The sequence below is a fragment of the Pseudomonas sp. GW822-FHT04H02 genome (assembly GCF_058800645.1).
Window position 1 is genome coordinate 509,721 of sequence record NZ_JBXAMM010000003.1, and the last position, 55,497, is coordinate 565,217.

General features: G+C 60.8%; 60 protein-coding genes and 1 other RNA gene (2 of these 61 running past the window's edge). 14 read left to right on the plus strand and 47 right to left on the minus strand.

The features are described from left to right. The 28 genes from AC1RMG_RS14690 to AC1RMG_RS14825 all read right to left on the minus strand — a co-directional run. Positions 1–142 carry the start of an HI1506-related protein gene (locus AC1RMG_RS14690; protein WP_493169495.1) on the minus strand. Its footprint begins 353 nt before the window's first position, so the window shows 142 of its 495 coding nt (coding positions 1–142); the start codon lies at positions 140–142; its stop codon lies beyond the left edge, outside the window. A gap of 10 nt (positions 143–152) precedes the next feature. Next, a complete protein-coding gene (locus AC1RMG_RS14695; protein WP_493169497.1) occupies positions 153–1,046 on the minus strand; it encodes a Mu-like prophage major head subunit gpT family protein in 894 nt (297 codons plus the stop codon). A 27-nt stretch (positions 1,047–1,073) separates the two neighbouring features. Then, positions 1,074–2,045 (minus strand): phage protease, encoded by a 972-nt coding sequence (locus AC1RMG_RS14700; protein ID WP_493169499.1) that lies wholly within the window; start codon positions 2,043–2,045, stop codon positions 1,074–1,076. Positions 2,046–2,291: 246 nt separating this feature from the next. Further along, on the minus strand, positions 2,292–2,858 hold the full coding sequence (locus tag AC1RMG_RS14705; RefSeq protein WP_493169501.1) for a phage virion morphogenesis protein: 567 nt from the start codon (positions 2,856–2,858) through the stop codon (positions 2,292–2,294). 100 nt (positions 2,859–2,958) lie between these two features. Continuing rightward, positions 2,959–4,245: a PBECR2 nuclease fold domain-containing protein gene (locus AC1RMG_RS14710; protein WP_493169503.1), complete on the minus strand. Its 1,287-nt coding sequence runs from the start codon at positions 4,243–4,245 to the stop codon at positions 2,959–2,961. After that, positions 4,245–5,789 carry a DUF935 domain-containing protein gene (locus AC1RMG_RS14715; protein ID WP_493169505.1) on the minus strand — a complete coding sequence of 515 codons (1,545 nt, stop codon included), beginning with the start codon at positions 5,787–5,789 and terminating at the stop codon, positions 4,245–4,247. The genes AC1RMG_RS14710 and AC1RMG_RS14715 overlap by 1 nt, the downstream gene beginning before the upstream one ends. Further along, positions 5,789–7,357, minus strand: coding sequence for a hypothetical protein (locus AC1RMG_RS14720; RefSeq protein WP_493169507.1), 1,569 nt, complete (start codon positions 7,355–7,357; stop codon positions 5,789–5,791). Before AC1RMG_RS14720 ends, AC1RMG_RS14715 begins: the two co-directional genes overlap by 1 nt. Positions 7,358–7,391: 34 nt before the next feature. Next, positions 7,392–7,904 carry a DUF3486 family protein gene (locus AC1RMG_RS14725; RefSeq protein ID WP_493169707.1) on the minus strand — a complete coding sequence of 171 codons (513 nt, stop codon included), beginning with the start codon at positions 7,902–7,904 and terminating at the stop codon, positions 7,392–7,394. Positions 7,905–7,906: 2 nt separating this feature from the next. Continuing rightward, the gene (locus AC1RMG_RS14730) at positions 7,907–8,218 is read right to left on the minus strand and encodes a hypothetical protein (protein WP_072450767.1); all 312 of its coding nucleotides are present in this window, start codon (positions 8,216–8,218) and stop codon (positions 7,907–7,909) included. Continuing rightward, positions 8,215–8,547, minus strand: coding sequence for a hypothetical protein (locus AC1RMG_RS14735; protein WP_265535391.1), 333 nt, complete (start codon positions 8,545–8,547; stop codon positions 8,215–8,217). The genes AC1RMG_RS14730 and AC1RMG_RS14735 overlap by 4 nt, the downstream gene beginning before the upstream one ends. Continuing rightward, positions 8,544–8,759, minus strand: coding sequence for a TraR/DksA C4-type zinc finger protein (locus AC1RMG_RS14740; protein WP_493169510.1), 216 nt, complete (start codon positions 8,757–8,759; stop codon positions 8,544–8,546). The genes AC1RMG_RS14735 and AC1RMG_RS14740 overlap by 4 nt, the downstream gene beginning before the upstream one ends. Next, positions 8,746–9,357, minus strand: coding sequence for a DNA-packaging protein (locus AC1RMG_RS14745; RefSeq protein ID WP_493169512.1), 612 nt, complete (start codon positions 9,355–9,357; stop codon positions 8,746–8,748). Before AC1RMG_RS14745 ends, AC1RMG_RS14740 begins: the two co-directional genes overlap by 14 nt. After that, on the minus strand, positions 9,354–9,956 hold the full coding sequence (locus tag AC1RMG_RS14750) for a transglycosylase SLT domain-containing protein (RefSeq protein ID WP_493169514.1): 603 nt from the start codon (positions 9,954–9,956) through the stop codon (positions 9,354–9,356). Before AC1RMG_RS14750 ends, AC1RMG_RS14745 begins: the two co-directional genes overlap by 4 nt. Positions 9,957–9,988: 32 nt before the next feature. Further along, a complete protein-coding gene (locus AC1RMG_RS14755) occupies positions 9,989–10,276 on the minus strand; it encodes a putative holin (protein WP_493169516.1) in 288 nt (95 codons plus the stop codon). Between the two features lie 436 nt (positions 10,277–10,712). After that, positions 10,713–11,222, minus strand: coding sequence for a hypothetical protein (locus AC1RMG_RS14760; RefSeq protein WP_493169518.1), 510 nt, complete (start codon positions 11,220–11,222; stop codon positions 10,713–10,715). Next, a complete protein-coding gene (locus AC1RMG_RS14765; protein WP_072450773.1) occupies positions 11,222–11,665 on the minus strand; it encodes a Mor transcription activator family protein in 444 nt (147 codons plus the stop codon). Before AC1RMG_RS14765 ends, AC1RMG_RS14760 begins: the two co-directional genes overlap by 1 nt. Then, positions 11,662–12,075, minus strand: a complete 414-nt coding sequence (locus AC1RMG_RS14770; protein ID WP_493169520.1) for a gp16 family protein — start codon at positions 12,073–12,075, stop codon at positions 11,662–11,664. Before AC1RMG_RS14770 ends, AC1RMG_RS14765 begins: the two co-directional genes overlap by 4 nt. Before the next feature lie 21 nt (positions 12,076–12,096). Then, positions 12,097–12,167: hammerhead ribozyme type II (locus AC1RMG_RS14775), an RNA gene on the minus strand. Further along, complete coding sequence (locus tag AC1RMG_RS14780) at positions 12,166–12,402, minus strand: hypothetical protein (RefSeq protein ID WP_072450775.1); 237 nt, start codon at positions 12,400–12,402, stop codon at positions 12,166–12,168. The genes AC1RMG_RS14775 and AC1RMG_RS14780 overlap by 2 nt, the downstream gene beginning before the upstream one ends. A 59-nt stretch (positions 12,403–12,461) precedes the next feature. Continuing rightward, the gene (locus tag AC1RMG_RS14785; RefSeq protein WP_072450776.1) at positions 12,462–13,103 is read right to left on the minus strand and encodes a DUF3164 family protein; all 642 of its coding nucleotides are present in this window, start codon (positions 13,101–13,103) and stop codon (positions 12,462–12,464) included. Next, on the minus strand, positions 13,100–13,492 hold the full coding sequence (locus AC1RMG_RS14790; RefSeq protein WP_072450777.1) for a hypothetical protein: 393 nt from the start codon (positions 13,490–13,492) through the stop codon (positions 13,100–13,102). The genes AC1RMG_RS14785 and AC1RMG_RS14790 overlap by 4 nt, the downstream gene beginning before the upstream one ends. Continuing rightward, positions 13,482–13,976 (minus strand): HI_1489 N-terminal domain-containing protein, encoded by a 495-nt coding sequence (locus AC1RMG_RS14795; protein WP_493169523.1) that lies wholly within the window; start codon positions 13,974–13,976, stop codon positions 13,482–13,484. Before AC1RMG_RS14795 ends, AC1RMG_RS14790 begins: the two co-directional genes overlap by 11 nt. Beyond that, positions 13,976–14,158 (minus strand): hypothetical protein, encoded by a 183-nt coding sequence (locus AC1RMG_RS14800; RefSeq protein ID WP_493169525.1) that lies wholly within the window; start codon positions 14,156–14,158, stop codon positions 13,976–13,978. The genes AC1RMG_RS14795 and AC1RMG_RS14800 overlap by 1 nt, the downstream gene beginning before the upstream one ends. After that, on the minus strand, positions 14,142–14,516 hold the full coding sequence (locus AC1RMG_RS14805; protein WP_072450780.1) for a hypothetical protein: 375 nt from the start codon (positions 14,514–14,516) through the stop codon (positions 14,142–14,144). The genes AC1RMG_RS14800 and AC1RMG_RS14805 overlap by 17 nt, the downstream gene beginning before the upstream one ends. Further along, positions 14,513–15,253 carry a hypothetical protein gene (locus AC1RMG_RS14810; protein ID WP_493169527.1) on the minus strand — a complete coding sequence of 247 codons (741 nt, stop codon included), beginning with the start codon at positions 15,251–15,253 and terminating at the stop codon, positions 14,513–14,515. Before AC1RMG_RS14810 ends, AC1RMG_RS14805 begins: the two co-directional genes overlap by 4 nt. Continuing rightward, entirely contained in the window at positions 15,253–15,975 is a 723-nt protein-coding gene (locus AC1RMG_RS14815; protein WP_493169529.1) for an AAA family ATPase, read from the minus strand. Before AC1RMG_RS14815 ends, AC1RMG_RS14810 begins: the two co-directional genes overlap by 1 nt. Positions 15,976–16,034: 59 nt before the next feature. Continuing rightward, positions 16,035–18,101 (minus strand): DNA-binding protein, encoded by a 2,067-nt coding sequence (locus AC1RMG_RS14820; RefSeq protein ID WP_493169530.1) that lies wholly within the window; start codon positions 18,099–18,101, stop codon positions 16,035–16,037. Next, positions 18,061–18,405 carry a helix-turn-helix domain-containing protein gene (locus tag AC1RMG_RS14825; protein ID WP_493169532.1) on the minus strand — a complete coding sequence of 115 codons (345 nt, stop codon included), beginning with the start codon at positions 18,403–18,405 and terminating at the stop codon, positions 18,061–18,063. Before AC1RMG_RS14825 ends, AC1RMG_RS14820 begins: the two co-directional genes overlap by 41 nt. A gap of 148 nt (positions 18,406–18,553) precedes the next feature. Between AC1RMG_RS14825 and AC1RMG_RS14830 the strand changes: the two genes are divergently transcribed. Further along, a complete protein-coding gene (locus AC1RMG_RS14830) occupies positions 18,554–19,282 on the plus strand; it encodes a LexA family transcriptional regulator (protein ID WP_493169534.1) in 729 nt (242 codons plus the stop codon). 201 nt (positions 19,283–19,483) lie between these two features. Here the strand turns inward: AC1RMG_RS14830 and fadD2 are convergent, their stop codons facing one another. Beyond that, complete coding sequence (fadD2, locus tag AC1RMG_RS14835; protein ID WP_011062853.1) at positions 19,484–21,172, minus strand: long-chain-fatty-acid--CoA ligase FadD2; 1,689 nt, start codon at positions 21,170–21,172, stop codon at positions 19,484–19,486. 214 nt (positions 21,173–21,386) lie between these two features. On the opposite strand from fadD2, the gene AC1RMG_RS14840 reads away from it, so the two are divergent. Next, positions 21,387–22,331 carry an alpha/beta hydrolase gene (locus AC1RMG_RS14840; protein WP_053153403.1) on the plus strand — a complete coding sequence of 315 codons (945 nt, stop codon included), beginning with the start codon at positions 21,387–21,389 and terminating at the stop codon, positions 22,329–22,331. Between the two features lie 49 nt (positions 22,332–22,380). Continuing rightward, positions 22,381–22,851 (plus strand): MaoC family dehydratase, encoded by a 471-nt coding sequence (locus AC1RMG_RS14845; RefSeq protein ID WP_015636732.1) that lies wholly within the window; start codon positions 22,381–22,383, stop codon positions 22,849–22,851. A 67-nt stretch (positions 22,852–22,918) separates the two neighbouring features. Here the strand turns inward: AC1RMG_RS14845 and AC1RMG_RS14850 are convergent, their stop codons facing one another. From AC1RMG_RS14850 to AC1RMG_RS14865, 4 genes are all read right to left on the minus strand, one after another. Beyond that, entirely contained in the window at positions 22,919–23,785 is an 867-nt protein-coding gene (locus AC1RMG_RS14850) for an efflux RND transporter periplasmic adaptor subunit (protein ID WP_011062856.1), read from the minus strand. A gap of 10 nt (positions 23,786–23,795) precedes the next feature. Continuing rightward, a complete protein-coding gene (locus tag AC1RMG_RS14855) occupies positions 23,796–24,002 on the minus strand; it encodes a DUF1656 domain-containing protein (protein WP_011062857.1) in 207 nt (68 codons plus the stop codon). Next, entirely contained in the window at positions 23,989–25,977 is a 1,989-nt protein-coding gene (locus AC1RMG_RS14860) for an FUSC family protein (protein ID WP_072442714.1), read from the minus strand. Before AC1RMG_RS14860 ends, AC1RMG_RS14855 begins: the two co-directional genes overlap by 14 nt. Positions 25,978–26,134: 157 nt before the next feature. Then, complete coding sequence (locus AC1RMG_RS14865; RefSeq protein ID WP_011062859.1) at positions 26,135–26,602, minus strand: ferritin-like domain-containing protein; 468 nt, start codon at positions 26,600–26,602, stop codon at positions 26,135–26,137. A 232-nt stretch (positions 26,603–26,834) separates the two neighbouring features. Between AC1RMG_RS14865 and AC1RMG_RS14870 the strand changes: the two genes are divergently transcribed. After that, positions 26,835–27,071: a DUF3820 family protein gene (locus tag AC1RMG_RS14870; protein WP_015636734.1), complete on the plus strand. Its 237-nt coding sequence runs from the start codon at positions 26,835–26,837 to the stop codon at positions 27,069–27,071. 13 nt (positions 27,072–27,084) lie between these two features. Then, positions 27,085–28,275, plus strand: coding sequence for an aminotransferase class V-fold PLP-dependent enzyme (locus AC1RMG_RS14875; protein ID WP_053111588.1), 1,191 nt, complete (start codon positions 27,085–27,087; stop codon positions 28,273–28,275). 114 nt (positions 28,276–28,389) lie between these two features. On the opposite strand, the gene AC1RMG_RS14880 is transcribed toward AC1RMG_RS14875, so the two are convergent. The 3 genes from AC1RMG_RS14880 to zwf are packed head-to-tail and all read right to left on the minus strand — an operon-like array spanning position 28,390 to position 31,242. Further along, positions 28,390–29,055 (minus strand): bifunctional 4-hydroxy-2-oxoglutarate aldolase/2-dehydro-3-deoxy-phosphogluconate aldolase, encoded by a 666-nt coding sequence (locus AC1RMG_RS14880; RefSeq protein ID WP_015636736.1) that lies wholly within the window; start codon positions 29,053–29,055, stop codon positions 28,390–28,392. Between the two features lie 17 nt (positions 29,056–29,072). Then, complete coding sequence (gene pgl, locus AC1RMG_RS14885) at positions 29,073–29,786, minus strand: 6-phosphogluconolactonase (RefSeq protein ID WP_019094569.1); 714 nt, start codon at positions 29,784–29,786, stop codon at positions 29,073–29,075. Then, a complete protein-coding gene (gene zwf / locus AC1RMG_RS14890) occupies positions 29,773–31,242 on the minus strand; it encodes a glucose-6-phosphate dehydrogenase (protein WP_015636738.1) in 1,470 nt (489 codons plus the stop codon). Before zwf ends, pgl begins: the two co-directional genes overlap by 14 nt. Positions 31,243–31,554: 312 nt before the next feature. Between zwf and AC1RMG_RS14895 the strand changes: the two genes are divergently transcribed. Further along, positions 31,555–32,415: a MurR/RpiR family transcriptional regulator gene (locus tag AC1RMG_RS14895; protein ID WP_169892262.1), complete on the plus strand. Its 861-nt coding sequence runs from the start codon at positions 31,555–31,557 to the stop codon at positions 32,413–32,415. A gap of 31 nt (positions 32,416–32,446) precedes the next feature. Here AC1RMG_RS14895 and AC1RMG_RS14900 read toward each other — a convergent pair whose 3' ends face one another. The 11 genes from AC1RMG_RS14900 to edd form a co-directional block, all read right to left on the minus strand. Next, entirely contained in the window at positions 32,447–33,301 is an 855-nt protein-coding gene (locus AC1RMG_RS14900; protein WP_019094568.1) for a D-hexose-6-phosphate mutarotase, read from the minus strand. A gap of 128 nt (positions 33,302–33,429) precedes the next feature. Then, positions 33,430–34,779, minus strand: a complete 1,350-nt coding sequence (locus AC1RMG_RS14905) for a carbohydrate porin (RefSeq protein ID WP_011062867.1) — start codon at positions 34,777–34,779, stop codon at positions 33,430–33,432. A gap of 88 nt (positions 34,780–34,867) precedes the next feature. Beyond that, positions 34,868–36,028, minus strand: a complete 1,161-nt coding sequence (locus AC1RMG_RS14910) for an ABC transporter ATP-binding protein (protein ID WP_015636741.1) — start codon at positions 36,026–36,028, stop codon at positions 34,868–34,870. A gap of 3 nt (positions 36,029–36,031) precedes the next feature. After that, positions 36,032–36,877, minus strand: a complete 846-nt coding sequence (locus AC1RMG_RS14915) for a carbohydrate ABC transporter permease (RefSeq protein WP_011062869.1) — start codon at positions 36,875–36,877, stop codon at positions 36,032–36,034. After that, positions 36,870–37,778 (minus strand): carbohydrate ABC transporter permease, encoded by a 909-nt coding sequence (locus tag AC1RMG_RS14920; protein ID WP_011062870.1) that lies wholly within the window; start codon positions 37,776–37,778, stop codon positions 36,870–36,872. Before AC1RMG_RS14920 ends, AC1RMG_RS14915 begins: the two co-directional genes overlap by 8 nt. A gap of 120 nt (positions 37,779–37,898) precedes the next feature. Beyond that, entirely contained in the window at positions 37,899–39,191 is a 1,293-nt protein-coding gene (locus AC1RMG_RS14925) for an ABC transporter substrate-binding protein (protein ID WP_011062871.1), read from the minus strand. A gap of 116 nt (positions 39,192–39,307) precedes the next feature. Further along, positions 39,308–40,567, minus strand: coding sequence for a D-mannose isomerase (locus AC1RMG_RS14930; RefSeq protein ID WP_015636742.1), 1,260 nt, complete (start codon positions 40,565–40,567; stop codon positions 39,308–39,310). A 222-nt stretch (positions 40,568–40,789) separates the two neighbouring features. Further along, positions 40,790–42,259: an ATP-binding protein gene (locus AC1RMG_RS14935; protein WP_019094564.1), complete on the minus strand. Its 1,470-nt coding sequence runs from the start codon at positions 42,257–42,259 to the stop codon at positions 40,790–40,792. Beyond that, positions 42,249–42,980 carry a response regulator gene (locus AC1RMG_RS14940; protein ID WP_015636744.1) on the minus strand — a complete coding sequence of 244 codons (732 nt, stop codon included), beginning with the start codon at positions 42,978–42,980 and terminating at the stop codon, positions 42,249–42,251. The genes AC1RMG_RS14935 and AC1RMG_RS14940 overlap by 11 nt, the downstream gene beginning before the upstream one ends. Before the next feature lie 69 nt (positions 42,981–43,049). Then, entirely contained in the window at positions 43,050–44,006 is a 957-nt protein-coding gene (locus tag AC1RMG_RS14945; protein WP_011062875.1) for a glucokinase, read from the minus strand. Then, positions 44,003–45,829, minus strand: coding sequence for a phosphogluconate dehydratase (gene edd, locus AC1RMG_RS14950; RefSeq protein ID WP_019094563.1), 1,827 nt, complete (start codon positions 45,827–45,829; stop codon positions 44,003–44,005). The genes AC1RMG_RS14945 and edd overlap by 4 nt, the downstream gene beginning before the upstream one ends. Before the next feature lie 223 nt (positions 45,830–46,052). On the opposite strand from edd, the gene gap reads away from it, so the two are divergent. The 8 genes from gap to AC1RMG_RS14990 form a co-directional block, all read left to right on the plus strand. Continuing rightward, positions 46,053–47,057, plus strand: a complete 1,005-nt coding sequence (gap, locus tag AC1RMG_RS14955; RefSeq protein WP_011062877.1) for a type I glyceraldehyde-3-phosphate dehydrogenase — start codon at positions 46,053–46,055, stop codon at positions 47,055–47,057. Positions 47,058–47,072: 15 nt separating this feature from the next. Beyond that, positions 47,073–47,537 (plus strand): methylglyoxal synthase, encoded by a 465-nt coding sequence (locus AC1RMG_RS14960; protein WP_011062878.1) that lies wholly within the window; start codon positions 47,073–47,075, stop codon positions 47,535–47,537. 73 nt (positions 47,538–47,610) lie between these two features. Beyond that, the gene (locus AC1RMG_RS14965) at positions 47,611–48,129 is read left to right on the plus strand and encodes an RNA polymerase sigma factor (protein WP_011062879.1); all 519 of its coding nucleotides are present in this window, start codon (positions 47,611–47,613) and stop codon (positions 48,127–48,129) included. A 113-nt stretch (positions 48,130–48,242) separates the two neighbouring features. Beyond that, a complete protein-coding gene (locus AC1RMG_RS14970; RefSeq protein ID WP_262211927.1) occupies positions 48,243–49,211 on the plus strand; it encodes a FecR family protein in 969 nt (322 codons plus the stop codon). 121 nt (positions 49,212–49,332) lie between these two features. After that, the gene (locus tag AC1RMG_RS14975) at positions 49,333–51,939 is read left to right on the plus strand and encodes a TonB-dependent receptor (RefSeq protein ID WP_125062094.1); all 2,607 of its coding nucleotides are present in this window, start codon (positions 49,333–49,335) and stop codon (positions 51,937–51,939) included. Positions 51,940–52,051: 112 nt separating this feature from the next. Then, entirely contained in the window at positions 52,052–52,660 is a 609-nt protein-coding gene (locus AC1RMG_RS14980; RefSeq protein ID WP_011062882.1) for a biliverdin-producing heme oxygenase, read from the plus strand. Positions 52,661–52,777: 117 nt separating this feature from the next. Continuing rightward, entirely contained in the window at positions 52,778–53,179 is a 402-nt protein-coding gene (locus tag AC1RMG_RS14985; RefSeq protein ID WP_053153419.1) for a YbaN family protein, read from the plus strand. 186 nt (positions 53,180–53,365) lie between these two features. Further along, on the plus strand, positions 53,366–55,497 hold the 5' portion of the coding sequence (locus tag AC1RMG_RS14990) for a methyl-accepting chemotaxis protein (RefSeq protein ID WP_011062884.1). It continues 13 nt past the right edge of the window; the window shows 2,132 of its 2,145 coding nt (coding positions 1–2,132); it begins with the start codon at positions 53,366–53,368; its stop codon lies off the right edge, out of view.

Consider the following 55,497-nt stretch of genomic DNA (forward strand, 5'->3'; position numbering starts at 1 on the left):
CGAGAATCAACTGGGGCTCTTTACTCAAAGCCAGCAGTTGCTCCTCGGTGAAGAAATCGTCGGGATACTTGGTTTTCTTGCTGGAGTGGGCGACACCGCAACGGCGGAACCCATCATGCTTGGCAACAATAACGATGGTCATAGCGCCCCCCTTAATCCAGCCAGCTTGGCGCGAGGACTTCGGCAGTGCCTGCCCACTCGTTGCCACCGTCGGCGTCTTTTTTCAGGATCTTGCGGGCACTACCCTCCAGAACAGAAGGCACGACCAGGAGTCCAGGAGTGACGCCCAATGGTCGGCCGCCATCGCCCTTGAAGGCTTTCATGGCGGCACGAGCAGCGCCATAGCTGTCAGGGGTGAGAGGGGCTTTCGAGCAATAAGCAAACTGCCAGAACCCGAAACCGACTTGAGCCCGCGCATCGACGCCATAGCGGTATTCATCACGCATGAACACGCTTTCATCATCGAGGCTGGTCATCGCCTTCAACGCATAATCGCGGCGCTTCTGGAAGATCAGAGGCTTGATTGCGCGGCTCACATCGAGCAGATACCACGCTGGGCCGGTCCCTTCTTGAAAGTTACTTACCGATACAGCTGTGCCGGTGCCATCGTTGCTGGCGTAAACCGGATGATCAACGTCGAAGAAGTATTGACCGTCGTAGCACTTTTCGGACTGCCCGGCCTTCAGCAAGCCGAACACCAGCTCGTCAGGGTGCGCAGTGGAAGCCCGCCCCATTTCTTCGAACAGCGGCTTGTAAACGCCGACCTCGTCATCTTCGATGGCCGAGCGCGGGATCCCTACCGACGCTTCATAACTCTTGTTGGTAATGGTGTAGCCGTGGGCGGCCATGTTTTTGAGAACGCGCTCGCCAATCCACTCACGAAAACTCGGGAACTGACCGAGCCAACCATAGGTGTTGCTCGCCGACGAAGAAGGGACCAGCGTTGCGATACGCTGCCAGTCAGTTGGCGTTGCAGCCTGAGCCTTCTGGAACTCCGCTTTGAATGCCGTGTAAAGCGCCGCCAATGACGCTGGAGTAATAATCATGGGTAGTACCTTGCTGAGGGGGCTGGGTTACGCCTTGCCCTGGAGAAATTCCGCATCGCTCATACCGAACAACGATGCGACCTGCTTTTCTTCGGCGTTCAGAGCCGTAGAGGTGCTTTCTGGCTTTCGGCTGTCGAGGCCAGAAGGAGTGCCCACGATGGGAGCAGCTGCTACAAACGCCTTGAAGCGCTCCAGGCCCGCCTCGTCATGGCAAGACGCACGGTAGTAGTCGACAGTCGCCGGAACGATCTTTCCGGCCTGGGTGGCCGAGATAAGCAGCGCGTCGACGGCCTTGTCGTGCTCTGCTTTTTTGTGCGCGACCAACTGCTGCTCGGCATTGGCGGCGCGCCCCTGCATCGCGTCGAAATCCGCACGCGGAACAAAACGCGCCAGATCAAGGCGCTCGGTGTTGGTGGCTTGAGCCGTGGCTTTGAGTTGAGTAACGGCCGATATGGCCTGTTCTTCGGTCGCTGCATCGGGCAAGCCGAGCAGGGCCAGAAACGCTGGTGACAGTTTCACTGGCGTGATCTCCGGGTTTTCATTGTTGAGGGCGGTCAAAAGGAAATTCGGCTTGTTGGTCAGCCCTGCGCTGACCAAGAGGGCAATGCGCATGGTTTGCGGGTCATAGTCGAAGACAGGCGAAAGGAATCGATACTCGCGACTGACAACCTGGGCGGAACCCTTGGGCGTCCAATCAACACGCCCCCAAAGAGCGCCGTCGCGGGTTTCTAGTTGCTTGATCCAGGCCGCCGCTGGTGCGTCTTCGCCTTTTGGCGCTCGGTGCTGAGTGGCATGCTCCCAATCGATTGGAAGCTCGATGGAACGGCCAATAAAGCTGGATTGGACTTGGCTGGCCGCCAGCTCATCGAACACCCACTGACGACCATCTCGGCCAGTGACATTCGGTCCAGGCGGAATGAGTTCGACCCACTCGGGCGCCTGACCATCGGTGATGGTGGCGGAAAGGTCAGTATTGAGTGCGAGAAGTGTTCTTTTCATGCCGCCAGTTTGAGCGGCTGAATTCGATAGGGAGTTTCAGGGCGGTTTAAGGTTTAAACCAAAGAGAAGGGAGGTGTTACGGAGTACAGCGAAAGGCCATTTTATGCGCAGGTGCCGAAATTCTGCTGCATCTATCATGCAGCCATAGCCCCACAAGCAAATCTAACGCATGTCTAACGCTTTCCTCGACCAGCACCCGCCCCGGTTGTACCTGTAAGGCCCTCAAAACGTCGCCAGCGGGCTTTCCTAAGATCCGCCATTCATAGCACCTGTAAGGTAATCGGAGATGATGGAAAGGATCTCAGCGTCATCCTCAGACGACAGACCAATATAAGGACGAGCCGGTAACTCCATCGCATGCGCTCCCCGGGTTGTCCACATCGCGAAATTGGACTTGCTGCGCTTCACAAAGCGATTGCCGACAGTTCCATTTTTGTGGCTGAAGTAAACCTGCTGCGACCTTGCCGCATGTTCAATTTTCCCACCGAACTGGTGAATGGCCCCATAAGGGCGGTCAGTACCGAACGCCAGCTCATTGCCACTGACGCTATGCCGAAGGGTGTCTTGCAGATTGCCATCCTGGCGAAGGATCTTGTTCGCCCCTTTCCTTGCGATAGTTGAAGGAGCCAGAGGAGCCCAGGGCGACCCATCCGGCGCGACCTGCTGACGAAACCTGTCGTCAGTGGACTGATGCAAGTATTCCGCAATGTCCAGAAGGGGCGTCCGCAAATCCCCCATTCGCTCCAACAACTCAGCAAGAGCCGACTCTGCCAGACGGTTGTCCAGCTCCACATTAAGCATTGCACCGGCCACTCTCACCTCCTACTATCTAGATTCATCCATTGAGTGAGCAGTCCCCGCCAGGACCTCCAGGCCTACACTCAGGATTAATCGCGTGTGGCGGCGCGCGGTTTCACTTCTTCTCGATCTGCGGTCGGCGATAGAGCCGGACACCAATACGCAGCTGTTCCAGGTAGTCCGGATCATTGGCATCCGGCGAAAACGTCGTAACCCCATCCCACCCGTCATCCCCCACCTCAAACACCGACAAAGCAGGCACGGATTCACCGTCGACCTGATAACGGGAGATGTAGCGGCGCCGGACAACTGCTCTGTTCTGTGAATAGAGCCATTCCAGCCGCACCCAAACCTCATCAGGATCTTTGATCGCGTCAGCCAGCAACAGCAGCTCGCGAGCATGGCCACGCTTCCTGATTTTCAAAGCGCCGGTTTTGGCATTGGTGAACAAATCCCGACCGACCACCACAGCGTCACCTGTCACATCTTTGAACACCACTGGCGCCCGCTCTGCGGCACCGAACTCAGCAAGAAAGCGATCCACATATTCAACATCAGAGAGGCCAGCAGGCAGCAATCTATCAGCCGCCATTTCACGCGCCGGAGGCAATGCACCTGGAGCGCGTCGATTGGGCAAGCCCGCGCCTTGCACGCTGCTAGCCCGTGCCCCTGGATCAGGCAACTGATCGAAGGCTTGCAGCGGTGGAACGCCTGCATTCAAACGAGACTGACCAGGAGCAAAGTCAAATCCGGGATCAATGCCTTTAGGCACCCGGACAACACGCGGGCCATTGGGGCTATTTATGCCAATGGTCCTATTCTCATACTCCACGACCGGAGCAGGCCCAACCTTGAGCCCCTGCCTATCAACGTCCCGCTGGCTGAGCATGTACTTTTTACACTTGCAGCCCCAGCCATTCTGGGGGCTGTGAGTTGCCCACCATGGATCATCTAAGGGAAGCACCGTCCCGTCCCAAGCCAAGTGTTGTGGCCGTGGGTGCGCGCTGTCTCCGTGCCGGTATACGGCGAAGGGTCGACGCTTGCGTAACTCAGGATCAGCCATCTGAGCCTCACGCCCTGCGTTATAGGACTGGCGCAAGTTGGTTTCATAGATCACCCGGCTCCGCCATCCCCGGCCGCCGTTGTACTGCCAGCCATGCTTGCTAACGATCTGGTCAAAGTCCTTGCGGAACTGCTCCAGCGTCAACCCTGTTGTGATGGCTTTTTCAACCGCTCCCCGCATATCAGACAACAGGGCGCGCTTAGTGGTCCCGGCCACCACGAACGCCCAATCATGTTCAACTTGATAAATGTCGGTCCAGGTGCGGGACGGAATGTCCGTCTTGCCCCGGAAGTAATCTATCTGCTCCTGGAAGGGCAAGGAGCCGTGAGACACAGCCATTACAAGCCCCTCAGGACGTCATACCGTCCGGCCATGCTCGCGGCCGCCATCCCGTCCGCCATAGCATCAGCCAACTGATCAGCATTCATTTCCGGATATACCTCGATCAGTCGGTCGCGAAACTCCTCCAGGGAGTCCACCGACTCCAAGAGTGAACGTATGGCCTCAACCATGTCATCCATACCCACCATTGCCGCCGCTTCAAGCGTGCCAACCTGATTATCAACAATGTCTCTCTGAATCATCGCTTGAGCTGACTGCTCGCGGTTTGCCGCCGTTGCCAGTGGTGTACTAACTGGCTTACCCAGCAACTTGGCACCAGGCGCAGGAGCTGGGAGGTTTAACTTATCCATCACGACTGACTGCTCGACCTCCAGACCCAATGGGACAAGCTTGTCCAAGGCATCGATCAGCAGCTTGATATTCTCGGGTTTGGGTACATCGACAATCAGGCGCGGATACTTTCGACCAGGAGCAAAATTTAGATCACAGAACGGACGGACAAACTGGCGGTTCAACGTGTTGCTGAGTGCTTTGGCGTCGGCCTCAAGGAGATCGAGGCGCACCTCGTTGTGAACCTGGGCCTGCGCCAAACTGGCGCCATCGTCGGCGCTCATTGTCTGACCGACCACAGCCTTACTAACCTGCTTATCCCACCACTCAGCCAATCCTTTAAAGAACTCGCCCGCGCCAGCCACATTGGCCGCCTGAGTGAAATCAATCCGCATGCTGTCAGGGATAACTGCCGCTGCATCACTGCCGAGGTTGGCGACAGCAGCCATTAAAGTGTTGATATCGTCCTTGCTTGCATTCGGCCCATAGCGCCCAACCCGCATAGGGATACCGTAGATATCGGCGAACCCCATCCAGTCCTTCCAGGTCCAGGCCTTGCACATGTAGGCCACTGCCGCGACACGCGCCAGCCCGCCACGAATCGGCAGGCCGGAGCGAATACGCGGGTAATGGACAATGAATTTGTATGGGGCAAGCTCAATACCATTGACCGGATCTGCCTCATCGAGCAGCCGAAGTTGTCGGCCTGTTTCGCGGTCAAACTGAAAGAATCGCTGATCACGGGGCTCAAAACGCTCAGGGGTCCAGACCTTACCGCTACGGTCCCAAATAATTTCACTCACCGAGTAAGACTTGCCCAGGGCGTCCACGGCTTCACTTTGTAGCTCACCGAACTCGGGCGCTTCTACCACTTCCCGCAGCGCATCGGCGCGGCGCACGTCTTCCGCCTCGTCCGTTGCTGCTTCAATACGGATATTCAGGCCAGCGACCGCCAGCTTGCGTGTGCCGAGGACCGACGCGTAATGCGGATCACGCTCCTCCATCTCCTCAGCCAATGTCAGATAGTCATTGGCTGAGCCTTCATTTGCAGCGTGAAGGATGCTCGCCAGTCGCGTGGGTGTAAGGCCACTCGCCACAGAGGGATGCCAAACCTGCCGAATTCCCGTCAACCGCGGTGCCGCCAACTCCTCTGTAAGCCGGTCGTACTCAATAGGGCGGCCGTGCTGATCAACTATTTTGGACTGTGCCATTACCAGATGCCCTTCTGTGAGCGCCAACCGGCGCCGAGCGTGACCTTTCGATCTTGCACAGCGTTTGGTTGGACTCGGTGATATTCAAAGATCTCGACTTCCTGACGCGAAGCAAAGTCAGCCAACAACGCTGCAATACCTGCGTCGCCGTGGCGCTTGCCGCCGGACTTTTCGCCTTTGTCGTTAGTGCGTTTATCTGGGATGCGGGCCACACCCCGGACCATGCGGAAGGCACGTAGATCACTGCTGACATCTTTGTCGGCCGGGATGTCATACAAGGTGCCGTCCTCTAGGGCAGCCTTGAAAGGTGGCGTGTGTTCGCGATACCAGCCCTCGGTCAGCATTACCCGCTCGATGCGGTTAAACCCATAGCGAACGGCAGCGCTTTCAGCGATCTGCGAACCGTTGCCCCTGGCGTCATGGGCCCCCTTGAGCAAGTTGGGCAGACGATCGGCCATGTAGAACAGAATCTGTTCCTGCTGTGCAAAGGGGGTGTTACGCAGCTCAATGACAAACACCACACGCTTGCGCAGATCCTGCTCTTTAACCTGGGGCCAGATCACCGAAAGGTCGCCCGTGCGGGCAAAGTCCATTCCGTAATGGCTTTGCACGTCCCTGGGAATGGCCTCAAGCAACGGTTTTAAATGCTCTTCACACCACTCCAGACACTCAACCTGACGGACATGAGCATCTAGAGTTTCATAGCCTTGCGGGCAGTTCAGGCGCAGCACCTGGACATTGCGATTACTCCGCTGCTCGACCAGGGCCATACTCAGAAAAGCACCGCCGCCCTGGGACGGCACACAATCAAGCTCCTCCTCGGCAGCATCACCATAGAAGTCGTAGACGTCCTGGACCCAGGCGGCTTCTTCCTCGGCCTTGTATTCAATGCCCTTGCGCAAGCAAACCCGCTGATAAAGTCCATCCGCTACAGCGTCACGGAACTCACAACGGAACAGCTCCCCCTTGCGCTTGCCTGCACGAATATCATTGATCAGCTCATTGAAAGCGTTTTCTGTTCCATCGTGAGTGCTGATCACATGGACCTCACCACCCCAGATCAGTAGCGCAAGCGCGGCCTTCAACAGCTCGGCTAGATCCTGGTGAAACGCTGCCTCATCAATCACGACAACACCCTGTCGCCCCCGAAGGTTGGACGGTCGGCTGGTCAGTGCAACGATGCGGAGCCCACTGGGAAAGGTGATGGTGTAGGTCTTTATGTTTTTGTCCGGATCTTCGTCCGGCCAAATCCCCTCTTCAATTTCACTTGCTGCGTAATCGTAGGCCCGCGCCCACATTCCGCAAGCCTGGATATATTCCACCGTCATGTCCTGGTTGTAGCCGAGATAGTAGACAGTCTGGCCGCCTGCCTCCTTTGAGGAGGCTGCCACCAAGACATTGTCGGCCGCCTCAGCCCAGGTCAAACCAATACGCCGGGACTTCTCGCCGACCTTCAGCGGGGCGCGAATGCCAATCCAGTTCTTCTGGTATTCCAGCAACACAGCAGGAGTGAGGGGCAGGTACTCACCGGACAGCACCTCCTGGAGCGGAGAAACAGTGTTGGTCATTTCAGCGCCCAATTTGCGAACAGGAACCGCCTACTCATGAGGCTACGCCCAAAATAGAACGCCGGATCTGGTCCACGGTCTTAGCGTCCAGACCACCTTTCTTGGCGATTTTCTCAACCTTGTCAGCAGCGGCAGCCGCCTTGTCGCGCACTTCAGCTTGCCATTTCTTCTGTACGACAGAGGCCCTGCCAAGCTCAGCGACCGCCTTTGCCACCTTTGGCAGGTCAATAGGTTTGTTGTCAGCCATCAGCAGCTTAAACAGATGCTCCTGGACCAAACGCATCAGTGCCTCATTGACTGCGCCCTCATCATCCGGCGCAGCCAGTACCACCGCCTTAGCCTGCTCTGAAGCCATCTTCAACGACGCGAGCTTGACCTCAAACTCAGAGCCATAACGATGCAGCGCGCTTTTTCCAATGGAATAGCCACGGCTCCCAAGCTCGGAGGACAGCGCCTCATAACCTGAGAAATTCGACTCAACCAGGGCTTGGTCAAGCCACTCTTTAACCTCGGGCGGAAGTCCTGCGACCTTGCTTCTCGGCGGCATGGTCACGACCAGTATTTTTCAGGGCGAGCGATACCCGGACGGCACTCAATCGAGTACTCCACGATATCAACGCCGTAGTGAGTCAACCCACAGACCCAGGCACCGGAAGGGCTTTTCTGCAGCGTGACCAATGAACGATCAGCCAGATAGTCCAGCTCACGCCGCAATTCCAATTGCGTGGCGTCTGGATAGATGCCCTGGATAGTCGAAAGCACCACAGCCTCATGGGGGTCCACCGGCCGGGAAGTGTTGAGAGTGAGGAGGATGTACCAGCGCAGCGATTCGCGCCGTACCTTGGCAGGATCAGAAATCATTCACGGGCTCCCTTGAGCTGTACGTTTTCAAGCTTCAAGGCCAAGGCATCCAGCTTGGCCTCCAATACGGTTTGATTGCGGACATAGTCCTCACGCTGGACATAGTGCAAAGGCATCTCACCCTTGAGCCGTTCCAGGCGTAGCTCTACGTCGCGCAATCGTTCTGAGTCCTTGCTTACCCCCTCAAAGCGCTTGTCCATCATGGCGAAGCGCTGTTCCAGCCTGCTCTCCATCTGCGCCAAGAGGAGCTTGACCAGGCCCGCGAACATCGCCAGCACCGTGGCGGTAATGCCGATCATCTGCCACAGGGGCAGTTCAATAGTCGTCATTGGCGGGACATCCGTTCGTGTACGTCTTGGCAATCAATGCAGAGCATCACGCCTGGAACAGCAAGACGACGCCCCTCGGGGATCTCCAGCCCGCAGTCATCACATTCCAGCGCCGATACGCCTACAGGCTTACGGGCCAGTGCCAAATGCGCAGCAATGGCGGCCTCTCGGTTCGCTTCCTCAACTACGGATGCGCGATCAGTTACGTCCATGGGTGTTCCACTCGATAAGGCTATTCAGCTGGGCGCGGCACTTAGCGAAGCTTTCGCTGTTGCGCACATGGTTAGTTAGAAGGTCGGCAGGCGTTATGCCTGCGGGGAGCTGTTCAACGGCTCCGGCTCCTCCGCCTTCTGAAGCAGCTCTGCTGGTGGACTGGCTGGCAGGCATTGCGCCGGAGGTAAGGGCTTGGTTCCACACCCGGACAAAGCCAACAGTGAAAACAGCCACAGGCAGAGGCTGAGGCGGCGCGTCCAGGGTGCGGCGATAAAGAGTCGTGACACGTTGAATCTCCCCGGTGAGCCGTTCGGTGTTTTTCCGTAGCTCAAGACTTTTGTTGGTTAGTTGAAGCGCCAGAACATCCCCGCGCTGTTTCTCTGCGGCCAGTTCCTTAGCTGCCTTTTCTGCGGCTTCTTTCATTTCGTTCGCGACTTCCAAGCGGAGCTTTCCTAGTGCCACCTCTCCCTCTGATTTCGCGACCTCATAACCCCGCTCATAGCCTTCCTGCTGATTCAGATTCAGCGTGAGCACAACAGCAGCAGATACCCCAAGAAGCAGAAGGACAGGCGCCGCCAGCTCTGCAAGAGACTTCATTGGCAGCCTCCCAGGCCCCAGCCTTCAGCGACGTACATAGGTTCCCAGCGCAACAAGATCAGACGTGGGTACTGGCGGTTTTCTTTGAAGGCTGCGGCCGAGCGACCATCGTTAAAACGCTCGACTGAGTTGAACCAGATCAGCGGATCGGCCCCCGAGGCCGCAGCCAATTTTCGATCACGGATCACCCAGCCAAGCCCCCCGTTGTAAGAGGACAGAATCATGGCGTTCCGGTCGCAGGTGTTGCGGGCCTTAACTCGACTGGCAAGCCAAAGGTCATAGCTGACCAGCGCCTGAATCGACCACATCGGGTTATAGGGCTCGATCTTGCCCAGCGCCTTAGGGAAGGTCTGCGCCAACCAAGTGGCAGTTGTCGGCATCACCTGACCCAGGCCCTGCGCACCGACCGGCGACTTTGCGTCGAACTTCCAGCGGCTTTCCTGATGGATTTGCGCCGCGAACATCGCCACCGGGGCATCAAGCCCCCATTCGGCCTGGGCAATGCGAGTCAAGTCTCGCCGGTAGTGTTCAGCCTGCGGGGGAACTTCTGCCTTTGCGCGACCGAACAGGGCAACACCAACCACCAGGATCAGGAACATGAAAGAGGAACAGGTCCGAAGGGGGCGCATAGTCAGAGCCCCAGCGTCAGACCGAGAATGCAGGCCAGTACCACCAAGGCCCGGCGCATGCCCGCCAACGCTCGATCAACCGGCAAGACTCGATCCGGGCGCGCATAGGGAAACAGGGCCCGGTCGATCCAGTAGCCCAGCACACCACCAAGAGTGACCAAGCCCGCTTTGTAGAGGACAACGACCATTTTGGTTGGGGCGACCAGGGCCAGACAGAGCAGCAGAACAACAGTGATCAGTGACCAAAAGGTCATTCGTGGCGCACGCGGACGCCGATGAAAGAAAGCCATCAGTGAGATTCCTGAGTTGATTGAAGTGAGGCGCGGATACCTGCAAGCGAACGAGCAGCGATAACGGGATCACCCCGTACAGTTTCTGCGGCCTTGTATGTACCGAGACACGGCGAAGACTGGCCGTCCTTAGGCCGTAACTTCTCTTTTTGCCTTACGTACTCGGCAACCCGGCGCTCATGACTTGCCACGATTAGCTCGACACTTGCGCGCCACTCCGGAGGGCACCTGTCCATCAGCGCCTTAACCTCAGATGGGAAAGGCTCTGCAATAACAAGCTCGGCGTACTGCCTGGACGAACGAGGGACAAAGGACATTTGCGAGCCTGCCGGAGTTGGGGTCCGGGCTAGATTCGCTTACAGCAAGGAGGGGTTGTGTTTCTTGCACGCGCAAGAAAAAGCCCCGGACTGAGCGGGGCTTTAGGGGGGCTATTGAGTTACAAAGCGCGAATGGCTTTCATCGTTTTTATATCGTCCTCGGACGCTCCCTCACGGCGCTGTTGCGCCTCCCATTCGGCTTCTGACTGAACTTCAGAGTCAGCGGAGGAAGCTGACGTATTTTCGATCTGAGTTGAGCATGCGGCGCTGTCCTTCTCCCAGTTTGTCCGAGAGCGATCCAGTTCGCCTTGAGACAGCTTGCCGGTGTAGCAGCCACCGTTGATAAACAGAACATCACTGAGCATTTGTCGACAACCGGGATAGGCAGAAGCAGCCAACGCCTTTTGAGCGTGAAGCTGCTTGTTTGCAGAGCGCATAACCTCCGCCAGGACGGAGGTATCACGGGTCATACAGGCATCACGATTTTTTACCCAAAGCTCTTGGGCCAGAGCTTGGTTCGATTTGGCAAGGCTCAAATCGTCCTTGAGAGCAATGTTAGGTTCCTGTGCCGAGCAGACCGTCGACACGTACAACGCCGAAACCACTAACACCCCTCTCAAACCCATCATTAATGGACCGTCCCGTCTTCAAAGCCAAATAGGTCAGGCTCGTTGCGACGATGCAAGGCCCGTTGGCGCGCGATGATCTCATATATCGTTTGCGACGCAAGTTTGTACCTGCGAACCAAGGTTGATATCGGGGCGTTGTGGTCACGCCACGCCCGAAAGATTGCCGCGTCTCGCATCGCCTTCTTTAACGCATCCCCCCTGGGTAGGTAAATCACCGATCCGCCCATGGTGTCACAGATGGCAAACACTACTGATCTTGCGATCTCTGGCACCACCTCCGGGGTGCTGTGGAGCTTGCTATTCAATTCTGCCTCGGCAATCTCGACCATTTCCTTAAGCGTCCCCTCCCACCGAGTGATAACGGCCGGGTCTTCCATATGAGCCAGGACTTTATTCGGGTCTAGCCTGTCGCTGTCATCGGGAAACAATTGTTCATTGCTCACTGAGTCGGCCTCCCGTTTCGTTGCGCATCGTAGGTCAAGGCCGAAACCAGGCTGCCCAACTGTTTTGCGTTCAGCCACTCGACCCGCTCAACCTTGAACATGCGTAATGCCATGCCATCCGCATACTCCCAAGGGCGGCCAGCCTCGGCCATAAACGCCTCAATTTTTCCAACGAGTTTCTGGCGGTCGGGGGCAACGTTCGGAGCAGCACGCCCATTGCTTTTGGGCTTGGGTTGCCAACCGAGCCGTTCAAACTCGGCCAGCACAGCGCCTATTTGACGCGGAGTGAGGTCTTTCGCAGAGGTGACATTCGCAACACGTTTGAGTAAGGCCCGATAAGTTTCGTCGTCTAGCCCTTGGTCCTTCTTGGCTATGTGGATCTTAGATAGCTGTAAATTACGTCGATTCATTTTCTCCTTTCTCCTTTACTTCCTCGGCAGCTCATCAGTATCCGAACGCCACACCGGATAGACCGCCCCAGTTGCCCGGGGCGGTTTCGCTCAATGGATAGTTGGGTTGAATATCATCTTCTCGCGCATTGCTTGGCAGACCTCACATGTACAACCGCCCATGTGACGGGCTGCACCTTCAAGCGGGATGCGGGCGATAAGCCGGGCGTTCTGAACCAGGACATTGGCAACCTGTCCAGCCTTGCTGCTGTTGAGCTGGTTCTGGTTGTCTACGGAGATGGAAACGCCATCGGCGCCGTCTTCTACTGTGATTTGAAACTTGGCCATTTGAACTGTTCTCGCTATTGGTCTGTATTGGTTGGCTTTTTCTGGAGCAATCGAGCTGTTCAATGCATCGTCGGCGGCACTGCGTCCGAAACAAAAATGCTCGCGATATCCAGGGGGATAGGCGCGTACTGGTCGGAATCGCCAATGCGCTCATAGACCCGGATATAGCTCTTTGAACCAACCACCTGGACAGCTTCACCAATAGCTTGCATCGCCCGTTGCCATCGTTCGTCCTTGATCTCAAGACGGCGCAGGCCCAACACGCGGCCAGTGCTGATTTCACCGGCTTTGTCTGTCCGAAACGCCTCATTAACCAGGACGCGCACCTCACTTCGGGCGTCCTGCGTCCACTCAGCGGCACATTCATCGATAAGAACCCGGGCTGCTTGAAGGCGCTCATCGAACTTGATTGAGTCCGCTACAGCATGGATTACCTTGTAACGGCCATCGAACGTCAGTAAAGAGACATTCCCTTTCTTCCCTCCAATACTGGCCTTGTATTGTTCGGCCGACATTTCGATAAATGCCTTGATATCGCCAAATGCCTGCCCCTTGAAAAGAGCCAGCGCCTTGGACAGTTCGCGAGCCTTGCCGACAAGATCAGTGACCAGTTCGTCACGTGCCAAGTCGATTGGCTTGATCAAGTCCACCGGGACCAAATGCCCTTTGGCGTCCTGGCGAAATCCTTCCGGAATATTCATATTTTCTGATGCTCCATATTCGTCTTGAGTTTGGTGTTGCCGTGCTTCAGGCCGTCTAAGATTTCGCCAATTCGGCGGCGACCATTCGCTCGTTGTTGATCTGTAAGGGCTGGTTTAGGCAAAGTTTGCTGCCCCTGCCGGACCGGTAGTTCTCGTATAAGGCTCGCTGGTGCGGGCCATCGCTCGCAGTTTGCGAACAGCGTTTCAAATGCAGACTTAACTCGACCGCTGTCCTGTTCTTCGTTCCAGCGCTGAGCCTTTTTCAGAGCTACCAACCAGATATCAAGAGTTAGGGTGATGGCGTCGGCTGCCGGGGCGCCATCCAGACGCAAAGCAACTAGCCCCATTAGTCCGGCAATCACCTCACGCTCAAGCCAGTCATCCGCCATTCAACCGCCCCTGTAATGCGGCCAATGCCGCCGTTGTCTGACTAGGCCGAGCGGAAGGCATTTGCCTCGCTGGCAAAGACTCCGGCAGAGCAGTAACCGCAGTTGTTTCTCCTTGCCACTGAGTCATGACCTGATAAAGCCAGCCATGCCCCTTCAGTGGAGTCATCAGCCGTCCAGCATCGCGAGCGGCCACGGCTTGCTCTATCGCCCAAACCCAGCAAGCCGGGGGCGCATTGAATACGGTTCCATTGCGTTCAATGCGCTGTGCTTGCAGGTCCGGCAGCAACTCATTCAGAAGTTTCCCCACTCGATCCATCGTCAGTTCGCGGGTTTCAGGCCTGAACAACCCGATATAACGAACCAGAGTATTCCCGAGCTGGCCGGACAACTTAAAAGCGACACCTAAAGCGTCTCTGGCACCATCATGTGCAATCAGCGCATCGAGGCTTAAAGTAGTTCCACAGTTTGGGCAGCGAGTCCGCATCAGTGAACCTCCTGCTTAACAGCCGCCTTTTCAAACTCGGCCGCTTTGATTTGGGCGAACTTATAAGTTTCGGAAAAGCCCACGCACTTTCCCTCCGCATAGATCCGGATCAGACTACGACCGGCTATGTAGAACTGGACGCGAGCAACGGGAACTTGAGCAATCTCAGTGGACTGTTGCATTTCCGGCACCTGCACATGACGGGTTATAGGGGCAGTGCTGACATGCTCGCCAGTGCTGCATAGCTTGTGGGTTATGAGTTGGGGCCACCTTTTCGCGGTAGCTTTGGCATTGCTCAATTGTCACTGTCTCACTGAATGCAACACATTCAATGCGCCCAAGCGAATCAAGAACACGGCGCTCAACACCCGCTGTGCTTTTGCTCCTGTACTTGTTAACCAGGATCAAACTTACAGCGGTACGACTCAGGCCAATTCGCCGGGCCGCCCGAGTGCGATTACTAACTGCCACTTCTGCTGCAAGCAATTTAATGAACAGCGGCGGCTCACTGCCCCATGCAGAAATATCGATCTGCTTCATTCTGCAAGCTCCAACAAAGCACGTTGAAGCAAGCTAGGAGTCGGAGCTTTATCGCCAGTATCAACAAACTCCGAAACCAGCTGACGCAGACGAAGATTCTCCTGCTCCATATCATTGCTAGGTTCAGAAGCAGTCGACACGCTTCCTGTAGTTTCTTTGGCGTATACCAGCGCTTCGGTGTTCGAATCGAATACCTTAATAGACTCCAACCGTTGAATAACGGGGTGTTTCGGCCCTGTATTCATTCCTGGTACAAATTCAAATGTTTGTTCGCGCTTGGATTCTTTGCTACTTGCGACCAGATAACCTGCTTTCACCAGTAGGACGAAATAGTTAAGGGCGTATGCCTGAGTAACGCGCACCCCGTTAACACTCGCCATCTGTGCAGCATCAGCAGCAGTCATTTTTTTCATGATGCGCATTGCACGCCAAAGGTTTTCCAAGCCAAGGCCGTGAGTGGAGCGCTGCCCATTGGACCGCAGTCGCGGATAGTCGGCCCCCTCGTCACGTACCAATCGCCAACGATGGTCCTTTGCGTCGCCACTTTCGTCGAAAACTTCGACAAGCCGAGCATTCCGCATAGCCAAAACGTAAGCCTTTACTTGAGCTATGGGTTGCCCTGACGCCGAAGCAATCATGCGCAAGGAGAAACCGGCCTTATTCGCTCTGACAGCCTCCCACATATGCTGCTTAGCAACTTTGCCGCCGGAGACGCTGAGTTGAGTGGTCTTAGTCATTAGCTAACCCTCCGAGACGGAGCGTCACCGTTGAACCATCCACGCTTTCCCCAGGCCTGAAGGTCAACCCGATCCAGCATCATGGCCGATGCTTCAGATTGGACTTTGTAAAGGTTCACCGCCGCCCGACGCAGACAACCCCGGGTCGCTTGATTCAGGTCTATCAACAGATCATCTGCGAAGACAAGTTGAGGGTAAGTCGACTTTGCCAATGCCTTGAGGTCATCGAGCGTTGCGGCCTGAGCCGGAACCCATTCAAGAACCCTGTTATGCAAGCGCTCTAGTTTCGCGAGCGATGCAGGCACCCGTTCCTCACCGATCAAAACAATCGTGCCTTGGCTGGCGTTGTAAATGTCGGTTAACGCATTTGCCACGGCCTTATCCAGCAGGTACTGCACATCATCGACAATCAGAGGCCGCATCGAGGCAGAGAGTTGAACGGCGATCTGATCAACCATTTCCGACATGGTTTTAGCTGGAAAAATGGACATTTCCCGAAGAATTGCCAACAGGAATGCCTTCTTGCTCCAAGCGTCCCGGCACTCGACGTAATAAGCCCGATGCAAATTAGCCGAGTAAGCAGCCGCAACACTCTTACCAAACCCGCTTGGTCCATACATCGCTACAAGGCCCGGTAGTCCCACTGGGCGCGCCTGGGCTCGCTTAATTGCCCCCGCTAGTAAGCCCACATTTGTTAATGGAACGATTTTGGTTACACTCATTGTGTTTTATCTCCTTAAAGACGAGCTTGCCGGCTCGTTTACTGCTGAAAGCGTGGGAGTCACCCCACGTGTTGAAACACTTCTTTAATCGCTGAGAAGTCCGGATGGTTGGGATATGCCTTCCACCACTTGGCTTCCTCAGCGGTTAATTCCTTCCCTGACCTCAATTGCTCATCGAGCTTGACCCAGAGCCTGTAACGCGCCACGTCATCCCCTGGCACATTGAATTGCGGCCTCTGCGCGTCTAGCGCCTGTGCATATTCCTGAGCTTCGATAAGCTGTTCACTGGTGAGCGTTGCCGAGGGTCTAGTCGTTGGGGCTATCATTTCGACCCGGTGCCCTGTCAGCGTCTCCAGCTTGTCCATGCCCCGCTTGAGCTGGCCCTGTTGGCGTTTTTCACGGCTACGCTCCAAAAGGCTCATCGGCATATAGTCCGAGGCGTTTCCATCCAGCAGCGCTTCACCGATAAGCTCGCCCTCTAACGCATATGCCCAAACGCGCCCAGCATCTCTAACGTCATAGGCAAGCCGTATTTCTTGCCCATGCAAGGACCGCAAATCGTTGAGGAAATACGTCTGGTTCATCCATTGGATTTCTCCTCGATGCGTCTTGCGTATGACCTGAGGACGCATCAGCGACTCGATCAACTCAGGAGGGGCCACAACCGGCTCCCAGCCTTGTTCTATTGCGGCTTGCCATGCCTCGTCGGGGCTTGGGTGGCGTAAAGCTCCTGTAAGCGGATCTCTAAACTTTTCCAGTCCCCTATGAGGGGTTTTGTTGTAGGTGGATATTTCATCCTCAACCCCGGCCATGAATTCGCCGAAAGTCGGTAGATAGCGGGTCGCTCCTACTTCTTTAAGTTGCTTGCGACTGATCCGGTGGACCTTGCTTCCCACGTGCTTATCCATGTCAGCACCGATGTAACTAGTCAGCTTCTTAGCCGCTCGCACCCAGATAGTCTGATGCCCGCGCTCGGAGACCCCTCGGGCCTGACTGTTGTAGGGGATTGAGTGCTGCATCGTGCCGCCGAGGCGATCTACTACCTCGCGCACCATGTCGTTATCGAAGCCCGAGCCGTTATCGACGTAGAAGATGCCAAACATGCATTTCCGGACCGCATCCCGCAGGGCATCAAGCACACCTATTGCCGACTCAGCTTCCCCAACAGATATGCCGACCACTCTCCGGGTGGCCACATCCATAACGGTGGTGATTTCAGGCCGGTAGGGTTTGCCCGTAATCGGGTTAATGACCTCTGCGTCAAACTTGTGTCCGTCCGCCGTGTACACGTCACCTGGAAACATGTTCTTGGTGGTTCTTCGGCGGAATGGCTGCAACGACTTCAGTTCTTGAGGACTCATGCGTCCAGCCTGTAACGCCTCAGGAGAAAGCTTTTTCAGGAACCGCTGGACAGCATGAATGCTGGGCAACGTGCCTTCGTACTTCCTGGAGAACTCGGCATAGCTCGCGGCAACACTTGGTTTAGTTGGTCGCTGATAGCACCGCAAAAAATCCTTGGCCCAGTCCGGAACAGTCAGGTTCGGACGCTGGCGCAGTGGCGCCAATCCGACTTCGCCACCTGTTCTGTATGCGGCAAGCCAACGTTTCAGGCTCCGCTCAGACAGTGCACGACTTCCGGACTTTTTGTTGTTCGCCAGCTCAAGCCGCTCCATGAGATAGGGGCTCAAGTCGTTGCTGTGGGCTTGCTTGACCAGAACCTCAATAGCTCGATTCTGCGAAACGACGGAACTCATTCGCTCAATCTCCCGAATGAAGCACAACCGAGCCGCCATTACGGACCTCTGCACATCCGTCAGGCGCGCAGCACCTTTGCTAACTTCAGGAGCTGCTTCCACGGCAATTGCTTCATTGGTCGGCGCTGTAGTCACAGGCACGGCCTCCGCAATGGACTGAGCCATTAGTGCCGCTTGGGTTTCTGCTGGAAGGCAAGTAAAGGGGTACTCAATAGCTTTGCTTCCACTGCGTTTCCGGCACTCCCAATCAAGCCGCAAAGCGACCTTTCGAACGCCCGGCACAGAGCCTGGAAGCCCCGGCAGCCCTGCCAGTTCCTGGGATGAATACCAATCACGCATCGGACTCGTCTCGCTGGGTTTTACTGTGACCATCCGGACGTTTTTCGGTATGCTTCGGGTGCGCCGAATTAGATTCAGCACGGTTCGGACGCTGGCGAAGTGGAGAGCCGTCTACATTCCAACGCTCAGGCCACAGCTGCACAGGCTGAAGCCCTAGGGCTTGAGCAATTGCTCTCTCTACCCTCGGGTAGGGTCTTTGCTTGGCATTGCGGATTGCGCGCTCGTTGAGTTCATGCTTTCTCGCAAGATCGGCAAAGTTGGTGCCGCGAACGCGGAGCTGAAACTTGATCCACTCCCAGCGCCTTTCTAAATCGAGCGGTATGTCGAAGGTTTCCATTTAATAACCATCATCTCGGGTGGTTTTTTTTGGCTTTCTAACGGCCGGTTTAGGACAATATATCCCGTATACGGGACTTGGTAAACCGAATTCGGGAGTTTTCATTCTCGTTTTTGGGTTTCACACTTGTCGAAATGGGAAAATCCTAGTGAATTCAGTGACTTACACGGAAAAGAAACATCCTCCGCAGGGCGAAAATGCGGTTTCTTTTCCGAATTCGGGAATAGAAACTCGAATAGCGACAGTCGCTGGCCTTTTCGAATCCCGAAAACAGGCTGCCGAAGCCGCAAAAGTGGCTCTGTCGTCTCTTCAGAGATGGATTGCAGGGGAAGGGATGCCAGCGTTTAACTCGTTGGCGTTGCTGGCTTCTGCTGTAGGGGTGTCTCTTGACTGGATAGCCTCGGGCCGGGGCGAGATGTACCCCGCAGAAGGCGCACCAGCTCAAGCAGTCGACGAAAGCATTTATGCCTATGTGCCTTTGTACGATGCCCGCATCAGCCAAGGGCATGGCGCGTGGAGCGATGGAGCGCGCATCCTGACGATGCTGGCGTTTACTAAGTACAGCCTTACGAAAAAGGGCCTAGTGGCCTCACAGCTTGCCGCTGTGCGTGTGGACGGAGACTCCAACGAGCCCGCTCTAAAGGATGGGGATACGGTTATGGTCGACCTTTCCCGGAACGTGATCCAAGGGGAGGCGTTCTACGTAATCCGACTGGATGACCTGCTGTACGCCAAGAGATTGCAGCGCCAGCTAGATGGCGGCGTGCTTGTGATCAGTGCCAACACGGCCTATCAGACTATAAGCGTCCCAGCAGATCGACTGGAGCGCCTACAAGTTGTCGGCCGGGTGGTCTGGTCTGGTGGCTGGATGATTTGACCCCAAGTGCCAAAAAGCCCGCTAAACGCGGGCTTTTTTGTCTCTGTGAATTTTTTTTGGCTTCGCGCCTCTTTTGGCACTGGTTTTGTCACTTTCTATCGCTCAACCCCTTATGTTTCCAGGGTCGCCCGCTTTCTTCCCTCTACTTCCCGCCAGTTTCCTTTAGTGCCATATCTCTCACCCCCTCACAAAGCCCTGGGCTCAAGCGATATCGCGCAACTCGCGGCGCAGGATCTTGCCCACCGGGGTCATCGGCAAAGAGTCACGCAGCACAATGTGCTTGGGCACCTTGTAGCCGGTGAAATTCTCTTTGCAGTAGGCCTTGAGCTCTTCAAGGCTGACCCCCGCCTCACGCGGCACCACAAACAGCTTCACCGCCTCGCCGGAACGCTCGTCCGGTATGCCGATGACTGCACAGTTGGCGACTTTCGGGTGAGCCATGACCACATCCTCGATCTCGTTCGGGTACACGTTGAAACCCGAGACGATGATCATGTCCTTCTTGCGATCGACGATGCGCACGAAACCGTCCGGATCGATCACCGCGATATCACCGGACTTGAACCAGCCCTCGGCATCCAGCACTTCGGCGGTGGCCTCGGGTTTGTTCCAGTAGCCCTTCATGATCTGCGGGCCCTTGATGCACAGCTCGCCCCGCTCGCCCAGCGGCAGCTCGACGCCCTGGTCATCGATGATCTTCAAGGTGGTGCCCGGTACCGGCAGGCCAACGGTGCCCAGCCGCGAACGCTCGCCATAGGGGTTGGTACAGGCCACCGGCGAGGTTTCGGTCAGCCCGTAGCCTTCGGTGATCCGGCAGCCGGTCAGCTTCTGCCAGCGCTCGGCGGTAGCCTTGACCAGGGCCGTGCCGCCAGAGTTGGTGAGCTTCAGATTGGAAAAATCCAGGTTCTTGAAATCCGGGTGATCCATCAGTGCCACAAACAGCGTGTTGAGCCCCAGTAGCGCAGAAAAACGCCACTTCTTCAGCTCCTTGATGAAGCCGCCGATGTCCCGCGGGTTGGTGATCAGCACGTTGTGGTTGCCGGTCACCATCATGCACATGCAGTTCGCGGTGAAGGCATAGATGTGGTACAGCGGCAGCGGCGCGATCATCACCTCCTGGCCTTCGCGCCACTGGGTGTGGCCGTCGGGCCCATGCTGGCCGAGGCAGGCCCGCGCCTGCTGCATGTTGGCCACCAGGTTGCCGTGGGTCAGCATCGCGCCCTTGGCCAGGCCGGTGGTGCCCCCGGTGTACTGCAGCACCGCAACATCGTCGTGGCCCACCTGCAGTGGCTTGATGCTCTGGCCACGCCCCAGGCGCAGGGCACTCTTGAAGGAAATGGCCTGGGGCAGGTGGTAGGCCGGCACCATCTTCTTGACCTTGTCCACCACGGTATTGATCAGCCAGCCCTTGGCGCTGGGCATCATGTCGCCCATCCGGGCCTCGATCAGGAACTGGATATCGGTATCCCCCAGCACTTCCTGGACCTTCTGGCCGAAGATGTTCAGGTAGACCAGGGCCCGGGCCCCGCAATCCTTGAACTGGTGGCGCATCTCCCGCGCGGTGTACAGCGGGTTGGTATTGACCACCACCAGCCCTGCGCGCAAGGCTCCGAATACCGCGATCGGGTACTGCAAAACGTTGGGCATCTGCACCGCAATACGGTCTCCCGGAACCAGATCGGTATGGCTTTGCAGATAACCGGCGAAGGCCGCGCTGTAGCGTTCCAGCTCGGCGTAGGTGAGGGTCACGCCCATGTTGCTGAAGGCCGGGCGATCAGCGAATTTCTTGCAGGAACGCTCAAACACCTCGATCACCGACTTGAAGGCCCCCAGGTCGATCTCGTTGGGGACGCCAGCGGGGCGCTTATCATTCCAGAAATCAGGTTGCATTATTCTTGTCCTCTCTTGTACCTGAGCTGTCCGGGCCGCCACTGCAACGCTCTCAGGGGCGGGGCTCCTCGGACGTTAGCAGCTATGGCGATTCAGGCAAATATGCGCAAGTGTGTCATTAATTTTGTGAATCTTGCTTCCAACGGGCGCGCGAATCAGACGCCCAGGCACCGATGCGCTATAAAGTGCAGCGTCTTCGAGCAAAGGAATCGCCATGACCCATGACACGTTCTGGTTGACCACGAGCGACCACCACCGCCTCTTCGTCAACCAGTGGCTGCCCGAACCGCCACTCAAGGCGGTGGTCCTGCTGTCCCACGGCATGGCCGAGCACAGCGGGCGCTATGCGCGCCTGGCCCAGGCCTTGTGCGCCGAAGGCTATGCCGTCTACGCCCCCGACCAGCGTGGCCACGGCAAGACGGCGGAACAGGGGGTGCTGGGCCACTACGCAGACCAGAACGGCTGGAGCAAGGTGGTCGGCGACCTGGCCAGCCTCAACCAGCACATCGGCCAGCAGCACCCCGGCACGCCCATCGTCCTGCTGGGCCACAGCATGGGCAGCTACATCGCCCAGGCCTATCTGCAACATCACAGCGCCAGCCTGCACGGGGCGATTCTCAGCGGCTCGAATTTCCAGCCGGTGGCGCTGTACCGCGCCGCCAGCCTGATCGCCCGCATCGAACGCTGGCGCCAGGGCGGCCAGGGGCGCAGCGCACTGATCGAATGGCTGTCCTTCGGTTCGTTCAATAAGGCGTTCAAACCCAATCGCACCGCCTTCGACTGGCTCAGCCGCGACCCGGCGGAAGTCGACAAGTACGTGGCCGATCCATTGTGCGGCTTTCGTTGCACCAACCAGTTGTGGATCGATCTGCTGGGCGGGCTGCAGCAAATCAGCAAGATTGCCAACCTCAAGCAGATCGATCCGGGCCTGCCGCTGCTGGTAATGGGGGGTGAATGTGATCCGGTGAGCGCTGGCAAGCGTCTCAAGGATCTGGCCAACGCGTTGCGCGAGGCCGGCAGCCAGTGCCTGCAACTCAATATCTACCCCCAGGCACGTCATGAGCTGTTCAACGAAAGCAACCGTGACCAAGTGACCCACGACGTGCTGGCCTGGCTCGACCAGGCCCTGCAGCACCGCCGGCCACCACGGTCGGAATAGCCAGTGCGCAGCCAGTGCGCTTATTTATCTGTCAGAGGATTTCAGCAACATGACCCAGGTAACCAACACGCCTTACGAAGCCCTGGAAGTCGGCCAGACCGCCCAGTACAGCAAGACCGTCGAGGAGCGTGACATCCAGCTGTTCGCCGCCATGTCCGGCGACCACAACCCGGTGCACCTGGACCCCGAGTTCGCCGCCGCCACCACGTTCAAGGAGCGCATCGCCCACGGCATGTTCAGCGGCGCGCTGATCAGTGCCGCCGTGGCCTGCGAGCTGCCTGGCCCGGGCACCATCTACATCGGCCAGCAGATGACCTTCCAGAAGTCGGTGAAGATTGGCGACACCCTGACCGTGCGCCTGGAGATCCTCGAAAAACTGCCCAAGTTCCGCGTGCGCATCGCCACTCGCGTATTCAACCAGCACGATGAACTGGTTGTGGACGGCGAAGCCGAAATCGCCGCTCCGCGCAGAAAACAGACCGTGACCCTGACCACCCTGCCAGCCATCACCATCGGCTGAGTCTCGCTCCCCAGGAGCCGGCTTGCCGGCGAAGGCTATGCCAGCGCTTTCGCCGGCAAGCCGGCTCCTACTGTTTGCCGCCCTCCTCCACCTGCACACTGGCTGTCATGCCGGCGCTCAGGTTGATGCCTTCGGGCACCTTGTCGAGCTTGATCCGCACCGGAATCCGTTGGGCCAGGCGTACCCAGTTGAAGGTCGGCTCCACTTCCGCCAGCAGTTGCCCGTCAGGCGTGGCATTACGGTCGGTGATCCCCCGGCTGATGCTTTCCACATGGCCTTGCAGGGCATCACCGGCGCTCATCAGCCAGACCTTCACCGGGTCGCCGACCTGGATCCGCGGCAGCTTGGTTTCCTCGAAATAGGCCTGGACATAGAAGGTCGAGTCATCGATCAGCGCCATCACCGGCTGCCCGGCATTGACGTAGTTGCCCTCGGCCAGGCGCAAGTTGGTGATATGCCCGTCACGGGGCGCATGCACCTGGCTACGGGCCAGGTTCAATTCGGCGACCTTGGCCTCGGCCTGGGCCTGGCGCAGCTCGCCACGGGCGATGCCGGCGTTGATCTGGGCGTTCTCGCGCAGCTCGGCGCTGATGGCCTGGGGGCCAAGAGCAGCGCGGCGGCTGGCTTCATGTTCGCGCAGGCTCAACTGCTGCTGGCGGGTCTGCACCACCGCCTGGGCTTTTTCCAGGGCGGCCTCGAAACGGTCGCGGTCGATACTCAGCAACAGCTCGCCGGCCTTGACTGGCTGGTTGTCCGCCACCTTGAGCTCGCGCACCCAGCCGGACACATCCGGGGCGACTATCACCACGTCGGCGCGGATCCGCGCATCGCGGGTCCAGGGCGTAAGCATGTAGTACTGCCACAGGTGATAACCGGCAAAGATCGCCACCGCCACCAGGCAGAGGGTAAACACGACACGTACGGGTGTACGCATGATCAACTCCTTATAAGGGCCCCAGGACCAGCGTAATGACCGTCAAGACACAGACGTACAGGGCACAATCGAACAGTGCTTCGTGCCAGATCCAGCGGCCCAGCCCGGTTACCCGCACCAGCATCCGCAGGGCACCGGTCAGCACCAGCGCCAGCACCACATAAATCAGGAACGGGCTGAGCAGCACCCCGCCCAGCGACCACTCACGCAGCCCCATGACTTTCCTCCTGCTGCCGGCACCAACTGCGCCAGCTGCTTTGCAATTGCACGACGGCGCCCTGCGCCAGTTTCAACGCATCACTGGGCGGCTGCTGCCCCAGCGCCTCCAGCAGGGCCACGCTGGGCTGCTCCAGGGCATCCTGACGACTGCCCGCCGGGCCTTGTTCCAGAGTGCGCTGCAGGTGCTCGAAATAAGCTCGCTGCGCGGCGCCGACCGGTACCTGGGCCACCGCCAGGCTAAGGCGCAGGTGCATCAGTTCGTCGCCGATATCCAGGCCCAGCAGGCCATCGTCCCAGCGGCTGCGGGCCGGCTCCGGCAGTTCCGGATAATGCCGCGCCAGTTGCAACAGGCGGTCGGCCATGCGCCCGCCAAACCAGCTTTCCGCACCCCGCAGGTTGCGCCGGGTCAGGCGCACCAGGTCGTGCAGGGTCGCAGCCAGCAGGCGCCGGCCGTGCCACGCCGGGTTGCGCAGGATCAGCAGATGGAAGGCCAGCACCGCAGCGCCCACCCCCAGCACCATGGCCTGGGCGTTATTGAAGAAACTGGCAACATCGAAACTCATGCGGTTCATCGGCGAGATCAGCACGATGAAGTGCAGGCAGAACGAAGTGGCCGTGGCGCCGATCTGCGGCTTGGCCATGCCCAGGGCGCCGAAGAACAGCGGCACGCCCATGGCCATCGCCAGCATCGGGAAACCGCTCCACTGGGGCAGCAGGATCTGCCCCACCACGAAGGCTGCCGGAACCGCCAGAAAGATCCCGCGCATGAAGCTCATGCCGATCTGCGCCCCGTTCTCGCGGCTGGCGAACAGGCTGCAGACCACACAGGTCAGCAGCATCGCCCCGGAGGCCGCGGGCCAGGCGGTGGCCAGCCAGAAGCTGGCCACCGTCAGAAAAGCCAGGGCGCTGCGGGCGCCGAATACCAGGGCCAGCGACAAGTCGCGGTGAGGTGTCAGCGTCGCCGGCTGCACCATTGCCCCGCGCCCCTCCTGCACCGCTGAAAGGGCCTGGGTGGCAGCCAGGGCGGTGTCCAGCAACAAGCTGAAACGCGCCAGGCAGTAACTCTGCGCCGGGCTGATCGCCCCATCGCGGGAGGCCTCCAGCACCCGTGGCGACAAGGCTTGCAGGCTGGCCCCATCAGCGCTGTCCAGGGCCGCCAGGACCTGATCCATCCACGGCTGCAACCGCGCGGCTTCGACGCTATCCAACTGCTTCCACTGGCGCCGCACCGAACGGGAGATGCGCAGCAGCATCAACAGTTTCTGGCTCAGGCCACCGATCGCCCGGGCCCGCTGGCGGCCCAGCGGGCCTTCGAACCAGGCATGTTCGCGCTGGGCATCGACGGCGACGATGCGCCCGAGGATCTCCAGCAGGCCCTTGCGGGCCTGGGCATCCCCGGCCAGGGTCGCACGGGCCGCCTGCATCCCGCTGTGCCAGGCGCTGCGGGCCTGATCGGCCAACTGTCGCTCGACGCGCAGCGGCCAGAGCAGCGCGCTGCTGGCGGTGGCGCAGATGATGCCCAGGGAAATCTCCGTACAGCGGGCCACCGCCTGGTCGAAGATCCCCAGGGGATGGCTGATGGCCGGCAAGGCAATGATGGCCACGGTGTAGCCGGCCAGCACGAAGGAGTAGGACCAGGCACTGCGCAACAGGGTCGAACTGGCCGTGCACAACCCCAGCCACAGCGCCAGGGCCAGGAGGAACAGCCAGGGGGTCTGGGCGAACAGCCCCATGAACAGCACCGACATAAGGGTCCCCACCAGGGTCCCCAACAGCCGCGCCAGACCTTTTTGCAGGACCATGCCGGACAGCGGCTGAGCCACGATGAATGCGGTCATCAGGGCCCAGGCCGGTTGCTCCAGCCCCCAGCGCAATGCCAGCCACAGCGCTACCCCACCACCGAGCAGGGTCTTGATCGCGAACTGCAATGCAGGAAGGTTGGGAGCAAGCAGGGCTTGCAGGGTAATGGGCACGGCTGGCAACTCTTGGCAGGACAAACACAACGATAGTCGCGATAGGCATCAGCGAAGCTGGGCTAATTATTAGCTAGCTAACTAAATACCGTCCAGCATTAAATTACCGGCATAAAAAAACGCCAGACTGGCTGGCGTTTTTGACAGGTTTTGACCCTTACGAACGGGCGCGTGCCTGATTGCGCAGGGCTTTGACCTGGTCGTGATTGCGTTGCACGCCGTGGTACTGGCGCTCTACCACATCACGAATGCCCACCAGGTTGTGCTTGTTGATCTTCTCCAGAGCCTCCTTGTAGGCCTTCAGTGCATGGTCTTCACCACGCTCGGCTTCGTTGAGCACCGCCTCCTCGTCCTTGCCAGTCACCAGGGACTTGAGGTCGACCCAGCGACGGTGCAGGTCGCCGCTGACACTGGTGGAGGTTTCCGGATCCCCGCCCATGGAGCGCACTACCGACTGCAGTTCTGCCGCGGCCGTGGCGCAATCGGTGGAGCGCTTGATGAACAGCGCCTTGAGCTCGGGGTGCTTGATGTCTTCGGCACAGGTCTTGAACCCTTCCTGACCGTCCTTGCTGGTCTCGATCAGGCTGTTGAGTACCGAAATAGCTTCTTTATTCAAGTCAGTCATTTTCTGGTTCCTTGTGGGTTGCGAGAATTGGGTTAACTCGAGAGTTGAGTTAGTTGAGTTAACTGTTGCACCCGCCATGCCAGACTTGGATTATATTTTTATTCCTTACTATTCAATTACTTAGAAAATATACAAAAATCTGTATCCGAGTTATTTGCATGATCTGTCATTTGGCCTCCATGCAGAATGCCTGTATTTTCCAAGGCTCTTGAATGACACGACAGCCCCCGCCATGACCCCTGAAACTCTTGAACTGCTGGTCACCCGGGAAATGCCCTTCGGCAAATACAAGGGCCGCATCCTGGCCGACCTGCCCGGCCCCTACCTGAACTGGTTCGCCCGGGAAGGTTTTCCCAAGGGCGAACTCGGCGGCCTGCTGGCCCTGATGCAGGAAATCGACCACAACGGCCTTAGCGACCTGCTCGATCCCCTGCGGGCCAAACACGGCAAACCCAAACCCCGTCACTGAAAAAGAGCCCTCCATGCCAAGGACTGCAGCCACACTTGCCCACGACGAAGATCATTGGCAGGGCATCGCTCGCCAGTTCGACATCGAGCCGGGGCCGATCAATCTGGAAAACGGCTACTTCGGGCGCATGACCCGCAGCGTGGCCCAGGAGTACCAGCACAACATCCAGTGGGTGAACCGCAGCAACTCGCTGCTGGTGCGCCAGCGCTTCGAGCAGATCGACGCGCTGGACATCCGCCGCCAACTGGCGGCGCTGCTGCAGGCGCCGGAAAACGCCGTGGCCCTGACCCGCTGTGCCTCCGACGCCCTGCAATCGCTGATCCGCAACTACAACCGCCTGCAACCGGGCGACCAGGTGCTGCTCAGCGACCTGGAGTACGACACGGTCAAGAGCGCCATGCGCTGGCTGGCCCGCCAGCGCGGCGTCGAAGTGATAGAGATCGTCCACCGGCATCCTGCCAGTTTTGACAGCCTTGTAAGCACCTACAAAGACGCTTTCGAGCGCTACCCACGGCTCAAGCTGATGCCCCTGACCTATGTCACCCATCGCAGCGGGCTGGTGATGCCGGTCCGGGCGATTGCCGCCGCCGCTCGGGAACACGGGGTCGACATCATCCTCGACGGCGCCCACGCCCTGGGCCAGATCGACTTCGACCTTCGCGACCTGGGCATCGCCTTCGCCGGTTTCAACCTGCACAAGTGGATCGGCGCACCGTTGAGCCTGGGCTTTGTGTATATCCACCCCGAACGCCTGGAAGACATCGACCCGGACATGGACGAGTTCCATTTTCCCCGTGACGACGTGCGCGCCCGTACGCCCTACAGCACGCCAAACATTCCGGCGCTGATGACCCTGCCCCGGGTGTTCGAGGAACACCGGGCGATGGGTGGTGCGGCGGCCAAGGGCGCGCGCCTGAACTACCTGCGCCATAGCTGGAGCGAAGCGGTGCGCGAAATGGACGGGCTGGAAGTCATGACCCCGCAGGACCCGCGCCTGTGCTGCGCCATCAGCGCTGTGCGCTTCACCCGCCACCAGGACCAGCAAGCCCTGGCGGATCGCCTGCTACGGGACTACAACCTGTTTACCGTGGCCCGCAATGGCGCAGGGTTCGGCACCTGCATCCGCATCACTCCGGGGCTGACCACTCCCCTTGCGCATATGCAGCAGTTGATCGAAGCCCTCACCGACCTGGCCGGCCGGTAAGCCCTGCCCACCTGTCGCGCGCCGGGCAGCGCTATTCTCCAGGCAAAAAAAAACGGTGCGCCGACCAAGCGCACCGTAAAGCCGTAGAACACACCAACGAATCGGGTAGAACCTTCAGTCCAGCAGGGCCAGGGCCTCGGCCGTGCACTCCTGGATCCGTGCCCAGTCGCCGTTCTTGATCCACTCGGGATCGAGCATCCAGCTACCGCCGACACACATCACATTCTTGAGCGCCATGTAGCTCTTGATATTGGCCGGGCCGACGCCGCCGGTAGGGCAGAACTTGACCTCGCCGAACGGCCCGCCCAGGGCCTTGATCGCCGCCACGCCACCACTGACTTCCGCCGGGAACAGCTTGAAGCGGCGATAGCCCAGGGCATAGCCCTCCATGATCCCGGAAGCATTGCTGATCCCCGGCAGCAGGGGAATCGGGCTGGCCACGCTGGCTTGCAGCAGGTCGCGGGTGATCCCCGGGGTGACAATGAACTGCGAACCTGCCGCCTCCGCCGCCACCAGCATCTGCGGGTCGAGCACGGTGCCGGCACCGGTCACCAGCTCCGGGCGCTGTTCGCGCAGGATCTGGATCGCCTTGAGGCCGAACTGCGAACGCAGGGTCACTTCCAGGGCGGTCAGGCCGCCGGCCGCCAGGGCATCGGCCAGCGGCAGGACATCCTGCTCGCGGGCAATGGTGATCACCGGCAGGATCCGCGCCTTGGCGCAGAGGCTGTCGATCAGGGCAACTTTGTCCGCCATGGAAACGGTCGGGGCGAGGTTTGTCATAGCGGCTGATCCTTGGCTCATGGGCACCAGTAAATCTCTAACGGGGTTTGCAGGAAGGCGCGAATCGGCATTTCGGCGACAGCGTCACCAGCCAGTGCGGCGCTCAGGGTGGTCAGCTTGGACTGACCGGAAATCGACAACAGGCTGTTGCGGGCCGAAGCCAGCAATGCCCGGCTCATGCTCAGGCGCTGATGGGGCACGCTGGGCGCCAGCATCGGCCAGCAGCGACGAGTGCCATCGGCCTTGAGCGCTTCAGCCAGGTTCGGGCTGTTGGGGAACAGCGACGCGGTGTGGCCGTCATCCCCCATGCCCAGCACCAGCACATCGATGCCTGGCAGTTCGGCCAGCAGACTGTCCGCTTGCAGGGCAGCCTCTTCAAGATTGGCCGCCGCACTGTAGAGGCCGAGGAAGCGAGCCTTGGCCACCGGCCCCTGGAGCAGGTAGCGCTTGAGCAGGCCCGCATTGCTGTCGGCATGCTCCACAGGCACCCAGCGCTCGTCCGCCAGGGTGATCAGCACCTTGGACCAATCCAGCTCCTGCTTCACCAGAGCCTGGAAAAACGCCACCGGGCTACGGCCACCGGACACCACCAGGGTGGCGTTGCCGCGCGCGGCAATGGCCTCGCGCAGCAGCTCGGCGACCTTCAGCGCCTGGCCTTCAGCCAGCAGCGTGGGGCTGCGGAATTCGTGGGCGCGCACGCCCGCCGGCAGTTGCAAATCAGATATCGCCATACCAAGACCTCCCATCCCGCGTGATCAGTGCAATGGAGCTCATCGGCCCCCAGGACCCGGCCGCGTACGGCTTGGGCGCATCGCCGGATTTCTTCCACCCGGCAATCAACTGGTCACACCACTTCCACGCGGCTTCGATTTCATCTTTGCGCACAAACAGGTTCTGATTGCCGCGCATCACTTCCAGCAACAACCGCTCGTAGGCATCGGGGATCCGTGCACTGCGATAGGTATCGGAAAAATTCAGCTGCAACGGACCGCTGCGCAGTTGCATGCCCTTGTCCAGGCCCTGCTCCTTGGTCATCACCCGCAACGAGATACCTTCGTCCGGCTGCAGGCGGATGATCAGCTTGTTGCTGATCTGCAGGCGCTGCTCGGGGGCGAAGATGTAGTGCGAGGGTTCCTTGAAGTGGATGACGATCTGCGACAGCTTCTGTGGCATGCGCTTGCCGGTGCGCAGGTAGAACGGCACACCGGCCCAGCGCCAGTTGCGAATATCGGCGCGCAGGGCGACGAAGGTCTCGGTGTCGCTCTGGGTGTTGGAGTTTTCTTCCTCCAGGTAGCCCGGCACCGACTGGCCTTCGCTGTGGCCGGCGATGTACTGGCCGCGCACCACCTGGGTGGTCAGGCCTTCCGGACTGATGGGCGCCAGGGCCTTGAGCACCTTGACCTTCTCGTCGCGGATGCTGTCGGCCGAAAGGTCGGCCGGCGGGTCCATGGCGATCAGGCAGAGCAGTTGCAGCAAGTGGTTCTGGATCATGTCCCGCAGTTGGCCGGCCTTGTCGAAATAGCCCCAGCGACCTTCGATGCCGACCTTCTCGGCCACGGTGATTTCCACGTGGGAGATGTAGTTCTGGTTCCACTGGGTTTCGAACAGGCTGTTGGCGAAACGCAGGGCAATCAGGTTCTGCACCGTTTCCTTGCCCAGGTAGTGGTCGATCCGGTAGATGCGGGTTTCCGGGAAGAACTGCGCCACCGCGTCGTTGACCTTGCGTGATGAATCCAGGTCCGAGCCGATGGGTTTTTCCAGGACCACACGGGTGTGCTGGTTGAGCCCGACCCGGGAGAGGTTTTCGCAGATCGCGCCATACACCGCCGCCGGCGTGGCGAAGTAGGCAATCAGGCGCTGCTCGCTGCCGACACGTTCGGCCAGGGCGACGTAGTCCTCGGCCTTGAGGAAGTCCACATGCAGGTAGCTCAGGCGGGCGAGAAAACGCTGCAGGACCTGGCTATCGATATCCTTGTCGCCGACATACTTGTGCAGCTCGGTTTCGATATTCGCCAGGTGTTCCTGCTCGCTGCCAGGCTCGCGGGCCAGGGCCAGGATGCGCGTGTCGTCATGCAGCAAACCGGCGGCATCGAGTTGGTACAGGGCAGGAAACAGCTTACGCAGCGCCAGATCGCCCAGCGCGCCAAACAAGGCAAAGGTGCAGGGTTCAACCGTTATCGAAGGCATGATGTTTGTTCTTTTATCAAGTTAAGCTACAAATACCTTTTTTCAAGGCATCACTCAAGGAAAAATGTAGTAATAAACACAACATTTTTACAAAATACAGATTCCAGGTGGTGGTCGATCCGGGCCATCAGTAGGATAGGCCACCTCTCAACTTCGCATTGCAGGCGCGCCAGCGACCCGGTGCGCAGCGCAATCGCAGCAAGCTCAAAAGGCCTGCACCGACAATCCGTCGGCGCGCCTTGCTCGATTGACCGCTTCCCGGCCCTGCCCGCAGCGCCTGTCTAGCCGATCTAGGAAACCTTAATGGACCGAGTGCGAAACCTTCTGGAGCAGATCCAGAACCGTCTTGAAGAACTGAACAAGGCGGAACGTAAAGTCGCCGAAGTCATCCTGCTCAACCCGCAGCAGGCGACTCGCTTCAGCATCGCCGCCCTGGCCCAGGCTGCCTCGGTCAGCGAACCGACGGTCAATCGCTTCTGCCGCTCCTTTGGCGTCAGCGGCTACCCGGAACTCAAGCTGCAACTGGCCCAGAGCCTGGCCAGCGGTGCGGCCTATGTCAGCCGTGCCGTGGAGGCCGACGACAACCCAGAAGCCTACACGCAAAAGATTTTCGGCAGCGCCATCGCCTCCCTGGACAGCGCCTGCCAGGCCCTGGACCCGAACCTGATCAGCAAGGCCGTGGACTTGTTGATCCAGGCCCGGCAGATCCACTTCTTCGGTCTCGGCGCCTCGGCCCCGGTGGCCCTGGACGCCCAGCACAAGTTCTTCCGCTTCAACCTCGCCGTCACCGCCCACGCCGATGTGCTGATGCAACGGATGATCGCGTCGGTGGCTCATACCGGCGAATTGTTCGTGATCATTTCCTACACCGGCCGCACCCGCGAACTGGTGGAAGTGGCGCGTATCGCACGGGAAAACGGCGCCTCGGTGCTGGGGCTGACCGCAGAAAACTCGCCACTGGCCAAGGCCAGCACCTTGAGCCTGAACATCCCGCTACCGGAAGACACCGACATCTACATGCCGATGACCTCGCGGATCATCCAGCTCACCGTGCTCGACGTGCTGGCCACCGGCATGACCCTGCGCCGCGGCGTGGATTTCCAGCCACACCTGCGCAAGATCAAGGAAAGCCTCAACGCCAGCCGCTACCCGGTGGGCGACGAGTTCAACTGAAGCCGGGCCGGTTCGCCGGCCAGCCGGCTCCCTACCCCGCAGCGCGCGCCTGCAAGCTCAGGTGCGCTTGCTCCCCGGGCGCCAGGCGCAGGCTGTCGGTGCCACCCACAGCCGCTTCGACACAGACGAACCGCGACACCTCATTCCAGCTCACCCCCAGCAGCGGCCGGGTGCCGGGGTGCCAGACCACGGTGTCGGCATGGTCACCGGTATCGATGCACAACTCGCGCTGCCAGGCGTGATCCTTGAGCTGCAACTCACCCTCGTGCTGGAACACCCGCTGGCAACCGCCCTCGACCCGCAACTCGCCCTGCTGCTGGCAGACCTGACGGTTCAACTGGTCATAACCCTGGGCGCCATCGAGCCCGGACAGCGCTATCTCGCCGACATCACCAATACGCCAGTAGGCGTGCAGAGCCTGGCTCAACTGGCAGGGTTCGGTGTCCTGGTGCTCGGTGCTCAGGCGCAGGTCCATGCTCTGGCCCAGGTGCGCATGCAGGTCGACCTTCCAGTCGCACAACTGCAATTGCCAGTGCAGGCGCACGCCCTCTTCATCACTGCTGCTGTCCAGCAGCTTCCAGTCCAGCAGCCGCGCCCAGCCATGGGAAGGCCAGGCATTTTCGCTGGGATGGCGCCCATACCAGGGCCAGCACACAGGCACTCCGCCACGGATCGCCCCCACCTGCGGCCACTTCGCCGCACACCACAGCCAGGGCTTTTGTCCGGCCGGCTGGAAGTGCAGCAACTGGGCACCCTGACGACTGAACACGGCCTGGCACAGCGGGTGATCGATCACCAGCACGTCACGCAGTTGATAGCGCTCCCAGGCAAACACCGGGCGCTCGCGCAAGGATCTGAAAAAGCGTTGTAGCGGATGCTCATGCATGGGCCGCAGTCCTGAAAATCAATGCTGTCTCGCTACTCATGAGGGGGGCGCCGGCCCGACAAAAAAAAGCGGACGGCCCAGGCCATCCGCAAAATGCGCACAGAGAGAAGGAGCTTATCGCAACGGCCTTAGAACACCGACTGAATTTTCAGGCCGGCCACCAGCGCGTTGTCGACTTCATCCACACCACCCGGGTGGGTGATGTATTGCAGGTTGGGGCGCACGGTCAGCCAGTTGGTGACGTGGAAGCCATAGTTGATCTCGTAGTTGTATTCGGTGTCGCGCAGCGGCATATACAGCGGGTTGTCGTAGTTGCTGATGCCGTTGTCCTCGTTGATCAGCTGGGCGTTCTTGCGCACATCGTCGTTGACGTGGATCCGAGCAAAACCGATGCCGACGTCATCTTTGGGACGCGCATCGAACGGCCCCTTGTACACGAACATCAGCGACTGGTAGTTGTCGACGACGTTGGTGTCCTTGTCGTGGAAGGTGGCGTTGGCGGCGATGTTCAGGCCCCGGGAAGCATCACCGTTGTGCGTGGTGAGTTGCTGCTGCCCGACGAACCAGTAGCCGTGCTTGCTGTTGTGCACGCGATAGGCATCACCCGTGTTCGCGGCATCCTGACCATTGACGTCCTTGCGCACATCATTGGCATCGGCCGTGCTCTTGTAGTAACCGACGCGGTACTCGCCCGGCAGGCTGTTGAGCTTGGGCGACCAGACCAGTTCCACCGGCAACACGGTGCCCTTGGTGCCGCTGCCGCTGAGCTTGAAGCCGTTGCCGTGCTCCAGTTGCGACGGGTTCTGGTTGTAGGCGCCGATTTGCGCATACAGCTCGGGGGTGATGTTGTACTTGATGCGCAGCGCCGCCTGGCTGACCGGCCAGTTGTACCAGATGCCGGTGGCCCAGTTGCCCACCTGGGAGCCGCAGAACGCCAGGTTCTGGAAGTCGCAGGGGAAGGTGTTGAAGTCTTCGCCTTCGCCGAAGTAGCCGGCCTTGACGTCCAGCTTGCCGTCGAGGAACTGGTGCTGAACCCACAACTGGGTCAAGCGGACCATGTGCCCCCGGCCATAGACCTCCTGGGAGGAGCTCAAGGTGCCGGCACGCGGGTCGCCGATGCGGTCGTTGGAGATGTTCTGGCCGTTACGGTTGGTCAGCTGGATCTTGGCCTGGGTGTTGTCCCAGCCCAAAAGCTTCTGCAGGTCGAACGCCACGCCCAGGCCGAACTGGTCGCTGTAGCGCCCGGTCTTGTCGTCGTTGTAACCGCCATGCAGGTTGGCGCCCATTTCACCGACGTAGTCGGCCTTGATGTCGATCCCCTGCTCGATCAGCTTGGTGCGCTCGCCGCCCCAGTCACCGGTCATCCATTTCGAATCGGCGCTGAACGCCTCATCGGCCATGGCATTGCCGGACAGGACCAGGGCCGCCACCGCCGACAACTGGCAGAGCAATCGGGTGTTGCTGTGTTGCTTTTTCATCCCTACATCCTCGTCTTTATTGTTATTAACGATTTATCCAACGCGGTTTACAGCAGTGGCGACGGATGACAGGCCATCCGTCACGGATTCAGCGCCCCTTGAACTGCGCCACATTGCCGCCCCGGGCCTCTGTCACCGGTGCCCCGGCGGCGCCCAGGCGTTCACCGCTCTGGGCGTCGAACAACAGCACCCGGGCCGGATCGAACTGCAGTGTCAGGGTTTCCCCGGCCTCGGGGGCTTGGTCCGGTGCCAGGCGGCAGCAGACCTTGGTGCCATTGAGCGTGACGAATACCAGGGTGTCGGGGCCGGTGGGCTCGATCACCTGGACCTCGGCACGAATGGTCGGCAGGCCGTTGGCCTCGCCCGCGGCCAGGGCGATCTGTTCCGGGCGAATGCCGAGGATCACCTCACGGTCTTCCAGCCCGGCATCCTGGGGCCCCAGGGGCAGCTCGCAGCGAGCCTGGCCACTGTCCAGCAGGGCCAGCAGGCGGCCGTCCTTGCGCTGCAGGCGCAGGGGGATGAAGTTCATCGGTGGCGAACCGATGAAGCTGGCCACGAACAGGTTGGCCGGGTCGTTGTAGATCTGCTTCGGGGTGCCGAACTGCTGGATGATCCCGTCCTTCATCACCGCCACCTTGTCACCCAGGGTCATGGCTTCGATCTGGTCGTGGGTGACATAGACCGTGGTGGTTTTCAGACGCTGGTGCATCAGCTTCATTTCTGTGCGCATCTCCACCCGCAGCTTGGCGTCGAGGTTGGACAGCGGCTCGTCGAACAGGTAGATCTTCGGCCGCCGCGCCAGCGCCCGGCCCATGGCCACCCGTTGCTGCTGGCCACCGGAGAGCTGGCCCGGCTTGCGGGTGAGCAGGTGCTCGATCTGCAGCAGCTTGGCCACCCGTGCCACTTCCGCGTCGATCTCGGCGGCGGGCATCTTGCGGATCTTCAGGCCGAAGGCGATGTTGTCGCGCACGCTCATGGTCGGGTACAGCGCGTAGGACTGGAACACCATGGCGATGTCACGATCCTTGGGGCTCATGCCGCTGATGTCGGCGTCGTCCACCAGGATCGCCCCGCCACTGATGTTCTCAAGGCCCGCGATGCAGTTCATCAGGGTGGATTTGCCGCAGCCGGATGGGCCGACGAGGATCAGGAATTCACCGTCATCGATCTTCAGCTCGATGTTCTTCAGGGTGTCCGGCAGGCCGGCACCGTAGGTCTTGTTGACGTTGCGTAATTCGAGAGTTGCCATGCCTTACCCCTTGACCGCGCCGGACGTCAGCCCGCGCAGGAAATACTTGCCGGCGAAGATGTAGACCAGCAGTGTCGGCAGCCCGGCGATCATCGCCGCTGCCATATCAACGTTGTATTCCTTGGCCCCGGTGCTGGTGTTGACCAGGTTGTTCAGGGCCACGGTGATCGGTTGCGCGTCGCCACTGGCGAACACCACGCCGAAGAGGAAATCGTTCCAGATCTGGGTGAACTGCCAGATCAGGCAGACCATGATGATCGGCACCGACATCGGCAGCAGGATCTTGCCGAAGATGGTGAAGAACCCGGCACCGTCCAGGCGCGCAGCCTTGACCAGCGCATCCGGCACGCTCACGTAGTAGTTGCGAAAGAACAAAGTGGTGAAGGCCAGCCCGTAGACCACGTGCACCAGCACCAGGCCGGTGGTGGTGTTGGCCAGGCCGAACTTGCCCAGGGTGAACGAAGCCGGCAGCAACACCGTCTGGAACGGCAGGAAGCAGCCGAACAGCAGCAGGCCGAAGAACAGTTGGGAGCCGCGAAAGCGCCACATCGACAGCACGTAGCCGTTCATTGCACCGATGAAGGTAGAGATCAGCACCGCCGGCACGGTGATCTTCACCGAGTTCCAGAAGTAGCCACCGACAGTGTCCCAGGCCTTGATCCAGCCGATGCCGTCCACCACCTGTGGCCAGCTCAAAAGGTTGCCGGTGCGGATATCCTCCGGGGTCTTGAAGCTGGTGAGCAGCATCACCACCAGCGGTATCAGGTACACCGCCGCCGCCAGCAGCAGGGTGGCGTAGATGGCGATCCGGCTGAAGTTCAGGGTCGGTTTGCCAAGGGAGTCAGTCATGGCGCTTGCCCCGCAGTTCGGAATACAGGTACGGCACAAGGATGGTCAGCACGGCGCCCAGCATCAGCATGGCGCTGGCCGAACCTATGCCCATCTGGCCGCGGCTGAAGGTGAAGGAATACATGAACATCGCCGGCAGGTCGGAGGAATAGCCCGGCCCGCCCGCGGTCATCGCCGCCACCAGGTCGAAGCTCTTGATGGCGATGTGGGCGAGGATCATGAAGGCACTGAAGAACACCGGCCGCAGGCTCGGCAGGACAATCTTCAGGTAGATGGTCGGCAGGCTCGCGCCGTCCACCTGGGCGGCGCGGATGATCGACTGGTCGACACCCCGCAGGCCGGCGAGGAACATCGCCATGACAAAGCCCGAGGCCTGCCACACCGCGGCGATCACCAGGCAGTACACCACCCGGTCCTGATCCACCAGCCAGTCCAGGCGAAAGCCTTCCCAGCCCCAGTCGCGAAGCATCTTGTCCAGGCCCAGGCCGGGGTTGAGCAACCACTTCCAGGCGGTACCGGTGACGATCATCGACAGCGCCATGGGGTACAGGTACACGGTGCGGATAAAGCCTTCCTTGCGGATGCGCTGGTCCAGCAGCACCGCGAGGAACACTCCCAGCACCAGGCTGATGGCGATGAACATGCCGCCGAAGACCGCGAGGTTCTTGCTCGCCACCCACCAGCGGTCGTTGTCCATCAAGCGCAGGTATTGCTGCAGGCCGACCCACTTGTAGCTCGGCATGAAGCTGGAATTGGTAAAGGACAGAATGAACGTCCAGATGATGTAGCCGTAGAAACCCACCAGCACGATCACCATGCTCGGTGCCAGCACCAGCTTGGGTAGCCAGCGCTGCAATGCATCTAACGGTGAGGCTTTGCTGAAAACCGCCACAGAGCTCATCGGAATAACCCAGTCAGGAGTGAATCCGGGCTGCACACCGTCGCTGCATGGGCCGGGGCACAGGCAGGGCGGCGACAGTCACGGGTGAGCCGCCGGCGTACCGGCGGCGGGGTTCAAGGATTACTGCGCGGCCTTGACCGCCGAAGCCAGCTGCGCACTGGCCTTGGCCGGGTCCGCATCCTTGTCGTTCATGAAGTTGGTCACCACGTCGAAGATCGCGCCCTGCACCGCCAGGGAAGTGGCCATGTTGTGCGCCATGCTCGGCTGCAGGCCGCCGGTCTTCTCGTCTGCCAGGAAGTCCTTGGCCGACGCCTGGGCGCAGGAGTCGAAGCCCTCGGCGCTCATGTCGTTGAGCATGTCGGTACGCACCGGGATCGAACCCTTGTTGATGCTGAAGACTTTCTGGAAGTCCTTGCCCAGGGCGACCTTGGCCAGGTCCTGCTGGGCAGCGATATCGCCCTTGCGGTCGGCCTTGAGCTTGAACACCGCCAGGGAGTCGATGTTGTAGGTGAAGGCCTTGTCGGTACCCGGGAACGGTACGCACTGGTAGTCCTTGCCGGCGACCTTCTTGGCCGCGGTCCACTCGCTCTTGGCCCAGTCGCCCATCATCTGCATGCCGGCCTTGCCGCCGATCACGTCGGCTGCGGCAATGTTCCAGTCACGCCCGGCACGGTTGGGGTCCATGTAGCCGGTGATTTTCTTCAGCTCGGTGAAGGCCTTGGCCATTTCCGGGCCGGAGAGGGTTTTCTGGTCCAGGTCCACCAGGGCTTTCTTGTAGCCCTCCGGGCCCATGACCGAGAGCACCACGTCTTCGAACACGGTGCTGTCCTGCCACGGCTGGCCGCCGTGGGCCAGGGCGATGAAGCCGGCGGCCTTGAGCTTGTCGCCGGCGGCATAGAATTCTTCGAGGGTGGTCGGGGCCTTGTCGATCCCGGCTTTCTTGAACACGGCAGGGTTGATCCACAGCCAGTTGACCCGGTGGATGTTCACCGGCACCGCCACGTAGTCACCTTCGTACTTGACGGTATTGGCCACCTTGGGCGACAGCAGGCCGTCCCAGTTCTCGGCCTTGGCCACGTCCTTGAGGGTATCGGTGCTGAGCAGGCCGGTGCTGCCCCATTCCTGGATGTCCGGGCCCTTGATCTGCGCCACACCCGGCGGGTTGCCGGCCACGGCGCGGCTTTTGAGCACGGTCATGGCAGTGGAACCGCCACCGCCGGCCACGGCGCCGTCCTTCCAGGTGAAACCGTCTTTTTCCACTTGGGCCTTGAGCACATCGACGGCGGCTTTTTCACCACCCGAAGTCCACCAGTGGACGACTTCCACAGAACCTTTGGAGTCGGCGGCGAGGGCACTCAGGGGAAACAGAGAGGCAAGGGAAATGACAGTGGCGAGGCGAGAAATCGCATTCATTTGAAGTACCTTTCTTGTTGTTATGCATGCAAGTCTGGTGCTTGCGCTGCAAACGAGTCTAAACAGCCTAGTCGATCATTCGAGTAACGAAGCGACGGGGAAATGTCACCACATGGTTACACAAGGCCCGGAACAGACACCTGGGCCAATGCAGAAGCCATGCTCGGGGCCAACGGCAGGCGCGGGATCAGCACCGCCTGCCAGGCGTGATAGAGGTCCGGCTTGCCGCCCCAGATCCGGGCTGACGGCTGGTTGTCCGGGCCCAGTTCGTGGTGCCAGCTACCGTGCCTGCGGTCGATGAAATGGGCCTCGCAGAATTCCCAGAAACAGCGGTACCAGGCCTCGTACTGGGCCTGGCCGGTGCGTTTGAGCAAGGCGCTGGCGGCGGCGCTGGCCTCGGCGTGGGTCCAGTGCAGGCGCTCGCGCACCACTGGCTGATGGTCCCAGTCCAGGGTGTAGACCATGCCCGGGGCGCCATCGACGCTCCAGCCATGGCGGCAGTTGCTTTCGAACAGCTTCTGCGCGTCCTGCACCAGCCAGCCGGGGGTCAGCATGCCAGCCTTCACCCGCGAAGCCTCCAGGTGCAGCAACAGCCGCGCCCATTCGAAGCCGTGTCCCGGGGTGGTGCCAAAGGGCCGGAAACCGTCGGCGGGAAAGGCCCGGTTGTAGTCACGAAGTGGTTGCCAGGCGAGGTCGAAATGCTCGATCACCATGAAGTCGTTGGCCGCCGCCTGAGTGTGGATCACCCGCTCGACGATCCGCAGGGCGCGGGTCAGCCAGCGTGAGTCCTGGGTGACATCGGCCAGGGCCAGGAACGCCTCGGTGGCGTGCATGTTGCTGTTGGCACCGCGATAGGCTTCCGGCTGACTCCAGTCGCAGTTGAAAGACTCGCGCAGCGCGCCCTCCTCCTCGCTCCAGAAATGCCGGTCGATGATGGCGATGGCCTCCTCCAGCAAACGCTCGGCGCCGGGACGTTGGGCCACCACCGCGGAGCTGGCCGCCAGAGCGACAAAGGCATGCAGGTAGGCGGCCTTGGTGCTGTTGCCGTCGGCCTGCCCGGCCACGGCGAACCAGCCGCCGTGCTCGGCATCACGCAAGGGCCCGCCGAGGGCGGCGATGCCGTGGTCCACCAGAGCGGCATAACCCGGCAGGCCCTGGATATGGGCCATGGCAAAGCTGTGGGTCATGCGCGCGGTGTTCATGGTTTCGGCCTGGGCGCCGCTGGGCAGGCGGCCCTGTTCATCGAGGTTGCCAAAGCCCGCGGGGAGCCGTGAGGCCTTGGCAAAATCCAGCAGGCGCAGGCCTTCGGCGGCGAGCCAGGCCTGATGTGCAGGGGCATTCAGCCAACTGCTGAATGGCAGGGAGAGAGCGTCCATGGGTGACCTGTTGTTGTTTTTATCGAAGGCTTGAGTCTAATCAAGCCGCCTGCGACCGCAGGTAACAAAGGACCTGCGCAATGTCACCAAACCGTGACATTGCACTCCCCCATAGGAGCCGGCTTGCCGGCGAAGAGGCCCTTGAGCCCTGTGGTGCCCTTGAGGACGCCTTCGCTGGCAAGCCAGCTCCGACACAAGCCAGCGCTTACAACGGCCGGCAGGTCAGTCGAAGGTCCGGGGCAGGTACAGGGTTACGCGCAGGCCGCCTTCGCGCAGGTTCTGCAGGCTGACTTCGCCGCCATGGCTGTGGGCGATGTTGCGGGCAATCCCCAGGCCCAGGCCGTAGCCCTGCTGCTGGCCAGCAAGACGGAAGTGCGGCTCGAAGACTTGCTCCAGGCGCTGCTCCGGTACGCCGGGGCCTTCGTCGTCGACATGCAGGACAAAGCCGCTGTCGTCGTCTTCGATGTGCAGGTGAGCGTTCTGTCCGTACTTCAGGGCATTGTCGATCAGGTTGCCCATGCAGCGCTTGAGCGCCAGGGGCTTGCCCGGGTAGCTGGCCAGGGCCCTGCCCTGTTGGGTCACGCGGCCATTGCCGTTGGGTGCCAGATAAGGCTCTACCAGGCAGTCGAGTACCTGATTGAGGTCCACCGGCTCGATGTTCTCGTGGATGTCGGTGTCCTTGACGCACTGCAGCGCGCCCTTGACCAGCAACTCCAGTTCATCCAGGTCGCGCCCGAACTTGGCCTGCAGTTGCTCGTCCTCCAACAATTCCACCCGCAGGCGCAAGCGGGTGATGGGGGTGCGCAGGTCATGGGAGATGGCGCTGAACAGCTGGCTGCGCTCGGTCAGGTAGCGGCTGATGCGCTCGCGCATGCTGTTGAAGGCCCGCCCCACTTCCACCACCTCGCTGCCACCGCCCTCCGCTACCGGCTCGACGTCGGCCCCCAGGGACATGTCCCGCGCCGCCCGGGCCAGGCGCTTGAGGGGCCGGCTCTGCCAATGCACCAACAGGCCGATGAACAACAGCAGAAAACCGCTGGTGAGCAGGATGAACCACACCTGCTGCGCCGGCAGGCCTTGTTCTTCCAGGCTGGTGTAGGGCTCGGGCAACAGCGAGGCGATGTACAGCCACTCTCCCGGCGCCATCTGGATCTGGGTCACCAGCACCGGCGGGTTTACCGGCTCCAGGGTCAGGGCGTAATGGGCCCAGGAGCGGGGCAATTCGTCGAGTTTGAGGCCGCCATTGAAGATCCGCAGATCATCGGGGCTGACAAAGGTCACGGAAATGTCCGCGTCATTGCCCAGGGACTGGCGCAACACCTGCTCCACAGCTTGCAACACCGCTTCTTTGCGCGGGGTGGCGGGCAGCACCTGCATGCCCAGGGGCTTGTCGTTCAGGGTCACGACAAACCGCGTACCGCCCATGCTGCGCAACTGGTCCAGCACCAGGGGCCGGTACGCCACCGGCAACGAACGCAGGTAACTGACGCTGGCGGTCATCGAGTGGGCCAGGCTGCGGGCGCTGGTCACCAGCCCTTCGAGCTGGGTGGCGCGCAGCTGGGAAACCCAGATCACGCTGGACAGCGCCTGGGCGAACAGCACCGCCAGCAGGGTCAAAAGCAGCATCCGCCCCAGCAGGGAACGGGGCACCGGCAGGCGCCGCAGCACTTTGCGCAATGCCTCAGTGGCCATTGCCGGCAACCACATTGGCTGCCAATTGATAGCCGCTGCCGCGCACGGTGCGAATCAGCCGCGGCGGCTTTTCGGTGTCACGCAGACGCTGGCGCAGGCGGCTCACCGCCATGTCGACGATGCGATCCAGGGGCATCAGGTCACGCCCGCGGGTGGCATTGCCGATGGTGTCGCGATCGAGGATTTCCTGGGGATGGTCGAGAAACAGCTTGAGCAGAGCGAAGTCGGCGCCGGAAAGAATCACCTCCTCGCCATCGTTGTGGAACAGCCGGTGGCTGATCACATCCAGGCGCCATTCGTCGAAGCACAGCACCTCGCCGACAACCCGCTCCTGGGTGAACTGCACGCGCCGCAGCAGGGCCTTGATCCGCGCCTGCAGCTCCCGGGGGCTGAAAGGCTTGCCCAGGTAGTCGTCGGCGCCCAGCTCCAGGCCGATGACCCGGTCGGCCTCGTCGGAGCTGGCGGTCAGCATGATGATCGGCACCTGGCTGCGCTTGGGATGCTGGCGGATCCAGCGGCACAGGCTGAAGCCGTCTTCGTCCGGCAGCATCACATCGAGGATCACCAGGTCGCTGGGCGCCTCGTTGAGGGCCAGGCGAAAGCCGGCCCCGTCGGCGGTGCTGCGCACCTGGAAGCCGCAGCGGCTGAGATAGGTTTCCAGCAGCTCGCGAATTTCCTGATCGTCGTCAACCAACAAAATCGACTTACTGACTGAACTCACCGGGGCCGTCCTTATTGTTAGGCAGGGTGCGCGATTATGCCTGATGCCGGGTCGCCTGCCAGGGCGGCGTCAGCCCTGGGCCTGCTCCAGGGCCACGCCGGCACCGGTGAGCCCGGAATAGGGCGCGGTCACCAGCCACACCGGGATGCCCTTGAAGTAATCGCTCATACAACCCTTGTCGGCAAAGCTCTTGGCAAAGCCGCTGTGGATGAAGAAATCGGCAAAGCGCGGAATCACCCCACCGACGATGTACACCCCGCCACGCCCCCCGGTGGTCAGCACGTTGTTGCCCGCCACCCGGCCCAGCCAGCAGCTGAACTGCTCCAGCACTTCCCGGGCGATCGGGTCGCCGGCCAGGCCGGCCGCGGTGATGGCCTCCGGAGTCTCGAGCCGCGGCTCATGGCCGTCCACCGCGCAGATCGCCCGGTACACCCGGGGCAGGCCGCCACCGCTGAGGGCGGTCTCGGCGCTGACATGGCCGATCTCGTCGTGAATGTGCTGCCAGAGCTGGGTTTCCCGCGCACTGCTCAAGGGCAGGTCGACATGCCCGCCCTCTCCCGGCAAGGCCATGTAACGACCGTCGCCGAAGTTCAGCAGGGTGCCCACCCCGAGGCCCGTGCCCGGGCCGATCACCACGGCCGGGCGCAAGGGCTCGGCAACGCCTTCGCAGACCACGCGAAATTCATCCGGCTGCAGGCGGGTCATGCCCAGGGCCATGGCCGAGAAGTCGTTGACCAACAGCAGTTGGTCCACCTGCAACGCCTGGCAGAAAGCCTGGCGGCTCAGGCGCCAGTGGTTGTTGGTGAAGCGAAACTCATCGCCGCTGACCGGGCCGGCCACCGACAGGCACACCGAGCCTATGGCACCCAGGGCCAGCCCCTGGTCCCGCAGGTAGGCCTTGATGGCGTCTTCCGGGCAGCTGTAGTCCGCAGTGGCGTGGACTTCGATCGCCTCCAGTTGTTGGTCTTTCCACAACGCGAAGCGCGCGTTGGTGCCACCGATATCACCGACCAGGGCCAGTTTCACTTGAGCGTCTCCAGGGCAGAGGTAAAGGCGCTGGCGCCCTGCTCTGCCGAGCTGAAGGCCATGCGCATGAAGGCGAAGAGTTCGCGGCCGGTGCCAACGTTGTTGCCCAGCAGGCCCTTGGCCGGCTCCCGGGCGGCGAATTCTGCGGCGTCTACCTTAAGCTCCAGGGTGCCCTTGACGCCATCCACGCGGATGATATCGCCGTCCAGCACCCGGGCCAGCGCGCCACCCACCTGGGCTTCGGGGCTGACATGGATCGCTGCCGGAATCTTGCCCGAAGCGCCGGACATGCGCCCGTCGGTGACCAGCGCCACCTTGAAGCCGCGGTCCTGCAGCACCCCGAGGAAGGGGGTCATCTTGTGCAGCTCGGGCATGCCGTTGGAGCGCGGGCCCTGGAAGCGCATCACCGCGACGAAGTCCTTCTCCAGCAGGCCGGCCTTGAAGGCATCGGCCAGGTCCTGCTGGTCCTGGAACACCACGGCCGGGGCCTCGACGATCTGGTGCTCCGGGGCCACGGCGGAAACCTTCATCACGCCGCGACCGAGATTGCCTTCCATGACCCGCAAGCCGCCCTCCGCAGAGAACGCCCGGGCCACCGGGCGCAGGATGTTTTCGTCCAGGCTTTCGATCGGGCCGTCGCGCCACACCAGCTTGCCGTTGTCCAGGAAGGGTTCCTGGGTATAGCGGCTCAGGCCGCGGCCGGCCACGGTATTGACGTCTTCGTGGAGCAGGCCGGCTTCCAGCAGCTCGCGGATCAGGAACGACATGCCGCCCGCCGCCTGGAAGTGGTTGATATCGGCCTTGCCGTTTGGATAGACGTGGGACAGGGTCGGCACCACCTCGGAGAGGTCGGCCATGTCCTGCCAGGTCAGCTGGATGCCCGCCGCCTGGGCGATGGCCGGCATGTGCAGGGTGTGGTTGGTGGAGCCGCCCGTGGCGTGCAGGGCAACGATGGAGTTGACCAGCACGCGCTCGTCGACGATCTCGCCAATCGGCATGAAGTTGCCGCTCTGCTTGGTCAGGCGCGTGACCTGCTGCGCCGCCTCATGGGTCAGGGCGTCGCGCAGCGGCGTATTGGGGTTGACGAAAGAGGCGCCCGGCAGGTGCAGGCCCATGACTTCCATCAGCAACTGGTTGGTGTTGGCGGTGCCGTAGAAGGTGCAGGTGCCGGGGCTGTGGTAGGACTTCATTTCCGACTCCAGCAGTTCCTCGCGGCTGGCCTTGCCTTCGGCGTAACGCTGGCGCACGTCGGCTTTCTGCTTGTTGGAAATGCCCGAGACCATGGGCCCGCCCGGAACGAAGATGGTCGGCAGGTGACCGAAGCGCAGGGCGCCCATCATCAACCCCGGGACAATCTTGTCGCAGATCCCCAGCATCAGCGCGGCATCGAACATGTTGTGAGAGAGGGCCACCGCCGTAGACAGGGCGATCACTTCACGGCTCGGGAGGCTCAGTTCCATGCCGGCCTCGCCCTGGGTCACGCCATCGCACATGGCCGGGGTGCCGCCGGCGAACTGGCCCACCGAGCCGATCTCGCGCAGGGCGCGCTTGATCTGCTCGGGGAACACCTCGTAAGGCTGGTGCGCCGATAACATGTCGTTATATGACGAAACAATTGCCACGTTGGCCGCATTCATCATCCGCAGGTTGTGCTTGTCGTCGGTGCCACAACCGGCCACGCCGTGGGCGAAGTTCGCACATTGCAGCTTGCCCCGCTGCGGGCCATCGCTGGCGGCATCGCGGATCAGCGCGAGATAGGCCTGGCGAGTGGCGCGACTACGGGCGATAAGCCGTTCGGTGACCTCAAGAACGCGGGGATGCATGTGTAGAACTCCAGGCTAACGGATGTGGCGACCTGTTTGTCTATGCTGATCAGACGCGCCACCGCTCAGGGACAGCGGAGGATGTTTCTGACCATTTGGACCAGTTGATTCAGGTCACTCGTTGTAGATAAGACAAAATATTGCCACTAAAAAGGCTTGTTTTCTATTTCTATGCGAATAATCTTGTAATTCCAACAACAAATTCAACGACAGGCGTTTGCACATGACTCTTCGAATCGCAATCAATGGTTTTGGCCGTATCGGCCGTAACGTCCTGCGCGCACTTTATACCCAAGGCTATCGCCAGGATCTGCAGATCGTCGCTATCAACGATCTCGGAGACAGCGCTATCAATGCCCACCTGCTGAAATACGACACCGTGCACGGCACTTTCGACGCCCAAGTCGAACACGATCAGGAAAGCCTCACCGTGAATGGCGACCGGATTGCCGTCAGCGCCATTCGCAACCCGGCCGAACTGCCCTGGGCCGCGGAGAAGATCGACGTGGTGTTCGAATGCACCGGCCTGTTCACCGACCGCGCCAAGGCTGCCGCCCATCTGACCGCCGGTGCCCGCAAGGTCATCATCTCGGCCCCGGCCAAGGGCGCCGACGCCACCGTGGTCTACGGGGTCAACCACGACATCCTGCGCCAGTCGCACCAGATCATCTCCAACGCCTCGTGCACCACCAACTGCCTGGCGCCAGTGGCCCAAGTACTGCACCGCGAGCTGGGCATCGACAACGGCCTGATGACCACCATCCACGCCTACACCAACGACCAGAACCTCACCGACGTCTACCACAGCGACCCCTATCGCGCCCGTTCGGCCACCCAGAACATGATCCCGAGCAAGACCGGCGCTGCCGAAGCGGTGGGCCTGGTGCTGCCGGAGCTGGCTGGCAAGCTGACCGGCATGGCCGTGCGAGTACCGGTGATCAACGTGTCCCTGGTGGACCTGACGGTGACCCTCAAGCGCGACACCACCGCCGAAGAGGTCAATGCCTTGCTCAAGAGCGCCAGCCAGCACTCGACGATCCTCGGCTACAACACCCTGCCGCTGGTCTCCAGCGACTTCAACCACAATCCGCTGTCGTCGATCTTCGACGCCAACCACACCAAGGTCAGCGGTGGCCGGTTGCTCAAGGTGCTGGCCTGGTACGACAACGAGTGGGGTTTCTCCAACCGCATGCTGGATAACTGCCTGGCCCTGTGCAACGCGGAATAAAACGGATATTCGTCGATGATCGGTATCAGTTTCACCCACAAGACCATGGCCGCGCGCAAGCGCATCGCCCTGGTCGCCCATGACCACTGCAAGGCGTTCCTGCTGGAGTGGGCCGGGCGGCAAAAGGCGCGCCTGGCCGAGCACGAGCTGGTTGCCACCGGTACCACCGGCCTGTTGCTGAGCAAGCACCTGGGGCTGCCGGTGGAAAGCATGATCAGCGGCCCCCTGGGCGGCGATCAGCAACTGGGGGCGCAGATTGCCGAGCAACGGGTCGACCTGCTGGTGTTCTTCTGGGACCCCTTCGAACCCCAGCCCCATGATCCGGACATCAAGGCCCTGTTGCGGGTAGCGGCGGTATGGAACATTCCGGTGGCCTGCAACGAGTGCAGCGCCGACTACCTGCTCAGCAGCCCGCTGATGAACCAGGCCCATGAGCACCGGATTCCCGACTATCAGGCCTACCTGGCCGGCCGAGGATAATTCACGCAAGGCTTGACCATTGACGTAGATGACAATCATTATCATCTGCTGAAAAAATGGATCAGGCCTTGCTGTGAGTCAATCGCACTTCAACCACGTCTTCCTCACCCAACGCATTTCTCTGCTGCGAACGCTGGAGCGGATGGTCAACAACCACAGCACCGCCGAAGACCTGCTGCAGGAAACCTACCTGCGCGTGACCCGGGCCCTGAGCGAGCGGCCGATCACGCACCTTGAACCCTTTGTCTTCCAGACCGCGCGCAACCTCGCCCTGGATCACCTGCGGGCCCGGCGCATCCAGGGCCGCACCCTGCTCGAAGACGTACCGCCGGAGGTGGTGGAGAATGTCGCCGCGCCCGTCAGCAGTGCCGAAGACGCGGCCCACGCCGAGCAGATGCTGGAACGCCTGAACCTCAGCCTCGGCCAGCTCAGCCCTCGCCAGCAGCAGATCTTCATCCTCAGCCGCCTGCACGGCCACAGTTACCAGGAGATCGCCGACGAGCTCGGGGTTTCACTGAGCACGGTGCAAAAGGAATTGAAACTGATCATGGCCATCTGCATCGGCGTCGCCGAACGTCTCGACGGCCAGTGAGTCTCAACCGCTGAGCAGAATGACTGCGGCAGCCCCGAGCCTTTGTTAACCTTGGCCGGCTTTCGCTCTCTCTTGAAAAAACAGCCGCGCACAGACGCAGCCGAGGAACACCCGTGACGGATTTTCACAGCGCCGAGCCGCCCACCCCTGCCGGCCCGCACTCAAGCACCCTGGCCATGGATCAGGCACTGGATTGGCTGATCGAGCTGGAACATCCGAACGAGGAACAAGTGCGCCAGTTTCATCAGTGGCTGGCGGCTTCACCGCTCAACGCCCAGGCCTTCGAAAAGGCCCAGGCGATCTGGAATGGCCCGCAAGTGGCGCAATGCGCCCTGACCCTGGCAGCGCCACCGAAAGTCTCGCGCCTGGCGCGCCTGCGCCCCCACTGGAAACCCCTGGCCACCGCCGCGGTGCTGCTGCTCGGATTATTCAGCTTCAGCAACCTGCCGCTGCGCCTGCAGGCCGACCACCTGACCCAGATCGGCGAGCGCCAGCGCCTGCAGCTCGAAGACGGTTCCAGGGTGCTGCTCAACACCAACTCGGCCTTTTCCAGCGACATCAACGATCACCAGCGCGTGGCCCGGCTGTACCAGGGCGAAGCCTTCTTCGAGATCCCCGGCAATCGCGGCCTGCCCCTGGAACTGGACGCCGGCCCGGTCAAGGCCAGCGTGCGCGACACCACCTTTGCCGTGCGCTACCTGGACGGCGTGGCACAAGTCCAGGTGCAGCGCGGTGACATCGACCTGCGCGCCACCCACGCCGACCAGCGCCTGCGCCTGCGCGCCGGGGAAAGCGTGCGGGTCGGGCCCCAGGGCTTCGACCAGCCGGCCAGGCTCGACGCCGACAAGGAGCTGGCCTGGGTCCAGGGCCGCCTGGTGTTCGAGAACTGCCCCCTGAGCCAGGTCCTGGCCGAACTGCGGCGCTATTACCCGGGCTGGATCGTCAACAACAACGAACACCTGGCAAAGATCGCGGTAACCGGCAACTACCGCCTGGATCAGCCTCTGGATGTGGTGCGTTCCCTGGCCCACATCACTTCGGCACGGCTTTCCGAGTTCCCGGCACTAGTGATTCTCAACTGAGAACAATTATTTTTACGCGATCTCTACGGGTCGTACGTCTCGTTATAGCCAATGCAACTGATTCGCATTTTGAATGCGTATCTGCACCTATAAAAGTTTCGTGCGACCCGGAGCGCTCTCGATGTCCCCTCGCCTCAACAGCCGATCCCCTGTTCCCTGTGCCCGCCTGCAAAACTGCACCCTGTCGCTGCTGACCGCAGCCATCCTGCTGGCCGGCGCCCACGCTGCCCCCGTGATGGCCGCCGATGCCCCGGCATCCTCCAGCCAGCGCATGGGCAACTACAACTTCGCTATCGCCCAGCAGCCGCTGGTATCGGCGCTCAACGCCTTTACTGCGGTCACCGGCTGGCAAGTGGGCCTGCCGGCGGAGCTGGGCAGCGGGGTGTCCTCCCCGGGCGTGCGCGGTTCGCTGCCACCGGAAAAGGCCCTGGATCGGCTGCTCAGCGGCACCAACCTGAGCTACCGCAAGCTGGGCAACAACAACATCGTTCTGGAAAAGCGCAGCGCAGCCAATGTGGTGAACCTGCAGCAGGTGACCATCAGCGCCACCCGTCAGGAGCAGGACATCAACTCGGTGCCCAGCACCGTGAGCGTGCACACCCGGGAAGAACTCGACCGCCAGAACGTCAACAACATCCGCGAACTGACCCGTTATGAACCAGGCGTCTCGGTGGGTGGCGCGGGCCTGCGTGGCGGCGGTATCAGTGGCTACAACATCCGCGGCATCGACGGCGACCGGATCCTGACCCAGGTCGATGGCGTAGAAGTGCCCAGCAGCTTCTTCAACGGGCCCTACGCTGAAACCCAACGCAACTACGTCGACCCGGAAATCATCAAGCGCGTGGAAATCCTCCGCGGCCCGGCTTCGGCGCTGTATGGCAGCAACGCCATCGGCGGCGCTGTGAGTTATTTCACCCTCGACCCGGATGACATCATCAAGCCAGGCCAGGATCTGGGCGCCCGCCTGAAAAGCGGCTACAGCTCCTCCGACAACAGCTGGCTGACCTCCGGCACTTTCGCCGGGCGCAGCGGCGAATTCGACGGCTTGCTGCACCTGAGCCAACGTAATGGCCGCGAAACCGAATCCTACGGCAGCACCGGCGGCACCGGCCTGAACCGTACCGAAGCCAACCCGGAAACCGTGCGCACCACCAGTGTGCTGGCCAAGCTGGGCTGGGACTACAACGACGATTCGCGCCTGGGCCTCACCTACGAGAAGTACAAGGACGACCGCGACAGCAACCAGCGCAGTGTGGTCGGCGGCCTGTTCTTCAACGGCACCGGCAGCAACCTGTACCGCGCCCGCACCGCCAACGACACCATCACCCGCGAGCGTTTCGGCCTGGAACACAGCTTTGCCCTCGACAGCGTCCTGGCGGACAAGATCAAGTGGAGCCTGAACTACCAGATCGCCAAGACCGACCAGCATGCCGACGAGATCTATCAGTCCGGGCGCCGTGTGGCGCGTACCCGAGACACCCTGTACCAGGAAAAGCAGTGGGTCTTCGATGCACAACTGGACAAGGCATTCACCCTGGCCGATACCGAGCACTTGCTGACCTACGGCACCAACATCAAGCAACAGAAAGTGACCGGCTACCGTTATGGCACCGCCACCTGCCTGAACGTGGCCACCAACTGCTCGGCCATTGGAGCCCCCAGCGCATCCCGGGGAGACAGCATCCCCAAATCCAGCGACTTCCCGGACCCGACCATCAACACCTATGGCCTGTTCGTCCAGGACCAGATCCAGTGGAACGACTGGACCTTCCTGCCCAGCCTGCGCTACGACTACACCCAGCTCAAACCTCACGTGACCGACGAGTTCGTCAACACCATCGTCGCCGCCGGAGGCAAGGCCTCGGAAATCAATGCCAACGAAAAGACCTGGCATCGCCTGTCGCCCAAGTTCGGCCTGACCTACGCGCTGACCGAGCAATACACCTGGTACGGCCAATACGCCGAAGGCTTCCGCACACCGACTGCCAAGGCGCTGTTCGGACGCTTCGAGAACCCGGGTGCCGGCTATTCGGTCACCCCCAACCCGGACCTGAAGCCGGAGAAGAGCAAGAGCTGGGAAACCGGCCTGCGCGGCAACTTCGAACACGGCAACTTCGATGTGGCGGTGTTCTATAACAAGTACAGCGATTTCATCAACGAAGATGCCATCGCTCCCGGCTACAACCAGATCAAGTTCCAGACCGCCAACATCAAGCACGCCACCATCAAGGGTGCCGAAGCCAAGGGCCGCCTGAACCTGGACGCCCTGGGTGCTCCACAGGGCCTCTACACCCTGGGCTCGGTGGCGTACGCCTACGGTCGCAATGCCGACAACGGTGAACCGATCAATAGCGTGAACCCGCTCAAGGCGGTGTTTGGCCTGGGCTACGACCAGGATAACTACGGCACCTTGCTCAGCTGGACCCTGGTCAAGCGCAAGGATCGAGTCGATGACACTGCGTTCAAAGCCCCGGACGGCCTGACCACCAGCAGCCAGTTCAAGACCCCCGGCTTCGGCATTCTCGACCTCACCGGGTTCTACAAGGTTACCGACGACGTCACTGTCAACGCCGGCCTGTACAACCTGACCGACAAGAAATACTGGAACTGGGACGACGTGCGCGGCTATGACGGCGTCGGCGAGGCCGGCATGCTCAACCCCGCCAACCTCGACCGCCTGACCCAGCCAGGCCGCAACTTCTCGGTCAACCTGGTGTGGGATATCTGACGCCTGGACACCTTACTGCCCTTTTTCATCCAGGGCAGTGAGGATTTTTTACTGTGTCGCGTCTTCTTGTTCGTCTAGTCACTAAGTGCCTCTCATTCTCAAGGACATCTGCATGACCTCCCAGGATTCCTCCCAGCGTCACCACCTGCGCTCCCAACGCCTGAACCAGATCACCCACGAGCCTCATTCCAAGCTCGACGCCCTGGTCAAGGCCCATGCGCCCTTCGAAACCCAAGGTGCATTCGCCCGTTTCGTGGTGGCCCAGTACCTGTTCCAGTCGGAACTGGTGGACCTGTACAACGATGCCGAACTGAACAAGATCGTCCCGGACCTGGCCGAGCGCTGCCGCGCCGAAGCTGCCAAGGCTGACCTGGCCGACCTGGAAACCGAGGTTCCTGCACCAGTGGCCGGTGCCGTCAGCAACCCGAGCCAGGCCGAAGCCCTGGGCTGGATCTTCGTCTCCGAGGGTTCCAAGCTGGGTGCCGCGTTCCTGATCAAGCGTGCCGTGGGCCTGGGCCTGAGCGAAACCTTCGGTGCCCGTCACCTGGGCGAACCAGCCGGTGGCCGCGCCGAAGGCTGGAAAACCTTCACTCGCATCCTCGACGGCCTGGAGTTCACCGCCGAAGAAGAAGCCGCGGCGGAAAAAGGTGCCCTGGATGCCTTCAACCGCTTCACCGTGCTGCTGGAACAGGCTTACTCCGGCGCCGCACAACCGGCCTGACCCGCGTAGTTGCGGGCAGGTGGCGCGCCAAGGCGTGCCCCTGCCCGCAGCGGTATTTTGTCGGCCGGCGGCATTCGCGGATTGAGCCGTACGACGCGTTACCTCATCATCGAAACCATGACCCCCACTCGCCCCTCCTCGTCGAAGATTTCCCGCCTGCTGTTTGGCGCGCTGGCCTATGTCAGCCTGGCCATCGGCCTGATCGCCATCGTCGTACCCGGCCTGCCGACCACCGAGTTCATCCTGCTGGCTGCCTGGGCCGCCACCAAGAGCTCGCCACGGCTAAGCGCCTGGATGGAGAACCATCGCCTGTTCGGGCCTATCCTATGCAACTGGCGCAACGGCCGGATCGTCAGCCGCAAGGCCAAGATCAGCGCCACGGTCAGCATGCTGCTGTGTGCCGGATTGATGCTGACCCTGCTCAACCATCACTGGACGATGTATGCCGCCATTGCCGGCATGACCCTGGGCAACCTGTGGATCTGGTCACGCCCAGAAGCCCTGCCGCAGGCCTCCTGACCTGCGCCCGCTGGCAGCTATGCCCTTGCCCCTGAGGCCATATATGTCAAGGACATGACCGTTCGTCGGCAGCCCCTCACGCAAAGGCCGCCCGAGCCGATGTTCCGGGCATAGCGCTGAATGGACTTGGCGACCGGAGTCATCCGATTCCGTGCTTTCCATCCGTCCTTTCGCGAGATCGCCCCCATGTTCGACTCTCTCTCCATTCGCCTGAAAATAGTGCTGTTGTCCGGACTGTGCCTGTTGGGCGTAGTGGCGCTGATCGTCGGCATGAACCTGTACCAGAGCCAGCAGAACAACCAACTGGTCAACACCTCCAGCACGCGGATGCTCACCGCCGGGGTCGAAGAGTTGCTGCAGGCAAAGGCCGCCGACCAGGCAGTACGGGTGCAGAAGACCTTCGGTGAAAGCAACCTGGTGATCACCGCCCTGGCGGACCAGGTACGCGACCTGCGTGACATGGCGAGCAAGCGCGGCCTGGAAGCTGCGGCACTGCGCGAAGAGCTCAACCACAGCCTGAAGACCGCCTTCGAGCGCAATCCCAAAGTGCTCGGCATCTGGCTGGCCTACGAACCCAACGCCCTGGATGGCAAGGACAGCGAATTTCTCAATGACGCAGCCCGTGCTTCCAACGAACGCGGGCGCTTCGCCACCTACTGGAGCCGATCCGGGGGCCAGCAGTTGAACACCGTGATGGTGGAAGACGACCTGACCAAGACCACCCTCAACCTCAGCGGCACCCCCTACAACGTCTGGTACACCTGCCCCCGCGACAGCCGCCGTACCTGCCTGCTGGACCCCTACGCCGACACCATCGGCGAGGACAAGAAACAGGTGCTGATGACCACCATCTCCCAGCCCTTGCTGGTGGACGGCAAGGTCATCGGGGTGATTGGCGTCGACATCGCCCTGGACTCCCTGCAGGCCGCGGCCGGCGAATCCCAGCGCTTTCTGTTCAACGGTGCCGGGCACATGATGATCGTCGCCGGCAGCGGCTTGCTGGCGGCCGTGGGCGCCGATGCCAGCCAGGTCGGCAAGAACATCAACGAAACCCTCGGCGCCCAGGGCAAGGATATCCTCGCGCTGCTCGCCGGCAACCAGAACAAGGTCCTGCAACAGGGTGAACTGATCCGCGCGGTCTACCCCTTCAGCCCGATTGCCGATGCCAAGCCCTGGGGCGTCACCATCGACCTGCCGCAACAAGTGCTGCTGGCAGACTCGGTAAAACTGCAAGGCCTGCTGGATGAGGCCCAGACCAGCGGCACGGTGAAAACCGTACTGGTGGCCGTCGGCGCCGGCCTGCTGGGCCTGCTGCTGATCTGGCTCAGCGCCTCGGGCGTGACCCGCCCGATCAACAGCGTGGCGCAGATGCTCAAGGCCATCGCCAGCGGCGACGGCGACCTGACCCAGCGCCTGGACTACAGCAAGAAAGACGAACTCGGCGAACTGGTGGGCTGGTTCAACCGCTTCCTCGACAAGCTGCAACCGACCATCGCCCAGATCAAGCAGAGCATCACCGAAGCCCGGGGCACCGCCGACCAGTCTTCGGAGATCGCCCGCCAGACCAGTGAAGGCATGCAGGTGCAGTTCCGCGAAATCGATCAAGTGGCCACCGCCTCCAACGAAATGAGCGCCACTGCCCACGATGTTGCCAACAGTGCCTCCAATGCCGCCCAGGCCGCCCGTGGCGCAGACCAGTCGGCCAAGGAAGGCATGACCATCATCGAGCGCAGCACCCGGGACATCAGCCTGCTGGCCGACGAGGTGAGCAAGGCGGTGGGGGAAGTCGAAGCCCTGGCGGTGAGCAGCGAACAGATAGGGTCGGTGCTGGAAGTGATCCGCAGTATTGCCGAGCAGACCAACCTGCTGGCCCTCAACGCCGCCATCGAAGCGGCCCGCGCCGGGGAAAGCGGTCGCGGTTTCGCCGTGGTGGCCGATGAAGTGCGCAACCTGGCCAAGCGCACCCAGGACTCGGTGGAGGAAATCCGCGTGGTGATCGAACGCATCCAGAGCGGCACCCGGGATGTGGTGACCACCATGCACGCCAGCCAGAGCCAGGCGCAGAACAATGCAGGGCAGATCCAGCAGGCAGTCCAGGCCCTGGGCAAGATCAGCGACGCGGTCACCGTGATCAGCGACATGAACCTGCAGATCGCCAGCGCTGCCGAGCAGCAGAGCGCGGTGGCCGAAGAGGTCAACCGCAACGTCTCGGCGATTCGCACCGTGACCGAAACCCTCACCGAACAGGCCAGTGAGTCGGCCCAGGTCAGCAGCCAGCTCAATGCCCTGGCCACCCAGCAAATGAAACTCATGGATCA

Excerpts from the sequence above, each read along its gene's own strand:
- AC1RMG_RS14695 (WP_493169497.1), bottom strand. The coding sequence starts at position 1,046 with ATGATTATTACTCCAGCGTCATTGGCGGCGCTTTACACGGCATTCAAA.
- AC1RMG_RS14700 (WP_493169499.1), bottom strand. The coding sequence starts at position 2,045 with ATGAAAAGAACACTTCTCGCACTCAATACTGACCTTTCCGCCACCATC.
- AC1RMG_RS14710 (WP_493169503.1), bottom strand. The coding sequence starts at position 4,245 with ATGGCTGTGTCTCACGGCTCCTTGCCCTTCCAGGAGCAGATAGATTAC.
- AC1RMG_RS14715 (WP_493169505.1), bottom strand. The coding sequence starts at position 5,789 with ATGGCACAGTCCAAAATAGTTGATCAGCACGGCCGCCCTATTGAGTAC.
- AC1RMG_RS14720 (WP_493169507.1), bottom strand. The coding sequence starts at position 7,357 with ATGACCAACACTGTTTCTCCGCTCCAGGAGGTGCTGTCCGGTGAGTAC.
- AC1RMG_RS14725 (WP_493169707.1), bottom strand. The coding sequence starts at position 7,904 with ATGCCGCCGAGAAGCAAGGTCGCAGGACTTCCGCCCGAGGTTAAAGAG.
- AC1RMG_RS14730 (WP_072450767.1), bottom strand. The coding sequence starts at position 8,218 with ATGATTTCTGATCCTGCCAAGGTACGGCGCGAATCGCTGCGCTGGTAC.
- AC1RMG_RS14735 (WP_265535391.1), bottom strand. The coding sequence starts at position 8,547 with ATGACGACTATTGAACTGCCCCTGTGGCAGATGATCGGCATTACCGCC.
- AC1RMG_RS14740 (WP_493169510.1), bottom strand. The coding sequence starts at position 8,759 with ATGGACGTAACTGATCGCGCATCCGTAGTTGAGGAAGCGAACCGAGAG.
- AC1RMG_RS14745 (WP_493169512.1), bottom strand. The coding sequence starts at position 9,357 with ATGAAGTCTCTTGCAGAGCTGGCGGCGCCTGTCCTTCTGCTTCTTGGG.
- AC1RMG_RS14750 (WP_493169514.1), bottom strand. The coding sequence starts at position 9,956 with ATGTTCCTGATCCTGGTGGTTGGTGTTGCCCTGTTCGGTCGCGCAAAG.
- AC1RMG_RS14755 (WP_493169516.1), bottom strand. The coding sequence starts at position 10,276 with ATGGCTTTCTTTCATCGGCGTCCGCGTGCGCCACGAATGACCTTTTGG.
- AC1RMG_RS14760 (WP_493169518.1), bottom strand. The coding sequence starts at position 11,222 with ATGATGGGTTTGAGAGGGGTGTTAGTGGTTTCGGCGTTGTACGTGTCG.
- AC1RMG_RS14770 (WP_493169520.1), bottom strand. The coding sequence starts at position 12,075 with ATGAATCGACGTAATTTACAGCTATCTAAGATCCACATAGCCAAGAAG.
- AC1RMG_RS14780 (WP_072450775.1), bottom strand. The coding sequence starts at position 12,402 with ATGGCCAAGTTTCAAATCACAGTAGAAGACGGCGCCGATGGCGTTTCC.
- AC1RMG_RS14785 (WP_072450776.1), bottom strand. The coding sequence starts at position 13,103 with ATGAATATTCCGGAAGGATTTCGCCAGGACGCCAAAGGGCATTTGGTC.
- AC1RMG_RS14790 (WP_072450777.1), bottom strand. The coding sequence starts at position 13,492 with ATGGCGGATGACTGGCTTGAGCGTGAGGTGATTGCCGGACTAATGGGG.
- AC1RMG_RS14795 (WP_493169523.1), bottom strand. The coding sequence starts at position 13,976 with ATGCGGACTCGCTGCCCAAACTGTGGAACTACTTTAAGCCTCGATGCG.
- AC1RMG_RS14800 (WP_493169525.1), bottom strand. The coding sequence starts at position 14,158 with ATGCAACAGTCCACTGAGATTGCTCAAGTTCCCGTTGCTCGCGTCCAG.
- AC1RMG_RS14805 (WP_072450780.1), bottom strand. The coding sequence starts at position 14,516 with ATGAAGCAGATCGATATTTCTGCATGGGGCAGTGAGCCGCCGCTGTTC.
- AC1RMG_RS14810 (WP_493169527.1), bottom strand. The coding sequence starts at position 15,253 with ATGACTAAGACCACTCAACTCAGCGTCTCCGGCGGCAAAGTTGCTAAG.
- AC1RMG_RS14815 (WP_493169529.1), bottom strand. The coding sequence starts at position 15,975 with ATGAGTGTAACCAAAATCGTTCCATTAACAAATGTGGGCTTACTAGCG.
- AC1RMG_RS14820 (WP_493169530.1), bottom strand. The coding sequence starts at position 18,101 with ATGGTCACAGTAAAACCCAGCGAGACGAGTCCGATGCGTGATTGGTAT.
- AC1RMG_RS14825 (WP_493169532.1), bottom strand. The coding sequence starts at position 18,405 with ATGGAAACCTTCGACATACCGCTCGATTTAGAAAGGCGCTGGGAGTGG.
- fadD2 (WP_011062853.1), bottom strand. The coding sequence starts at position 21,172 with ATGCAACCTGATTTCTGGAATGATAAGCGCCCCGCTGGCGTCCCCAAC.
- AC1RMG_RS14840 (WP_053153403.1), top strand. The coding sequence starts at position 21,387 with ATGACCCATGACACGTTCTGGTTGACCACGAGCGACCACCACCGCCTC.
- AC1RMG_RS14845 (WP_015636732.1), top strand. The coding sequence starts at position 22,381 with ATGACCCAGGTAACCAACACGCCTTACGAAGCCCTGGAAGTCGGCCAG.
- AC1RMG_RS14850 (WP_011062856.1), bottom strand. The coding sequence starts at position 23,785 with ATGCGTACACCCGTACGTGTCGTGTTTACCCTCTGCCTGGTGGCGGTG.
- AC1RMG_RS14855 (WP_011062857.1), bottom strand. The coding sequence starts at position 24,002 with ATGGGGCTGCGTGAGTGGTCGCTGGGCGGGGTGCTGCTCAGCCCGTTC.
- AC1RMG_RS14865 (WP_011062859.1), bottom strand. The coding sequence starts at position 26,602 with ATGACTGACTTGAATAAAGAAGCTATTTCGGTACTCAACAGCCTGATC.
- AC1RMG_RS14870 (WP_015636734.1), top strand. The coding sequence starts at position 26,835 with ATGACCCCTGAAACTCTTGAACTGCTGGTCACCCGGGAAATGCCCTTC.
- AC1RMG_RS14875 (WP_053111588.1), top strand. The coding sequence starts at position 27,085 with ATGCCAAGGACTGCAGCCACACTTGCCCACGACGAAGATCATTGGCAG.
- AC1RMG_RS14880 (WP_015636736.1), bottom strand. The coding sequence starts at position 29,055 with ATGACAAACCTCGCCCCGACCGTTTCCATGGCGGACAAAGTTGCCCTG.
- pgl (WP_019094569.1), bottom strand. The coding sequence starts at position 29,786 with ATGGCGATATCTGATTTGCAACTGCCGGCGGGCGTGCGCGCCCACGAA.
- zwf (WP_015636738.1), bottom strand. The coding sequence starts at position 31,242 with ATGCCTTCGATAACGGTTGAACCCTGCACCTTTGCCTTGTTTGGCGCG.
- AC1RMG_RS14900 (WP_019094568.1), bottom strand. The coding sequence starts at position 33,301 with ATGCATGAGCATCCGCTACAACGCTTTTTCAGATCCTTGCGCGAGCGC.
- AC1RMG_RS14905 (WP_011062867.1), bottom strand. The coding sequence starts at position 34,779 with ATGAAAAAGCAACACAGCAACACCCGATTGCTCTGCCAGTTGTCGGCG.
- AC1RMG_RS14910 (WP_015636741.1), bottom strand. The coding sequence starts at position 36,028 with ATGGCAACTCTCGAATTACGCAACGTCAACAAGACCTACGGTGCCGGC.
- AC1RMG_RS14915 (WP_011062869.1), bottom strand. The coding sequence starts at position 36,877 with ATGACTGACTCCCTTGGCAAACCGACCCTGAACTTCAGCCGGATCGCC.
- AC1RMG_RS14920 (WP_011062870.1), bottom strand. The coding sequence starts at position 37,778 with ATGAGCTCTGTGGCGGTTTTCAGCAAAGCCTCACCGTTAGATGCATTG.
- AC1RMG_RS14925 (WP_011062871.1), bottom strand. The coding sequence starts at position 39,191 with ATGAATGCGATTTCTCGCCTCGCCACTGTCATTTCCCTTGCCTCTCTG.
- AC1RMG_RS14930 (WP_015636742.1), bottom strand. The coding sequence starts at position 40,567 with ATGGACGCTCTCTCCCTGCCATTCAGCAGTTGGCTGAATGCCCCTGCA.
- AC1RMG_RS14935 (WP_019094564.1), bottom strand. The coding sequence starts at position 42,259 with ATGGCCACTGAGGCATTGCGCAAAGTGCTGCGGCGCCTGCCGGTGCCC.
- edd (WP_019094563.1), bottom strand. The coding sequence starts at position 45,829 with ATGCATCCCCGCGTTCTTGAGGTCACCGAACGGCTTATCGCCCGTAGT.
- gap (WP_011062877.1), top strand. The coding sequence starts at position 46,053 with ATGACTCTTCGAATCGCAATCAATGGTTTTGGCCGTATCGGCCGTAAC.
- AC1RMG_RS14960 (WP_011062878.1), top strand. The coding sequence starts at position 47,073 with ATGATCGGTATCAGTTTCACCCACAAGACCATGGCCGCGCGCAAGCGC.
- AC1RMG_RS14975 (WP_125062094.1), top strand. The coding sequence starts at position 49,333 with ATGTCCCCTCGCCTCAACAGCCGATCCCCTGTTCCCTGTGCCCGCCTG.
- AC1RMG_RS14980 (WP_011062882.1), top strand. The coding sequence starts at position 52,052 with ATGACCTCCCAGGATTCCTCCCAGCGTCACCACCTGCGCTCCCAACGC.
- AC1RMG_RS14985 (WP_053153419.1), top strand. The coding sequence starts at position 52,778 with ATGACCCCCACTCGCCCCTCCTCGTCGAAGATTTCCCGCCTGCTGTTT.